The following is a 57671-nucleotide window of genomic DNA, read 5'->3' as shown; positions in this document are numbered from 1 at the left end:
GCGTAATTTGTTTAGTTTTGAATTGTTGGAAAAATGGGGGACTTACAGATAAAGGGACAACAACCAAGAAATTCCTTAAGAAGTAATTTTAAAAAAAATATTCTTTCTATAAAAAAGACTGTCTTCGGGCAGTCTTTTTGTTTTATATGGACACTCGAAGTTGGAGAGGCAGTTGAAGAATAAATTTCATTAAACAATTTAGAACGACATATTTTGACCGTATAAATTCTTTACTTTGGCTTCAACTACGAAAATTTAACTTATGAGAACTTTGTCCAAATCTAAATTTATTTCGGGAGTACAATGCCCCAAAAAGTTATGGCTTGAATGGTATCGTCCGGAATTGAAGCCGCCACTTGACGCTGCCACAGAGAAATTATTTGCTACGGGTCATGAAATCGGAAAGCTTGCTTGGTTGAAATTTCCCAATGGAAAAGATGCTACGCCTGCTGATTATAAAAATTTGTCGGTATCCTTGGGGAATACTAAAATTTGGTTGGAGCAAGGAGTTGAGACCATTTATGAAGCGAGTTTTTCAGCAGGAAACGCATTTTGTATGTTGGATATACTTCATCGAAACCAAGGGGAACTTTGGGCCATCGAGGTTAAAAACAGCACATCCGTTAAAGATTATCACCTGATGGATGCTTCTTTGCAATATTGGGTGATGAATGAAGCCGGGTTTGCGCCCGATCGCTTTTTTCTGATGCACATCAATAATCAATACATTCGAAAGGGCGAAATCACTTCGGATTTGTTTACTTTGACTGAGATAACCGATGAAGTGATTGGAAATCAAGATTTTGTCGGTGATAAACTAAAAGAATTAGGGCAATTGAGTTTAATGGAAACCGAACCCGAAGTTTCCATCGGGCTGCATTGTTCCAATCCTTTTGGATGTGATTTTCAGCATTATTGTTGGGCTCATGTTCCGGAAAATTCGGTTTTTGAATTGACCCGAATGGGTGCCAAAGCTTGGGATTTATTTAACCAAGGAATTCAGCGAATGGAAGAGATCCCGGAGGATTATCCTCTGTCGGATTCCCAAGTTCTTCAGTTAAGAGGATTGAAGTTCAATGAAACTTATTGCGATGCTCCGGCTATTCGAAACTTTCTGAACGCATGGGAATGTCCTTTGCATTTCTTTGATTTCGAAACGATTATGCCGGCTATTCCTGTTTTGGACGGTACTCGACCTTATCAGCAAGTTCCCTTTCAATATTCCCTTCATGTTTTGGATGAAAATCAAAATCGAGAACATTTTGAATTTTTGGCTTCGCCCGAAGCATTTTCCGGAGGAAATCCCCGTAAAAACCTAATCGAAGAATTGAAAAAAGATTTCCGAAATGTGGGAAGCATTGTGACTTATAACAAAAGTTTTGAGGTCAGTCGATTGAGGGAATTGGCAGAAGCATTTCCGGAAGATGCTGAATTTTTGCAGGGATTGATTGAAAGGATTGTGGATTTGTATGATGTTTTCCGAAACCGTTGGTTTTATCATCCGGCAATGAAAAATTCGGCTTCCATCAAATCGGTTTTGCCGGCTTTGTTTCCCAACTTTTCTTACGGAGATTTGAACATCAGCGATGGGATGACGGCGAGTGATTCCTATTTGGGCGCTGTTCAAAATTGCGAAGCTTTGGATTTGGAATTGAAAAATAATTTACTGAAATATTGTGAATTGGATACCTATGCCATGGTTTTGATTTATGGTTTTTTGAAGGATTTGGATGGGACAAATGACGAAAGAAAATGAAAAGTTTTTGAATTAATTTTAAAACAATCAACTAAATAATAAAATTATGATCATCGAACATTGCGGCATAGCGGTCGATTTTTCCCGTGTGAAAGCCATTCGCAGAGAGTTTGCCTCGCCGGGCGGCTACTTAGTTTTTGAACTGGACAATCTCATCCATCTTCACCACAACGAAGAAACCGGTAAATTGGAAATCCATTCTTTGCCCAACGAACCCATCAAACATTATTTCGATACATCCGACGGATTGCGTGCTTATTATGACGAATGGGTGGGGATTTGGGAGGAATATTTGGAGGAAGAAAATTAAGGTTTTAGGACAAAAAATTAATATGTTTGACAAACAATTTTTGAATTACAATGGCTATAAAAAAATCCGAATTATACAGCTCGCTTTGGGCTTCATGTGACGAACTACGGGGCGGAATGGACGCCTCTCAATATAAAGATTATGTACTGACGATGCTCTTCGTGAAGTACATTTCCGACAAATACAAAAACGATCCCTTTGGTGCGATTACAGTACCCCAAGGCGCTACCTTTGACGATATGGTGGCATTGATCGGGAATCCGGAGATTGGTGATAAAATCAACAAGGAAATCCTCAATCCGATTAAAGAAGCCAATAAACTCAACGAATTTCCGGACTTTAACGATGAAACCAAATTAGGAAAGGGCAAAGATTTGGTGGATACGGTATCCAACTTGGTACGCATCTTCAACGATGACGCCCTGGATTTCTCGGCTAATTCTGCGGAAGGTGATGATATTCTAGGCGATGCATATGAATATTTGATGCGTCACTTTGCTACCGAATCGGGTAAATCGAAAGGGCAATTCTATACGCCTGCGGAGGTTTCGCGTGTGTTGGCCAAAGTCATTGGCATCAGTCCAAAGAATGCGACCAACCAAACCACGGCTTATGACCCGACCTGTGGCTCGGGATCGCTGTTGCTGAAAGTGGCCAACGAATCAGGCAAAGACATTACCCTCTACGGACAAGAAAAAGAAACGACTACGGCCAACTTGGCGCGGATGAATATGATCTTGCACAATAGTCCGACTGCGGAGATTGTAGCCGATAATACCCTGACGCGTCCTGCCTACAAAGAAGCCGATGGAAGTCTCAAACGCTTCGATTATGTCGTGGCCAATCCGCCGTTTTCCCTGAAAAACTGGAGCAATGGCGTGAATACGGATAACGACGAATTCAACCGTTTTAGTTTGGGCGTTCCGCCAGAGAAAAATGGGGATTATGCCTTTTTACTGCACATCATTGCTTCGCTCAAAACGACTGGTAAAGCCGCCGTGGTATTGCCGCATGGCGTATTGTTCCGTGGGAATGCCGAAGGCGAAATCCGTAAAAACATCTTGAAAAAAGGCTACATCAAAGGCATTATTGGTTTGCCGGCCAACTTGTTTTATGGCACGGGCATTCCGGCTTGTATCATTGTGCTGGATAAGGAATATGCCGAGCACCGCAAAGGCATTTTTATGATCGATGCGAGCAAGGGCTTTGTGAAAGACGGCAACAAAAACCGTTTGCGTGAGCAAGATATCCGCAAAATCACCGATGTGTTTACCGCTGAGTTGGAAATCCCGAAGTACAGCCGTATGGTGTCGATGACCGAAATTGCCGACCCAAAGAATGATTACAACTTAAATATCCCACGCTATATTGATACTCAAGAAGCGGAAGATATTCAGAATATAGAAGCGCATTTGAAAGGAGGCATTCCGAGTGCGGATATTGATGCTTTGGAAAATTACTGGAAAGTGTTCCCCGGTTTAAAAAAGGACTTGTTTCGCAAGGTGCGGGAAGGCTTTTTTGAATTAACCGTACCGACGAACGAACTGAAAACGGCGATTTATTCGCATGCTGAATTTGTGGCGTTTAATGAAAAAGTAAACGGTACTTTTCAGGATTGGCTGAAGCTGGAAATGGAAAAATGGAAGGCCTTGCAGCAAGATGCCGATACGCAAACCGTCATTGCCGAAGCCAGCCAAGGGCTGATGGAAGCATTTAAAAACAATGCGCTGATCGATGCTTATGATCTGTACCAGCACTTGATGACCTATTGGAACGAAACCATGCAGGACGATGTGTACAGCATTCGGCTGGACGGTTGGAAAGCCGGAAACGAATACCAGCGTTTGGTGATCAAAGGCAAGACCGATAAAAATGGGAAAACCAAAGGCGATAAAGAAGTCCCCGGTTTGGCAGGAATTGAAGGGCGAATGATTACGCCTGAGTTGTTGATTGAGGTGTGTTTTCAGGATATGCAGGAAGCAATACGTGCCGAAGAAGCAACGATAGAAACGGCGCAGGCACGCATGGCCGAGATAGAAGAAGAGCAAAGCAACGAAGAAGGTCTGTTTGCGGATTTGGAAAAAGTGAATGCTACGGAAGTGAATAAACTACTAAAGCAATATGACACTTCGAGAACCTCAGTGTCCGGAAGCTCAGAGGCTAAGGTGGCTGAGGCACTCGAAGCCACAAATACTAAAGCCATTCTAAAAGACTATATCGCCCAAGCCGACAGCATCAAGAAAGCCAATGCCGAGATCAAGAAATTAAATGCCGAATTGGAACAAGCTGTATTGGCGAAATACCCAAGTCTCAGCGAAACCGAAATCAAAACCTTGGTTTTAGAACATAAATGGCAAGCTTATTTGCAAAATGCCTTGACCCAAGAGCAAGAACGCATCAGCCAAAACCTGACCCAACGCATCAAAGAATTGGCAGAACGCTATGCGACCACTTTAGCCGCATTGGACGCCGAGGCACTCGAAGCCTCAGAAAAAGTAAAGGCTCACCTTGAAAAAATGGGATGGATATGGTAAAACAAGGCTATAAACAAACCGAAATCGGTGTGATTCCGGAGGATTGGGAGGTTGTAAGAATAGGTGACAGTTTTACTTTTAAAAATGGATTAAATAAAGAAAAGCAATACTTCGGTTATGGTTTTCCGATCGTAAATTATATGGATGTATTTAAAAATACATTTATAAATAGTAAAACAATAAAAGGTAGAGTTTTTGTTAACAAACAAGAATTAAAAAATTTCAACGTAAACAAAGGTGATGTTTTATTTACTAGAACATCTGAAACTCAAGAAGAAATTGGATATTCAGCCGTAATAGTTGATGAATTAATTGATACAGTATTCAGTGGATTTATCCTTAGAGGTAGACCATTCAATGATTTATTTTCAATTCAATATTGTCGTTATGTCTTTTCTAATAAGGTTGTACGTCAGCAAATTATTTCTAATGCCTCATTTACAACAAGAGCATTAACTAATGGCAGAGTTTTGTCAGAAGTTCAAATCCCTCTTCCTCCTCTCCCCGAGCAAGAAGCGATAGCGGAAGCATTGTCGGATGCCGATGCGTGGATCGAAAGTTTAGAACAACTCATCGCCAAAAAACGCCTCATCAAACAAGGCGCAATGCAAGAATTGTTGACGCCGCCTTCGCCAAGCTCAGGCAACGCGGACGGTGAGGCTCTCGAACCGTGGGAAGTGAAGAAGTTGGGGGAGGTTATTGAAAAATGTACTACTGGAAAATTAGATGCAAACGCTATGGTAGAAAACGGTGATTATAGATTTTATACCTGCGCAAGAGAATTCTATTATATAAATGAATACGCATTTGATGATGAAGCACTATTGATTTCTGGTAACGGTGCTAATGTAGGATATATACATTATTATAAAGGAAAATTTAATGCATATCAAAGAACTTATGTATTATTAGGTTTCAAGATAAATGCATTATTTCTGAAAGTTATTTTAGATAAAAATTTGAAAGATAGGATTGCCAAAGAAGTAAGTGCAGGGAATACTCCATATATAAAAATGGATACTATCACTGATATGGTGATTAAATTCCCTAAATCCCTTTCCGAGCAAACCCGCATTGCTGCGATTTTATCGGATATGGATGCGGAGCTGGAGGCTTTAGAACAACAATTGGACAAAGCCCGTCAAATCAAACAAGGGATGATGCAGGAGTTGTTGACGGGGCGGGTGCGACTCTGTGCCCCAATGAATAAACAACCTCAGGATGTTGTGCCATGACCTTATAATTCTTTTCATTAAATACCACTAAAACTTAAAACACAACCATGATGAAAGACCTGAACAAGATTAACGAGGTAATCAAAGAATATTTTGACAAGAATAAATCTGTGAATTCTTTACCCGCAAAGGATTTAATGCCATATTTTATAAAAGCAGGCATCTTTGTTAAAGACGAAAAAAATGGATTGCCCATTCGTAAGGTTTTGCGGGATTTGGATAAGAAGAATCAATTACATCTTATTCCTTTTGTGTATGCCGATCGTAAGAAGATAAATACCAACTGGTATTTTCGGCGGACATCCGGTGTTGAACTGGCGACAAAGCTGGTGAAAGCCGCTTCCCCAAAAAAATACACCACAAAATCCATGGCAAAAACTACGGATCGCGACGAGGCTTATGTATTGGATTTATGTGATGAGGTTTTACAATTAAAAGGACTTCGTCAGCATAAATTTGATTTCCTGACAGGCGATTCGGGCAGGAGACTTCCGGTAGATATTTATTATCCCACATTAAATTTAGTGGTAGAATACCGCGAAACGCAGCATTCAAATGAAGTAAAGTTTTTTGATAAACCAGATAAAATGACGGTTAGTGGAGTTTCAAGAGGCGAGCAGAGAAAAATTTATGATCAGCGTCGGCGTGATGTGCTTCCCCAGAACGGCATTCAGCTTATTGAGATAGATTATACTGACTTTGAGCACGATAAGAAACATCGGATTATCAGAGATAAGGAGAAAGATTTGGAGGTGGTGCAAAATTTTTTAACTAATAAAAAACCATGAAGCAACTTCGTAATGAGAATCCGCTTGTAACTATTAAGGATTTTAAGGGTAAAACCTTTGTAATCAATAAATACCAAAGAGGTTATCGATGGGGAAAAAGAGAAATATATGCTTTACTTAAAGATATTTTAGCTTTTGATATTGCCAGAGACGGATTTTACTGCTTGCAACCTCTTGTGATGCTTAATAAAGGAGAAAATAATTTCGAATTAATTGATGGACAACAAAGGGCAACTACAATATACTTGATTCTAAAATATTTATTGAAGGAGAATTACTATCAAATACATTATGAAACGAGGGGTTCAACAGAAGATGGATCAAATGAATTTTTAACGCGTTTACATACTTTAGATTTTTCAGCAGTATTAAACTGTGAAGGAAAAGATGTTGAAAACCATATTTGGACTATTTGGAAAACATCATTCTGTGAAGAAAATGCCATAGAAGATACGGTTGACCATTTTTATTTCTTTAAAGCCTATTGCTTGGTGCAATTGTGGTTTATTGAATATGGAAATGAAGATGCAATAAAGCATAATTTGTTAGAAAACACCAAGGTAATTTGGTATACAGAAAACGTAGATTCTAAAAATGTTGCTGCCACTTTTATCAATTTTAATAATGGTAAAATACAATTAGATCAAGCAGAATTAGTAAAAGGATTGTTTGTGCTGGATATAAACAAAATCAATGATAGCACACGAAAGTCTTATGAATTAAACCAGTTTGCCGACGAATGGAATGCCATCGAACAACATTTGAATAATCCAGAATTTTGGAATTTTATTCAAAAGAATCGAACGAATAAGGAATTAGCTAACAAAATCACCATTTTATTAGAAATCGAAAAGGGAAAAGGTGACAAGGAAGAAGATTTGTATTACACTTTTCGAGCGTATGAAAAAGCTTTTGCAGGTGATGAAAAACCTGAATGGAGAAGCTTAGCGACATTATATAATTTGTTAGATGAATGGTACCATGATAGAGAAACGTATCATTTAATGGGTGCCGTGGTACATTTAACTTCTAAAACCATACATACAGTATTACAGAACTATAGAACCTCTAGCAAAAAAAATGAACTAAAAGATTATTTAAAGAAAATACTAAGAGAAGAATTTTTTGAAGCTAAAACTCAGAAATTCAAGAACAAGTATGATATCAACGAGGTAAAATATGGTAAGTCTGGAGTTTTTCCCATTTTGTTTTTGTACAATATAGCTGTTGCACAAATCAATGATAAAAAGTATCTGTTTCCATTTGATTTATTCAATTCAACTCGGGCATGGAATATTGAACATATTTATGCTAAAAATTCGTTGGGATTTGAAACAAAGCAGGATTTACAGGAATGGATGAATGAAATTGAAGAATTATTTACAGATAATGCACAATTAACCCATATAGAGGAACTAAAAACCAAGTTCGAACAAATTAAAGTTGAAGATTTAGAAAGTGCGAATGTTAAAGTAAAGGAAATTGAGGCGCTTTTGGGCGATTTAATGGATAAAGATCATTTGTCTAACCTCTGTTTATTGGATGATAAAACCAATATTCAAGTAGGAAAAAAAGTATTTCGAAAAAAGAGAAATATGATTCTAGAATTGGATTCACATTTGGATCCAGCTGCTTATGTTCCAATCGCAACCAAACAAATCTTTCAAAAAGCTTTAACTCCTTCTGATGAGTTAACATTGAATTATTGGAATACACGAGATAGAGATGCGTACATGAGTGATATCTTACATAAAATAACTACTTTTTTAAAATAAGGCCATGATAGTTAAATATACATTTCATCAATTATTAGCCAATCATATTATTGAGATACCTATCATTCAAAGAGATTATGCGCAAGGCCGAGTTTCTGACAGTGTAAATTATATTAGAGAACGATTTGTAAAATCATTAGTGCATCATATTGTTCATAAAGAAGATTTACATCTTGGATTCGTGTATGGAAAGATAGAAGGAAAGGAAAGACAACGTGAGGCTAGACTTCATCAAGATTCTGTTAAAACATTATTACATACTGTTACGCAATATGCTCAACAATTTAATATAGCTATAGATACCAAAATTAATGTTAGTGAAATTGAAAGTAGTAATAGTTTGATTTTTATCCCTTTAGATGGTCAGCAACGCTTAACAACGCTATACTTACTGTATTGGTATATTTCTATGAGAAAAGGTGAAGCTCCAACGGAGTTAGTCAATTTTAAATATAACAATAGAAAATTAGCCTTGGCTTTTTTCGAACAATTGACGCACAAACCGAATATTGATGTTATTCTTAAGGAGCTGGATGGAAATCTTGATAAGCAAATAAAAAAATATACATGGTACTTAGATAAATGGAAATATGATGCTACTGTAAGTGGTGCTTTGGTCATGCTTCAAGCTATTCATCAAGAATTTAGTTCATATACAGAATTTGACTTAAACGCTGTTAATCCTCAAGATTTACCCTTTAAGTTCGATTTTTTAGATTTAGATGATTTAAAACAGTCTGATGAATTGTATATTAAAATGAACGAAAGAGGAAAGCAATTGACAGACTTCGAGCATTTTAAGGCATGGCTTCAAGATTGTATGGAGAAAAAGCAACTTTCTGCTGATGATAATGCTTTTCTAGAAATATTCTGGAATAAAATGGATACAGAATGGTTGAATTTCTTTTGGAATAACATAAACGAAGACTATAGATCTTTAGATGATTTTTATTTTAATTATTTAAAAACATTAGCGATAAATTTTCATTTATCAACTTGTACGAATTCACATTTACCTAATCATTTAAAGGAATTATTACAAAAGATTAGGAATAGCGAAACTTACGACAAACAATCTGTAAAATATATTCCACTAAGTCAATTTATAATAGAATTTGGACAGAAAAATGGTACAAAAGAAACATTTGAGTTGTTTTCGATTGAATGTTTAAAATACATCGACAGTACAATTTCTACTTTAATTGATTTAGATGATGATATTAATAGAAAAATAAACGCTATTGTCAAAGCACCGTTTACTTCCAATGGAGTCAATATTTTATCACTTTATTTAAAAAATAATCTGTTCACTCCTAACTATTGGGATCAAGTATACTATTATTTTATTTTAGAACTTCTAAAATCTAATAAAACAAATCTCAATTTTTGGATACGCAGTATGAGAAATATTATTTACAATACCTACATCCAAAATCCAGATAATGTATTTGATGCTCTGAAAAGTATTCGCAATTTAATGCATTCAGACATTTTGGATTTAGAGAAAGCAATGAAGTCAGAAAATTTTAGTTTATCATTTTTCGATAAAAATCAAGTAGCTGAAGAAAGATATAAATGTAAGTTAGATCCTACGATATGGGATTTTAATGAAATTCATGAGCTTGAAAATCATGAATACTTTATGGGACAAATTCAATTTGTCTTTGAATTAGCAAATGGTGATAAAGATTTATTTTCGAAATATTCAGAATTTCTTTCTAAGTTATTTTCAACAAGGGATAATGAAATTTATCTGCAGCAAGCATTACTAACAAAAGGGGACTATCTTGTTGCAAGAACAAATCATTCATTTTGTCGTATATCTTATGATTCTCTAAGAAGTCGTAATGACAATTGGAGACAGATTTTTGATAATGATACAAGAAGAAATCTTTTAAAGAAATTGTTGGATGATTTAATAAATCAACCTGAGCATACACTTTTAGAAAAATTGAAATCAATTATAAAAAAACATAAATTTACTGTTGAGGATTGGGAATATTATTTTGTAGCAAACGGTAGGGCTATAGAAGAATGTAAATACAACGAAATTAGATGGTTTTCAGAAAATGATGTACGACTATTACAATCATCTACTATTACAGGATATCATTTAGAATTGAGAACGATGTGGCTATATCAAGAATTGATAAATTCAAATTTTGACATTAACCCCTTTGAAAAGCAAGAGTATTTATGGGATAAAAATACTGGGGGCTGTCCTGGAATTAAATTATCGTCCTTCAGTTTTCAGAATAAGAAATATGATTTAGATATAAGATTTGCTAAAGATGGATGGGGGTATGAATTATGTTTCTATCATAAAGCAAGTTCAATTAGTGATCGTTTAGCAGATGTAGAAGTAGTGAAATTGCTTAGTGATTTTGTCTATGATAACAATTACAGGCATTATTATCATAAGGTAAAGAAGGAGTCTATTCTTGATTATTTAAACCATATAAAAACAGTATTGTTTACACTGAAATTTAATGAATAATAACATTATGATATTTTAATCAAATGTCCAAATTCAATAATAAATATCGCATTGAATCTGCCCGAGCCCCATGGTGGGATTATGGTCGATCGGGTGCGTATTTTATTACGATTTGCACAAAAAACAGGGAGCATTATTTCGGTGAAATCAATGAAGGTAAAATGGTTTTGTCACCCACAGGCGTGATTGCCGATTTGTTGTGGCATGAAATACCTTACCATTCCCAAAACGTGGAATTGGATGAATTTGTGGTCATGCCCAATCATATACACGGGATATTGATATTGAATGGGAATGATTTGGAAAATAATAATAACGTAGAGACAGGGCATGCCCTGTCTCTACGTGGTGAAACCGACCGTGATTTAATCAATAACCCAAATTATCACCCCCGTTTTCGAAATCCAGGTAAAAACACCGTTTCATCCATCATTGGGGGATACAAATCTGCGGTAACCAAACACGCAAATCGATTGGGATTTCCTAATGGATGGCAATCCCGATTTCATGATCATATCATTCGTGATGATGCCGAATATCAACAAATAAAAAATTATATTAGCAACAACGTTTCCAAATGGAAAAACGATAAATTTTACTAACACCATGATTAACCCAATCGAACGCATTACCCAAAACCGCATCATTAAATTGTTCCAAGAGCAATTAGGATATATTTATTATGGCAATTGGGAAAAACGAGAACATAACAGCAACGTAGAACAAGAGCTTTTGAAAAAGAATCTCTTGCAGCGTGGCTATTCCGAAACCTTGGCAGATAAAGCGGTAAAAGAAGTGTACGATTTGGCGAACACCAATGCAGGAAATTTGTACGATCGCAACAAGGCGATGTATTCTTTGCTGCGTTATGGTGTGAAAGCACGTCCCGAATTGGGCGAGCATTTTGAAACCATTTTTCCGATTGATTGGCAAAATTGGGATATAAATGAGTTCGGTATTGCCGAGGAAGTTACCTTGGCAAAAGGGCAGCACATTCGTCGTCCGGATATGGTGTTGTATGTCAATGGGATTGCTCTGGCTGTCTTGGAGTTGAAACGGGGTACGGTGGATATTGCCGAAAGTGTGCGCCAGTCTATTTCCAACCAGAAAGCCTTGTTCAATGAATGGTTTTACAGTACAGTTCAGTTTCTAATGGCAGGTAATAATACCCAGGGTTTGAAATATGGAACCATTGAAACGCCCGATAAATATTACCTTTCCTGGAAAGAAGACGAGCAGGATAACGAAGGCTATAAACTCGACAAATACCTCAAAAAACTTTGTCATAAAGAGCGTTTTTTAGATATCATTTACAATGCGGTGGTGTTTGATAGCGGCGTGAAAAAGTTGCCGCGTCCGCACCAATATTTTGCGTTGAAAGCCGCACAGCCGTTCATCCAACGCAGAGAGGGCGGCATCATCTGGCATACCCAAGGTTCGGGGAAATCCTTAATGATGGTGTTGCTCGGCAAATGGATCTTGGAGAATGTGTCCAATTCACGCATTGTGATCTTGACCGATAGAACCGAATTGGACGATCAGATCGAGCGTGTTTTCAATGATGTGGGCGAAACCGATATTGCCAAAACCCGAACAGGTAAAGAATTGATGGATTTTCTGACCGCACCGCGTCCGCGCCTGGTGTGTTCGCTCATTCATAAATTTGGCAATAAAACCGAAACTGATTTCGATACCTTTATCAAAGAATTACAAGAAAATCCCGTCAAAACGCAGGGTGAGATATTTGTGTTTATTGATGAATGCCACCGTACCCAAAGCGGTAAGCTCAATCAAATCATGAAGGCCGTATTGCAAAATGCGGTGTTCATTGGCTTTACCGGTACGCCTTTGCTCAAAGAAGATCGGAAAACCACGATGGACGTTTTTGGCCGCTACATCCATACCTACAAATTCAACGAAGCGGTAGAAGATGGGGTAGTGAAGGATTTGATGTACGAGGGCAGGAGCATAGAGCAAAACTTAACTTCTCAAACCAAAATCGATCAATGGTTTGAGTCTAAGACGGCTGGTTTAAACGATTTCCAGAAAAACGAGCTGAAGAAAAAATGGGGAACCATGCAAAATGTATTGAGTTCTAAAAGCCGAATGGAAAAGATTGTGGCTGATATTATTTTCGATTTTCAGACCAAGCCGCGCTTGCGTTCTCAAATGGGAAATGCCATTTTGGTCGCTTCGAGTATTTACGAAGCTTGTAAATACTATAATCTATTCCTTCAGACCGAATTAAAGAACAAATGTGCGATCATTACCTCGTACAATCCCAATATGCGCGATGTGTCTACTGAAGACACAGGCGCCGATACCGAAACGGATAAAGAATACATTTTCAATACCTATACCGAGCTATTGAAAAATGTACAAGTGTCTGGAAATAAGTCCAAAACAGAAACCTACGAATCCGATAGCAAAGAACGTTTCCGCAAGGAACCGGCTAAAATGAAATTGCTTATTGTCGTTTCTAAATTATTGACCGGATTTGATGCGCCGCCCTGTTCATATATCTACATCGACAAGAAAATGCAGGATCATACGCTTTTTCAGGCGATTTGTCGTGTCAACCGATTGGATACCGACGACAAGGATTACGGCTACATCATAGACTATATGGAACTGTTTGGCAATGTAACCGATGCGATTAATGTCTACACCTCCGAACTCGATAGCGAGGGGTTTTCGAAAGAAGAGGTTGAAATCAATTTGAAAGATCGTCTAAAGATTGCTATAGATCGGTTAATGACGGCTTTGGAAACCGTAGAAGCCATTTGCGAGCCTGTACAAGCGCCGCATACTGATTTGGATTTCATTCATTATTTCTGTGGAAATACCGAAAATCCCGACGAGCTAAAAGCCAACGAATACAAACGCATGGCGTTGTACAAAGCGATTGTGGAATACATCAGAGCTTATGCTAATCTGAAGGCGGATTTTATCAATACTTCCTTTACAGAAGCCGAAGTACAGCGTTTTCATAAGAAATTAGATGATTATCTCAACCTTCGGGAAATTATTCGTAAAGCTTCCGGTGAAACGATTGATTTAAAATCTTACGAAGCCGATATGCGCTTCCTCATTGATACTTATATCCAGGCCGAAGAAGCCGAGAAAGTGTCACCCTTCGACGATATCTCCCTGTTGGATCTGATGGAAACCGATATGGACAAAGCCATTGACAGTTTGCCTAATGGAATAAAGGGCAATAAAGAAGCAGTGGCTGAAACCATTGAAAACAACGTCAGAAGCAAGATTGTAGAGGAACATCTTTTGGATCCTAAATATTTCGACGAAATGTCTGTTCTCTTGCAAGAATTGATCGAACGCAGGAAACAGGAAACGATTTCGTATCAAAACTATTTGAAAGAAATGGCTCAACTGATCAAACAGGTCAATCGTGGAAAAAAAGACGATGTGCCATCCTCGCTCGATACGAAAGGAAAAGTGGCCATTTACCATTACGTGCAAGATGAAAAAATGGCTTTGGCCTGTGAAGATGCTGTACAGTATGCCAAAAAAGAAGGTTTTAGAGAAAATAAAGCCAAACAAAACGAGATAAAAAGCGCACTTTATAAAGTCATAAAAGACACAGATAAAGTGGAGGAAGTTTATAAAATTATAGACGCACATAAGGACGAATACTAATGACGGAACGAATTAAGATAGGGGAAGTGGAGATTGATGTGACGTTCAAGGACATTAAGAATTTGCATTTGAGTGTGCATCCTCCCATTGGAAGGGTAACGATTTCGTCACCAGAAATGTACAGTCTGGAAAAGGTGAAAATCTATGCGGCCACTAAATTGGGCTGGATCAAAAAAGAGCAACGCAAATTTCAAGCGCAAAACCGTGAGCGGCAAAGACTTTATAAAAATCAGGAGAGCCATTATTTTTTTGGAGATCGATATTTGTTGAAACTGCAACAAAGTAGCCGCAACAAGGTGGAGCTGAACGGTAAAAAACTCATTATCCATAGCAGGGAGCCTGCAGATATTGCTTTATCACAAAAGACCTTGTATGCATTCTATCGCAAAGAGCTGCGAAAATATCTGGACAAGCGTATTCAAAAGTATGCTGCTGAAATGCATCTCCAAATACCTTCCTTCAAAATCCGCACGATGAAAACCAAATGGGGCAGCTGCACCACCGATGCCGATCGGCTTTGGTTTAATATCGAGTTGGCTAAGAAACCGCTGGATTGTATCGATTATGTTGTGGTCCATGAGATGGTTCACCTCCTAGAGCGCCACCACAACAAGCGTTTTGTCTTGTTGATGGATCAATACTACCCATCTTGGCGTACGCAAAAGAAAATCTTGAATGAACTTCCATTGTAAATCGATAGGATTATATATTTCATGCTAATTTACTTTGTTAGCTCTCCGAACATTGGACAGTATATTAAGATATAAATTAATTAAATTTACTCTGTAGTATGTGTAGAATAGAAGTCGCAATTTTCTTAAAATAAGGGAATAATATATAACGACAAATAAAAGATACTAAGTCGGAGGCTCAGGGAAAATGATGAGCATTAACTAAAGTAATTGGTAAATAAATGCCAAATTTAAACCACAACTTTAAAATTGTCCGAAAATCAACCTTGACAAGGTTTTTCGCTTTCTCCAGTCAACAATATTTTCTAAAACTGCTTTCCTCAATTAACAAAAACGCAAATTCAGTTTTGAACTCCCTAAAAATTCTCCCTTCCAAATCCTGAGTTCTCCTTTTGAAATCTCTATCTTTGTGTCCCAAGAATCGATACAATTTACTTTCTACAATTATACATTTTACAACAAAAGAAATGAGAATAGCCGTTTTCGTTTCCGGTTCGGGAACTAATTTACAAAACATCATAGACGCCGTTGAGGACGGCCGACTTCAAAACCTCGAAATCGCAATGGTCATGGCCGACCGCGATTGTTATGCCGTGGAGCGTTCGCTGGATTATGACCTCCCGACTTATCTGCTCGAAGACCGGAAAACTTTTTCGGAAGATGCCGATCATAACTTAGAAGGAGAAAACATCGACCTGATTGTTTTAGCGGGATTTCTTTCGATTTTGTCCAAAGAATTCGTTGAGAAATGGCAGGGCAAAATCATCAATATTCATCCGGCACTTTTGCCCAAATACGGCGGAAAGGGAATGTACGGGAAATACGTTCATCAGGCAGTTTTGGAAGCAGGTGATGAGGTTTCGGGCGCAACGGTGCATTTCGTTACTGCTGGAGTGGACGAAGGCGAAATCATCTTGCAGAAAGAATTTAAAATTGAAAAAGGCGATACGGTGGAAGACCTACAACGGAAAGTAGCCGAAGTGGAAAAGATGATAATGGTTGAGGCGATTAGGAAGTTAGAGGTTAGAAGTTAGAGGTTAGAAGTCAGAGGTTAGAAGTTGAAGTTTAATTTTTTAAATAATAAGTCATGAATGAAGATTTAAAAGTCAGAACGAAAAGATTTTCAATTCGTATTATTAATTTAATTGAAAGTATGCCTCTTTCTGTAGCCCGAAAAGTTACGGCCTATCAATTGGTTAAGAGTGGTACTTCGGTGGGAGCTAATTTTCGCGCTTCTCGTCGTGCCAGAAGTGATAAAGAGTTTGTAGCTAAACTTCAAATTGTTTTAGAGGAAGTTGATGAATGTTGCTATTGGCTGGAAATAATTCAGGAATTAAAATGGGCAGATGTTGATGATTTATTAAAAGAAGCTAATGAATTAACGGCCATTATAGTAAGTATCCTAAAAAAGATGAATGATAAACTGAAGAATAAGAAATGATGTTTTCAATTTTTAATAGAAAACACAAATTATATATTAACAACAAGTTAGGGTTTTAATTTTCTAAATTCTAACTCCTAACTTCTAACTTTAGCATGCAAAAACAAGCGAATTTCGAACTTCGATTTTCGCCAAACATAACTTTAAAAACAAACAAAATGCAAAAACAAGCACTCATCAGTGTTTCGGACAAATCCAACTTAATTGAATTCGCGAATTTTCTCGCCGGAAAAGGATACAAAATCCTTTCGACAGGTGGAACTTTCAAACACCTTCAGGACAATGGAATCCAAGTGACCGAAGTCAAAGAGGTTACCGGTTTTCCTGAAATCCTGGACGGACGAGTGAAATCGCTTCATCCTGCTATTCACGGTGGAATCATGGCGCGACGATCCGATGAAAATCACATGAAAACTTTGGAGGAACACAACATCAACCCGATTGACATTGTCATCGTGAATTTGTATCCGTTCTTTGCCAAAATGAACACGGGACTTTCCGAAGCCGAAATGATTGAATTCATCGACATCGGCGGACCTTCCATGTTGCGTTCGTCGGCCAAAAACTTTTACGATGTAACCGTCGTAACCGATGCCAATGATTATGAATTAATTCAAAAAGAAATCGAAGAAAATGGTTCCACGAAACTGGAAACCCGCCGACTCCTTGCCGGAAAGGTTTTCAACTTGACTGCAGCTTATGATGCCGCGATTTCGTCTTATATTCTGAACGATGAATTTCCGCATTTCTTAGAGTCTTCTTATGAGAAAGTGATGGATCTTCGTTATGGCGAAAATCCGCATCAGAAAGCGGCTTATTATGTCGATAAAACCCGAAACGGCGCAATGAAAGATTTCGAATATCTGCAAGGAAAAGAATTGTCTTTCAACAACATTCGCGATATGGATTTGGCGTACAAAGTGGTTTCGGAATTTGAGGAAATTACTTGTTGTGCGGTGAAACATTCCACGCCTTGCGGAGTTGCGATTGGAAAATCGGTGGACGAGGCTTATCAGAAAGCTTATGAATGTGACCCGGTGTCAATTTTTGGCGGAATCATCGCTTTTAATGCGGAAGTGAACGAATCTACGGCCGAAGAATTAAACAAAATATTTCTGGAAATAGTCATTGCACCTGCCTTCACAGAAGGGGCTTTGGAAGTTTTCAAATCCAAGAAGAATTTAAGAATTATCAAAGTAAACAATCCGGTTTCAGACCGAGTGAGTTATGCCAAAGTGGACGGTGGACTTTTGGTTCAAAGTCTTGACAATCAATTTTCAACCGATTTGAAAGTGGTAACGGACAAACAACCGACCGAAAAACAAATGACCGATTTGGTATTTGCACAAAAGATTGTGAAATGGGTAAAATCCAATGCGATTGTAGTGGCCACCAACGGACAAGCATTCGGAATCGGAGGTGGACAAACCAATCGGATTTGGGCAGCGCAACAAGCCATCGAGCGTGCAAAACGAGTTCAAACCGAAGAATTGGTATTGGGTTCAGATGCTTTCTTTCCGTTCCGTGATACGGTTGATTTCGCTGCCGAAAATGGAATTACAGCGATTATTCAGCCGGGCGGTTCGATGAAAGATCAGGAAAGTATTGAGGCTTGTAACGAACACGGAATTCCAATGGTCTTTACCGGAATGCGTCATTTTTTACATTGATTAAAAAATGAAGTTTTAAAGTTGAATTTGTATAAATATCAAACCTCCAAGGTTTCAAAAACCTTGGAGGTTTTTTTTAGAATTTATTCATTAATTTGCCTCTATGACTTTTAACTTAAACTTTATTTATTTTCAAATCAATCCTTTTCTTCCGATTGTATTCTGTTGGATCGGGATTTTTTTATTTTTCGGCGGAATTTCCTTTTGGCTTTTTAAAAAAGGAAATCGGATCAAGCGAAATCTGAAAACCGATCCTGAAATGAAATTCTTTCAAAATGTAGAAATTCACGTCGTGAGCAAAAGCAAACTCTCGTATAATTTTTCCATTCCCTGCAAAGTTGATTTAGCAATCGGGCGCGATGAAATTCATTTCCTGCCGGGGAAATTTAATGTGTTCATTCTGACGAATCTGATTCCGTCCTCTGTAAATTTAAAAACACACGAAATTGAAATCCATCCTGAATTTTCCAAATCACTAAAATTGAAATTCAACTCCGATGCTTTACAGGCATTTTTCAAAAAGTTTTATTTTCTTCGAATTGATTTTGAATGTTCGCTAACCTGTGAAAGTGAGCAGAAAAGGGAAGATTTACTTCAAGTAATTAAAATGTACAATAAGTGAAAGAGTAAATTAAATCTTCTCTAACCACAAGGAATAACTTTGTAGAGTTTGATGTTTTTTTAAATCTTAATACTTTTCTCATTAAGTTTATTAAAATCGAAGTTCGCAAAAAAAAACATACATTATACATATTCTACAATATACATTATACCTCAAAACTCCCGCTGATGGCGCAGATGGACGCAGATTGTTTTTGCGTAAAATATTTGTTTTATATTTCCCGAATAAAACAATGCTTAGCAACTTGACTTTATGATTAATAAATTAGATAATAGATTTTTGCTCATAGGAATAGGGGTGTTTTTTTATTTATTTATCACTACCTATGCTTTTCTTTTTCAAGATTGGACAAGATTATTAGCAATCAATTTCACAGAAATACCACCCGTTGCTTTATTCTTTTTCATTCAAATAGTTTACCTATCAACAATTATTTTATTTAGTTTTTTGTTTCAATCAAAACTAAAAAATGAAAAGACTAATTCTAAAAAATTATTCATCCAACTTGCTATTTGGATGGTTGTTGGACAATGTCTTCAATTTGTCACTTATTTTATTTTTGATTTAATTGAAACTTCTCAATATTTAGATAGACTTGTAGCATATTCGGAAGCCATTAGAAATGAGTATGCATTGGGGTGGGTGAGTCCAGGGTTATCTTTAATTGTAGATTTTTTCTTAATTTATTTCTTCTATAAAAATCGAAACTCCATATTGAACTTAGATGCCAAAACAGATGACTTTGAAAAAATTGGAACATAAAAAAGGGAGCTAAATTGACTCCCTTTCTTTTAACTTTACCTCATTAGTCCTTGCTGAGCACCAAAGTAATTTTATTGAAATCGGCTGCGGCATTGATGACTTCTCGGTATTTTTCAAATACTTCGAGCGGATATTCCAGAATATTGTAAAATTCTTCATTGGTTACAATCAGTTCGTTTCCTTTTTGAACATAGGAACTGATAAATGCAGCTTCGGTTTTTCCGTTCAGCACAAGTTTTTTATCGAAATTGAAACTTTCCGGATTTTTGATGCTATATCCGTCGGGAATTTTGATGGTCAGAGTTCGGGTATATTTGCGTGGATAATAGACTTCAACCGGTAAAAGTCGCTGATGATCCTGGTACAATTCCATTTGTTTTCCAATGGTTTCTCCGGCTTTGAAAAGAATGTTATTTCCTGCTTTCTGAATGGTTCCGTCAAATTTCGCATCGAGTACAAAAGGTTTGAACCCGACATTTTCCAAACCATCGTTTTCGGTTTTCAGGGATTTATAATCGGTTTCAAGTGTATAATTCTGAGCGAAATCCTTCAAAATCATATCGTATTGATTCTGAGGGACAAAATCCTTTAGCGGCTGAAAGTTCAAGGCAGAATATCCGTTGAAGGTATAAGTAGCATGAATTTCGGGTTTTTCGATGTTTTTAGTAAAATCAATCAAAATATTTTGAATGTCATGATTGGATTCAGCACTTGGAATTTCAATTAGTTTTACAGTTCCTAAGCCAATTTTGGCGCCGCCCAGTTCTTTGCCTTTGACAAATAAACCGTAATTGCCGGTATAATTGAAATTCACCATCGGTAAACGATATTCCAAAGAAAGGAAATCCATGTATTCATTCACATTAGGGAAATAAAATATCACATCGACCAGTTGTTCCATGGTTTCAAAATCCTTATCAAAAAAGACAGAATATCTTTTGGAAGTAAAAACCATTTCGCTTTCAATTCCTAACTGATTAAAGATAGCGGTGTAAAACCGAAGCAGAAACAAACCATTGGCCTGTTTGTTACGGATGACGTCGGAAAGGGAATTGTTTCCGTTGAAATAACGGTTGAAACTGATGGAGTTTTTTACTTTGTTTTCGATGAATTTCAGCTGTTCGAACTGGTTTTTACTTTTGGGAATGTCTTTCACAAATGCATCGATGGCTTTTTGGTCTTTTTTATCGAGTTCAATGTGGACATTGTCATAAACATTTTTGGCAAAATCCAGATAATTGTAAAGATTGGATTTTCCAGAGGCCTGATTTTGGTCCAGTTTGTATTTGAATTTCATGATGTGACGATCCCAGTTTGAATAGGTTTCATCGTCCAGAATTCCTTCGATGTTTTTCTGAGAAATCAATAAAGAAGAAGAATTGTCGTTTTCTTCTGAATTCTCAATTGCTTCGGCAAGACCATTGTAAGATTTATGTCGGAAAACCAGATATTTGGGATAAATAAGTTCAAATGTTGCATTTAGAATAGGCTGTTCTTCCTGGATTTTAATGATTTTTCCTTCCAGATCGGGTGATTCCTTAATCAGAAATATTTTCTCAATGATGGCGCCTTTGGTCAATCCGTTTACTGCATAATAATTATATTTCATATCGGTCTCCTCATCGGTTTCTTCCATGATGTCTTTTGGGTTGAGTTCGGTAATTTTTCCATTTTCACTGATTACGCGGACTTTGTTCAGCAAGAGCGTTTCATCGCTTTTAAAGGGAATGTAAACCCGGTTATTTCGCTCGACTCCTTCGTCTGAATTGATCCATTTTTTCTCGTGGATTAAAAAATATTGTTCGGCTGAACGTTCATTTGCCAGAATTTCTGTTTTCAGATTTTTCAGAAGTATAACTTCATTCTGATTTTTGAACTGTTCGGGGATTTCAATTTTTTCATCGGAAAAACCAAAGTTCAAAAGAGAGGAAGTTTGGGCAGAAATCAATGAGGAGATGAATAAAGCGAGGACGGCTGGAAGCAACCGGAAATAAGGTTTCATAAATTAAATTTTAGTGATAATAATGGTTTCGTTGTAATGGGATTTCAATTCGTTCAGAGTTTGATTCCATAAATCAAAATCTGATTTTTTCAGTAGTAATTTTTTGGTTTCAATTCTAAAATCGAGTAGTATTTCATCTTCTTCTACCGTGTATCGAATTTCATAATCCAGTAAATCGTTGGAAGCTGAAAAGTCTTTCGGATAATAGGAGATCTTCACTCCTTCCGGAATTTTAAATCGAACGGAATATTGGTTTTTAATCAGATAATCAAAATCATAATCAGACTGCCGGTCATTTGCAATATTTACATTCTGAAAAGGTTTTTCCAGAAATAAATTCAGATAGGTTTCATTTCCGGCCTGAATGGCGTAATTATCGAGTTCGAAGTTAAAATCCACCTGGTAGGGCAGGTCTTTTTCTGTGATATGGGTTTCGGTAAAATTCTTCAGGCGGAATTTATTATTTCCAAGTTCCAGAAGGGTTTTCAAAAGATCTTGTCTTGTTTTGTTCTGTGCGTCGCCCAGTTCTGACAGGAATTGGGTTTTGGCCAGACCGTGTATTTGGGCTTTTGATTTTCCTTTCAGTAAATTCCCGTCCAGACTGATTTCTGTTTCATGTTGACTGAGGTTTTCAGCGGCTTTGACCACCGGAACTTTTACCAGTTTGTAGGTATTTCCGTTTTGGATCATGGCTTCTTTTCCCTGAATAAAATAACTGGGCAATCCGAATTTTGTAAAAGAATCGGTGGCATCCAGAAAATAAATACTTCCGTCCGGTTTTTCGTAAGTAGCAATCATGTGATCGTCCACCGCAGGTGTGGGAACTTCATGATAAGTGTAGGGGATATTCCGGCTTCCGATCCAGGTGAGGTTCACATTTGGAATTTCTGCATATTTGGCCATTTCGGTGATGATGCTGGACATATCTTTACAGTCCCCGAATTTCCTTTCATAGACCAGTTTGGCCTCACGCGGAATGAAACCTTGGTAAGCTTCCTCAAAAGCCACGTATTTGATGTTGTTTTGAACCCAATAATAAATGGCTTTGATTTTTTCATCGTTTGAATTTAATCCTTCAATGATGCCGAGCGTGGTTCTTTTGAGGTTTTCGTCTTCGGTCTTGTTCAGGTTTTCGGTGAAATTTTTATAATATTCATAAAGTAAATCAACGGTGCCGAGTACGGGAACTTTTTCATTGTTTAGGGTATAGTTTTCAATGAAAAAAATGATGTGGGGAACCGAATAAAGATATCCGGGATTGAAGTCTTCATAGCGGAATGGCGCTGTCTGACTGAGCGTCCAGGTATATATCCATTTTCCTTTGCGTTCGGTTTTGGAAAAACTAATTGAATTATTGGGATCGTTGAAAATCCGGTATCCGATGTCGATGTTTTTGTCGGACTGAATTTCCAGTTTGTATTCTTTGGCCGGATAATAATTATTGAAAATAAATCGGTGTAATAAATAGGGATCGACAAATTCGTTCTGATATTTGTAAACCTTGCGTGCACCTACGTGAAGTCCTGCAAATGTGAGTTTCTTTTCCTTTACATCACTATGGAAAATATTCCGCTGATCCACTGCTGCATCTACTGCACGGCTGATGGGAACTTTTCTCTCTTTTCCGTTGTTGGTGATAACCGAATAGGCTTCAAAAGATTTCACAGGAATCAGCTGTGAATAAACAAATGATTCCTGGTTGTTGTGAATTCCCAGATCCGATAAAATAACTGATTCGTAATAATTATCAGAAGTTACATGAAGTTTGTCTTTTACCACCGAAATGGAATAGGACTGTGATTCTTCCAGAATGTATTCGTTGTATCCGGGATGTTTCTGCCGAAGCTCCTGCCAGGTTTGGGCAGTGGCGATGACGGCTGTAAAAGTTAAAAGAAAAAGAGAATTATAATACTTCCACCAGTTCATTTGTGTCAAATCTTTTGGTTTGTTCCAGGTTTCCGTTTTTATAAACTTTTACTTCTCCATGGAGTTCATCATAGAAAAATTCAGCTGAAAATTCAGGTTTTCCGTCTTTGTCAAAAATTTCCATAAGTCCGTTGTGGTCACCGTTTACAAAATTCTCTTTTCTGTAAACTTTACCGGTTTCGTGATAAGAAATACGGCTTCCGTGCAACTTATCATTTTTATAATTAGAATGATAGGCGGGTGCGCCGCTTTCTTCAAATATTTCCAGGCTTCCGTCTTTTAACCAGTTGTTTAGCTGAAGTTTAAAGGCTATGCGGTTATTCGGATATTTTGATTCAATGGTTGTGCTACCCGGCTTTATGGACTGAGGTTCTCCTAATTCGCCACTGGCACTCAGAACTCTGTAGGAAACGGGTTTATCGAGTTCGTAGTTGATGGAAGCGATTAGTTTTCCTGCCAAATTATAATACTTTGCTTCCCCGTTTTTCATGTCAGAAAGGGTTCCATAGGTAAGGAAAATTTTACCGTTTGGATAATACTGATCCGAAGTTCCATATTCCTTGTCAAATACATAATTAGTTATGATTCGCAGGTTTCCTGCCTGGTCATAGTAGGTAAATTTCCCATGTGCTTGATTTGCGTAATAATTTCCTTCCATTGAAACTTTTCCGTTAGGGAAGAATCTTTTGTAAGGACCGTGGAGTTTTTCATTCAGGAAATTAAGTTCCATCGCCGGGGTTCCGTCTTTCAGCCTTTCCACATATAATCCGTTCCGAGCTCCGTTTTTCAGCTCCATTTTTTTCAGAACTTTGTTATCCGGACTTTTTATTTCAAAGTTTCCACTTTTTCCTACATAACTGAATTCGTATACGAGATTTCCTTTGTTGTCAAATCTTTTTTCTTCAATCAGCTGATCATCTACGTATTTGTATTCGAATTTCTGATTTCCGTTCAAATAATAATCGTAGTGGAAATAATTCTTCTCATCATCCACAAAGAATCCTTCATATTCCATTTTTTGGCCGGGGAAGAAATATTGATAAGGACCTGATTTAACGTTGTTTTCATTCCATATTTTTATATAAACTTCATCATGTTTATATCCTTCATACAACCCCTGTTCAGTGCCGCTTTCAAAATACTGAACAAAATTCAAAACGCCTCCCAGGTTGTAATCATGGTACAATCCGTTCAGGTCGCCATTTGAAAAAATCTTTTTGCTGCTGATGTTTCCGTTTCCGTAATAGTATTTCCATTCGCCGATCATTTTGTAATCTTTGTAGGTTCCTTCGACAATGGTGATTCCTTCTTCATTTTTAATTTGAAGAGCGCCGTTTTTCAAGTCAGTTTCCTCTATTTCATTTGTGCCGGGACGCTTCATAGCGATTTTTGAAATGCTTCCGTTTTTATATTTTTCTGAAAGAATCTGCGTGCCGTTGTTCTCATAATTGTTGTATTCGACTATGACTCCCTTGCTGTCGTACAAACTTTCGGAAATTTTATTGCCCAATAAATTATAAGAAATGTACTTTTCGATTTTACCGTTTTTATAAAAGCTTTCGTTTTTAATTGTATTGTTTTCATAGAATTCCTGAGAATTATTCACAATCTCATCGTTCAGATATTCAGCATTTACTTTGATTTGTTTTCCGTCGAAATAGCTGATGTCTTTTCCTTCAAAAACTCCGTTTTTCAGGTTAAACTCCCGGATTTTATCACCTGCCGCATTGAAAATCCTTACATCACCATCTGCTTTGCCGTTTACAAAATTCTGTTCGTTCATCTTGGTGCCGTTTGGCCAGTAGCAGTTGTTTTTCCCGTTCTGAATACCGTTTACATAATTAAATTCGCAGTAAACACCGCCGTTCGGATAGTAACTTTTGAAGGCTCCGTTGTACTGATCGTTCAGATAGCCGCCTTCAAGTCGCAGACTTCCGTTCCAATAATAAGTTTTGAAAGGGCCTGATTTTTTATCTTTTACATAGGTGTATTCTTCACTTTTTTTGCCGTTCGGATAATAATAAACCTGAGGTCCTTCCTGCATATCGTTCAGGAAATTAACTTCTGCCGTTTTATTTCCGTCTTCATCCATATAAAGATACATTCCTTCTGATTTTCCGTTGACAACTTTTCCCTGAGAGAAGGGAACCCCGTCTTTGAGAAAAATCACCACTTCTTCGTTCTTCCCGAAATGCATCCGGTTTCTCTTGGCATAAATTCCCCAAAAATCCTGCAGAATGAAATTATTGGTAAAATCTTCTACTTTTTTCTTTTGTGAAGTAAGCGGTTTGCCAATGTTATCATTCAGCACGCTGAGGGTGTAATAAGTAAAATGTTCGGTATAATTTCTTTTGGCAATTTCTGTGAGCCATGGTACATAATAGGTGTCAAAAAATCCGCCTTTAGATTTATGAGTGGGCATATATTCCAGAATCGCCTGAAGCTGTCGGGTATAAACATCATCGATGGAAGCTTTCAGTTTGTATTTGCTGCTGAGCGGAAGTTCATTTTTCAGAATCAGTTCCAGTTCAGAGAAATCGTCTCCTTTATCAGAAAATTTCAGTTTATGGTCTGCGAAATATTTGCTTCCCATTTTTTCATTTAAATGCAATACGGCATCACCTGCATTTGCTTCTTCGGGCGACAAAAGAAGATATCCGAGCATTCCCAGTGAACCTTCTACCACACGTCCGTCTTCATATGCAAGCAATCCAAGAAGATAGTGAGCGCCTGCATTGTTTGGGTTTACTTCCAGGAGGCGTTTCAGGGTATCCACTGCCTTTTGTCGTTGTTCACTTCTGATGTACATGATGGCCATATTGTACAAAAGTCCGTTGGAATTGGGAATCAGTTTTTCTGCTTCTTTGTATTTTTTTTCTGAATCCTCAAATCGTTCTTTTATACTTAAATAATTTCCATAAATAATATAGATGGAAGGGAATTCTTTGATTTTTCCGTTTTTTTCCAGTTCATCAAAGAGTGATTGCAGTTCATCATATTTTTCGGAAGCATATAACGTATAAGCTTTTTCGTACACAGCCTGCAGGTAAAATATATCGGACTTTGAAACCTTATTGAATTCCGTGAGTGCGGCTTCGAAGTCACCCTGATCAAAGTGCTGAACACCTTTGCTGATGAATTCAGAGGAATTATATATTTCGGAATAATTCTGCTGGGCACTTAAGCAAAAGGGAGCAAGCAGACTTAATGTCAGAATAAATGGTTTGCAAGAATGCAAACAGCGGATAGAGGGAAATTTCATGATAAATTTAGCTTTATTAAATTGAGAAGTAATTTCTGACTTCCTTAGAGGTTTTTGAGTTGAACTATTTTGTGCTAAGTAGCATAATTATATTCAAAATTGCAAATTGTTTAATAAGTTTTTTCTCTTAAAATTGAGGTTTGTGGAATTTGGGGCGTTGATTTTGTTTTATATCGGACAAATTTCATGTAGTTTAGAATTAATTCAAATTCCATCGGACTGTTTGCCGAATCACAAGAATCCGTAGTTTTAGATTCAAATTCAATACTATGAAAAAACAAATCTATTTTCTATTAGCTATTATGATTTCAACTTCAGTTTTTTACAGTTTTGTGGGAAATACCGAAGACCAAGGTTACGAAGTAAAACCCAATCGCAAATATTCCAACTTGAAAATCCTGCCCAAAGATATTTCAGAAGAGGAATTGATGGGCGTGATGCGGAATTTCAACGCTTCCTTGGGTGTGAAATGCAGTTTCTGTCATGTGCCGGGTGCCGATGGGAAAATGGATTTTTCAAGTGATGAAAACAAACACAAAGACGTTGCCCGTGAAATGATGAAAATGACCAGGGGCATCAACAATAAATATTTTAAAACAAAGAATCCAAAAGAGTTTCAGGTCAATTGCTTTACCTGTCATCAGGGAAATAAACATCCGCAAGCGATACCACCGGTGCCTGAGCAGAAGAGGTGATATTGTTTGAGTTTTGAATTAGAAAAAACTTAAGTTTGTAATACTTGCAATACTTTGTCAAAGTTTTATTCAGAGAGAAAGTACTTTGACAAAGTTAAATTATTGATGTTCCTATTTATATTTCAGTTCGCTCTAGAACTATGTGGTTAGAAAAAATCAACGGTTTTTTTTAATGAAATTGAATTTGAATTTTCAATCTTTGTATTTTATAAGATAATTTTCAAAAATGGACAACTCGAAACCCATAACTCAAAACTCTCAACTCACAACCCATAACTCCCAACCCCCAACCCGAATTCTTGTCATCGGCTCCGGAGGTCGCGAACACGCTATCGGATGGAAATTTGCCGAAGATTTTAAAAAGAAAAACCAAGAACTCGAACTTTTTTTCATTCCCGGAAATGCTGGTACAGCTCAGCTCGGACAAAATATCTCGTTGAAATCATTGGAAGAAATCCGGGATTTTGCCAAAGAAGAAAAAATCGATTTGACTTTTGTGGGACCTGAAGATGAATTGTCACGTGGAATTGTAGATTTGTTTCAGGAAGCCGGATTGGAAATTTTCGGTCCCGACCAGAAATCGGCACACTTGGAAGCAAGCAAAGCTTTCGCCAAAGATTTCATGAATAAATACGGTGTAAAAACAGCAACTTATAAAACCTTTCAGGGACCGATGCTGGCAATCGAATATTTGGAATCACAAGAATTCCCGATTGTCGTAAAAGCAAGTGGACTCGCAGCCGGAAAGGGCGTGATTATCTGTCAGAATTTCGAAGAAGCCAAAAAAGCGGTTTTAGAAATCATGGAAGATAAAGCCTTTGGTGAAGCAGGAAGCGAAGTAGTGATTGAAGAATATCTGGAAGGATTTGAAGCTTCCATTCTTTCCTTTTTTAACGGAAAGGAGATTGTACCTTTTGTCTCGGCCAAAGACCATAAAAAAATAGGGGAAGGTGAAACCGGATTGAACACCGGCGGAATGGGCGTTTTGGCTCCCAATCCTTTGTTTAAAAGAGAGCATTTTGATGCTTTCGAAAGCGGTATTCTCCAACCGACTTTGAAAGGATTATTGGAAGAGAATTTATTGTTTTCAGGCGTAATTTTCTTTGGACTGATGATTACTTCCAAAGGCGTTTATTTGCTCGAATACAATCTGCGAATGGGCGATCCGGAAACCCAAGCGACTTTGCCTTTGTTGGAAAATGATTTGTATGAAATCGTCAGAAAATCCAATCGAGGCGAAGATTTTAAACTCGAATTCTCCAATCAGCAGGCTTGTTGTGTGGTAATGGTTTCAGGCGGATATCCGCTGAATTATGAAAAAGGTTTTGAAATCCGCGGACTGGAAAATGTGCAATCTCCTTATTTCATTGCCGGTGCTCAATTATCGGACGGCAAATTTTTGACTTCCGGCGGAAGAGTAGTAAACGTAGTCGGAATCGGTGAAACCATGGAGGAAGCCAGAACAATCGCTTATGAAAATGTAAAAAGAATCCATTTCGATTATGAATATTATCGGAATGACATTGGATTGGATTGAAGCTAATTCCTGAATTGGATGTTTATTTTTTGTAAATTTGATAGAAAGATCAGAAGATGAGCACAATTGAATTAAAAAAGAATATAATTTCCAAAATTACAGAAACGGAAGACTTAAATCTTTTAGAAGATGTGGTTAAGATGCTTGGAATGCAGACTGAATCGCAGGTTTTTAAATCAAATGAAAAACAAAAAGCAGCCATAGAAGCGGGGCGGCAAGACATTAAAAACGGAAAATTTTTAACAAATAAGGAAGTTGAAAAAGATCTGGATCAATGGTTAGAGAAATAATTTGGTCTGAAAAAGCTGCATTTGAAAGAAAGGAAATCCTGAATTATTGGATTGCCCAAAACAAATCCAATTCCTACAGTAAAAAAACTCAATAATTTATTTCAGAATAACATCCGCCTCATAGCGGAATTTCCCGACTTGGGGACGGAAACAGATGTTCCCAGTGTCAGGGTTAGGGTGGTCAATGTTATCTGATTTTTTATGAAGTAGTAGAGGATGAAATCTGGATTTTAAGTATTTGGGACGGAAGAAGAAATCCAGAAAATTTAAAAATTAAATGAATTGAAACGGCTCTGGAAACTCATCAAGCGAACTTTTCTCATCCTCTTCATCGGACATTTGGTTTACATCATTGCCCTGAAATGGATCAATCCGCCGATTACGGTAACACAAATCAATAGTTTGATAGAAGGCCATGGTTTACACCGCGATTATATTTCCTGGGATGAAATGCCTAAGTCTGCAAAATTGGCGGCGATTGCTTCGGAAGACCAATTGTTTGCTTCGCATAATGGATTTGATAAAAAACAAATCGAAAAAGCGCTGGATTTCAACGATAAAAATGAAGGCAGAAAATTGCGCGGCGCCAGTACGATTTCCCAACAAGTCGCCAAAAATGTATTTCTCTGGCAGAAAAGGAGCTGGTTCCGAAAAGGTTTGGAGGCCTATTTTACCTTTATGATCGAATTGGTTTGGGGAAAAGAACGAATTCTGGAAATGTATCTGAATGTGTCAGAAACAGGAATCGGAACTTTTGGGATTGAAGCTGCCTCCCAACGCTATTTTAACAAACCCGCTTCCAAATTAACCCAAAATGAAGCAGCCAGAATCGTTGTGAATTTACCCAATCCGAAAAAATATCGTGTCAATCCACCTAGTGCTTATGTAAGCAAAAGAGCCGGGTGGGTCGAACGGCAAATGCGGAATTTACAAAGCAATCCGGAAATTAAGAAGTTGTTGGAATAAGTAATCTAGCCCTGACAGGGTTTCAAACGCTGTCAGGGCTTTGTCCTGTGAACTTTGACAAAGTTCTTATCGTACTGCATAAAGCTTTGTCAAAGTTAAAATCCGGTTCCATTAACTTAAATTTCAACGGGAATTCTACTCAGAAAACCTTACTTTTGCGCAAACTTCGCACAATGACAAACGGAATCATCATTCTGGACTTCGGTTCGCAGTACAATCAGTTAATAGCCAGGAGAATACGTGAATTTGGCGTCTATGCCGAAATCCTTCCTTTCAATGCTTCTTTGGATGAAATCCTAAGTAAAAGCCCAAAAGGAATTATTTTATCGGGCGGACCTTCTTCGGTTTCGGCCGAGAACGCCGCTTTGGTCGATAAAGCTTTGTACGAACAAAATATTCCGGTTTTGGGAATTTGCTACGGAATGCAGCTTACAGCTCATCTTTTGGGCGGAAAAGTGAAAAAAGGAGAGAAGGGCGAATATGGAAAATCGGAATTCAGCATCATCGAACCGAGTGAATTATTCCAAAATGTACCCCAAACTTCCACAGTTTGGATGAGTCATTTTGATGAGGTTTCGGAAATTCCGCAAGGATTTAAAATCGCCGGGAAATCCAATGTGGACATTGCTTCGATTGTAAACGAAGAAAAGAAAATTTATGCCGTTCAGTTCCATCCGGAAGTTTCCCATACCGAATTCGGAAGTAAAATGATTGAGAATTTTGTGTTTACTATTTGTCAGTGCGAGAAAAACTGGCAGCTCACCGATTTTATTTCAAATGAAATTCAAAGAATCAAAGAAGTTGTGGGTGATAAAAAAGTAATTCTTGGACTATCGGGCGGTGTGGATTCCTCTGTGGCAGCGGTTCTGATCCATAAGGCAATCGGCGATCAACTGAATTGTATCTTTGTCGATACCGGACTTTTGCGAAAAGACGAAGGCAAAAAAGTGATGGAAAATTACGGAAAGCATTTCCATATGAATATCAAAATGATCGATGCAAGAGAGCAGTTTATGTCGAAACTCAAAGGAATTTCCGATCCGGAAGAGAAACGAAAAACGATCGGACGTGAATTCATTGAAGTTTTTGATGCGGAATCCCATAAATTTGAAGATGCCGAATTCCTGGCACAAGGAACAATTTATCCCGATGTCATCGAGTCCCAATCGGTCAAAGGACCTTCGGCAACCATTAAATCGCACCACAATGTGGGCGGATTACCGGAAAAAATGAAATTGAAACTTTTGGAGCCGCTTCGCGAATTGTTCAAAGATGAAGTTCGGAAAGTAGGCGTGGAGCTGGGAATCCCGAGAGAACTGGTGTATCGCCATCCGTTTCCTGGGCCTGGTTTAGGTATCCGGATTCTGGGAGAAGTCGATGCGGAGAAAGTGCGGATTTTGCAGGAAGCCGATGATATTTTTATTCAGGAATTGTACAAACATAATTTATACGACGAGGTAAGTCAGGCTTTCGTCGTGCTTTTACCGGTGAAATCGGTGGGTGTGATGGGCGATGAGAGAACTTACGAATATACCGCAGTGGTACGTTCGGCCAATACGATTGATTTTATGACGGCGACCTGGTCAAAATTGCCTTACGAATTTCTGGAAATTGTTTCCAATCGTATCATCAACGAAGTCAGAGGGATAAACCGTGTGGCCTATGATATTTCTTCGAAACCGCCTGCCACAATTGAATGGGAATAAGAAAAAATTGAAATTCTTTTTTGGAAGAATAAATATTTCAACTATATTTGCACTCGCAATTTAAGGCAGACCCATGGTGTAACGGTAGCACACCGGTTTTTGGTACCGTTTGTCGGGGTTCGAATCCCTGTGGGTCTACCAAGTTTTCAAAAGCAATTCAGAAATGAATTGCTTTTTTTATTTTTACCCAATGAAAAAAATAGCAAACGAAGCTTTGATCATCATCGCTTTTCCGTTTATTATCCTCTACGAACTCTATTGTATGCTGGTGAAATACCGTAAATAATCAGGGATTGAGGTAGTTTAAAAACTCCTCTGCAGGAATTTCCCTTGCGCCGAGACTTGCCAGATGAGCCGTGTAAACCTGACAATCGATGAGTTGATATTGCTCCGAATACTTTTGAACGAAATAAATAAATCCCGCTTTTGAAGCATTGGAAACTTTGGCAAACATACTTTCGCCACAAAAAACATCGCCCTGATCCATCCCATAAAATCCGCCAACCAATTCCTTATTTTGCCAGACTTCTACACTTTTGGCCAGACCGGCGCGATGAAGCCCAATGTAAGCTTGCATCATTTCATCGGTAATCCAGCTTCCTTCTTGCCCGGGCCGATGAATGCTGCGACAATTTTCAATGATTTGTTCGAACGCCTGATTTTCTGTAAATTGAAAATGCTTCTCTCGCAAAACTTTTTGCATGGATTTAGAAATCTTCAATTCGTTTGGGAATAAAACAAAACGCGGATCGGGAAACCACCATAAAATCGGTTCGTTTTCATTGAACCAAGGGAAAATTCCTTTCTGATACGCCAGTTTCAGTCGCTCCTGACTCAAATCACCGCCATAAGCAATGATACCAAACCGATCGGTTTCAGCATAATCCGGAAAGGCAATTCGTTCGTCAAGTCGTTTCATGAATGGATTTTGCACAAAATTAAAGAATTCAGAATTCAAGGCACAAAAAATTCCCTTTCCAAAACTGAAAAGGGAATCTGAACATGATAAATCAGAAGAGAATTAGATTTCCCAATCATTGATTTCCTGTTCGATTTGCTCACGAGTCCGTCCGGTTTTTTCCTGAACTTTCCCGATTACTTCGTCAAGTTTACCGTCCGCAAAAGCTTCATCGTCGTTAAACCATTCTCCATATTTCTGCTTGAAGGCGCCCTTCACTTGGTTCCATTTTCCTTCTAATTCTAATCTGTTCATAATTTTAATTTTTTGATTTGATTAATTATTTACAAGCATCAAACCATTAAATGTTAATCAATTATAATTTCATGTTAAAAGTTTTTGGGGGCATGCCGTTGCGATTTCTCTATTGAGATTTCATTGCTATTTATCGCGCAACGGCACCGGGCTATCCATTGCAATCTTTTTTGAATGGGTGACTGAGGTTCTCGAAGGCAAGAATTCAAAAAAGGATTTCCATTACTATCCCTTGCCCGATTCAAAACCGCATCCATTTCAAAGCATATTCTTATCTTTGGAATTCAAAAAATTAAACATGATCAAAACCATCGACACTTCGCAGGTTACACCGGCGGAGTCCATTCAATATTTGCAAAATGCCGTTGCGCCACGACCGATTGCGCTTGTGAGTACCGTTGATAGCCAAGGAAATGTGAATTTGAGTCCTTTTAGTTTTTACAATGTTTTCAGTTCCAATCCTCCTATCTTGGTTTTTTCGCCTTCGAGAAGGGTTCGGAATACTACTACCAAACATACACTCGAAAATATAGAGGAAGTTCGCGAATGCGTGATAAATACGGTTTCTTATGACATTGTTCATCAGAGTTCGCTTTCCAGTACGGAATACGAAAAAGGGGTAAACGAATTTCAGAAAGCCGGACTTACGGAAGTTCCTTCTATGAAAGTTAGTCCACCTCGGGTGAAAGAGTCCAAAGCTTCTTTTGAATGCAAAGTGCGGGATTTGATTCATCTTGGCGATGGCGGCGGAGCCGGAACCTTGGTTGTTTGTGAGGTTTTGATGATCCATGTGGATGAGTCAGTACTGAACGAAAGAGGTTTGATTGATACCAGAAAAATTGATTTGGTCGGACGAATGGGCGAGTCCTGGTACACACATTCCAACGGGGATTCCTTGTTTGAAATTCCCAAACCTTTGGCTACGAAAGGAATTGGTGTAGATGCGCTTCCCGATGAAATCCGCTTAAGCAAGGTTTTTACAGGAAATGATTTGGCGATGCTTGGCAATGTAGAAATCCTTTCAGGAGACTTCTTTAAGAATGATGAAAATACACACCGACATGCCAAAGATCTTTTGAGAGACGGTGATGTGGAAGGCGCCTGGAATATTTTGAGGAAATAAATGGATTTTGAATTTTCAACCTTGTCAATTTTTTAGCTCGATTGTTGGCATATGCTTTATCTCTGCTTTTCAAGAAATTTAATTTTTCTATATTCCTTAAAACAATCTAACTTTTCATTTATAATCTCACAAGGAATTTCTGAATAGTTTGAAACATCTCTTATCCAATTCTCAGAGTAATATTCTTTTAAAGGTCTAAGATAAATTGTAGAATCTTTTTTATAATAATTTCCTGTTATTTTAGAATTTCCAAATTCATCAAAAAAGCTATATGAATAGAAATTTTCATAAGTACCATTATCGAATAAAATAATACTATCTTTTTCAATATGATCTGCAATAATTTTAGTACTTAATTTTACATCCTTTTCAAGAAAGGAATTAGAATATATTTCAACTATTTGTTGAGATTTAGCTTTAATTAAGGAAATACTTAAAAATAATATTAGAATAAATCTCATGTCCAAAATTTAAACCTTCGCCAGCAAATATTTCATATTCACCTCTTTGTCGATGATTTCCCCCAGTTTTTCTGCCGGAATTCTTTCCTGTTTCATCGTATCTCTGTAACGAAGCGTCACCGAATTGTCATTCAATGAATCGTGGTCAATCGTGATACAGAAAGGCGTTCCGAGTGCATCCATTCTTCGGTATCTTTTTCCGATGGAATCTTTGTCTTCGTACATCACATTGAAATCCAGACGCAATTCATTGAAGATTTTTTCGGCAAATTCAGGCAGCCCATCTTTTTTGACCAAAGGCAAAATCGCAGCTTTGATCGGTGCCAGAGCAGGAGGTAAGCTCAAAACCGTTCTTTCCGAACCGTCTTCCAATTGTTCGTCTTTCAGGCTGTTGGAGAAAATCGCGAGGAACAAACGATCTAATCCCACCGAAGTTTCCACTACATAAGGGACGTAATGTTTATTCAATTCGTTGTCGAAATATTGTAATTTTTTACCTGAATGTTCTTCGTGGGCTTTTAAATCGAAATCGGTTCTCGAATGAATTCCTTCCAATTCCTTAAATCCAAACGGGAATTTGAATTCAATGTCGGCAGCAGCATTGGCATAATGCGCCAATTTTTCATGGTCGTGGAAACGATAATTTTCATCTCCTAAACCAAGTGACTGATGCCATTTCAAACGGGTTTCTTTCCATTTCTCGTACCAATCTAGTTCAGAACCGGGTTGTACGAAATATTGCATTTCCATTTGTTCGAATTCACGCATTCGGAAGATGAACTGTCGTGCGACGATTTCATTTCGAAAGGCCTTTCCGATTTGCGCAATTCCAAACGGAATTTTCATTCGTCCGGTTTTTTGAACATTTAGAAAGTTAACAAAAATACCTTGTGCGGTTTCAGGTCGCAGGTATAAATCCATCGCCGTGTCGGCTGTTGCGCCCAATTTGGTTCCAAACATCAGGTTAAACTGACGAACTTCTGTCCAGTTTTTGGAACCGGTAACCGGGTCGGCGATTTCCAGCTCTTCGATGAGTGCTTTTACGTCGGCCAGATTTTCCGTTTCGAGCGATTTTGCCATTCGACTCAAAATAGCATCGATTTTTTGCTGATATTCAACCACTCTGGTGTTGGTGGAAACAAATTGTTCTTTGTCAAAAGCATCCCCAAATCGTTTGGCTGCTTTTTCTACTTCTTTATCGATTTTTGCTTCGATTTTTGCGCAATAATCTTCGATCAAAACATCTGCCCGATAGCGTTTTTTGGAATCTTTGTTGTCGATCAAAGGATCGTTGAAAGCATCTACGTGACCGGAAGCTTTCCAGGTTGTGGGATGCATAAAGATTGATGAGTCGATTCCGACGATATTTTCATTGAGCTGAACCATGGCTTTCCACCAATATTGTTTGATGTTGTTTTTGAGTTCGGCGCCGTTTTGTCCGTAATCATAAACAGCTGAAAGTCCGTCGTAAATTTCACTGGATTGGAAAATAAATCCGTACTCTTTGGCGTGCGAAATAATCCGCTTGAAAATATCTTCTGACATAGTTTTGAATTGAATTGCGAAAATAGTGGATTTTACCGATTTGGCGAAATTCGAAGTTCAAAATCCGAGAGATACATAAGCCAGAAATTCAAAATAGTTGAATTAATTTAAAAATTAAATTAATTGTTCCTAAAACAACTAATATCCACCAATATTTTTTAGCTAATGGTTCCGAAGAATATTTAGCCCAAATTCCTGCGCCTATTAAAAGCAAAGGAATGATTAATTTTAGAATTTCTGAACTCATAGTAAAATCAACTTTAAACCTTAAACTTTGAACTTGAAACTTAATTCGAATACCGCATCCACTTCCACATTTCTTTGAAGGAAGGTTTTTTGCCGTACATCAAAATTCCGACCCGATAAATTTTCGAAGCAAAGAAAACCATTAGCAACATGGTTCCGATGAGCAAAACCAGCGAAAGTGCAATTTCCCACCATTCCACCCCAAAAGGCAGTCGGGTAACCATTGAAATCGGGGAAGTAAGCGGGATGATGGACAACCAGAATGCAACCGGACCATCCGGGTTTTCAAGCGTGGTCATACTTCCGTACATCGCAATCATCATGGGGAAAATAGGATAAAAGGTAAATTGTTGGGTGTCCGTATCATTGTCAACCGCCGAACCGATTGCGGCGAAAATCGAACTGTAAAACAGATAGCCCAACAGGAAATATAGCATAAACATCATGAGGATAAACGGATAGTTTAACCCTAACAGTGTATCAAAAATTCCTTGTGCATCAGCCATCCATTCTGGATTTTGTTCCAGCATTGCTTGAGCTTGTTCAGTATTAAGATTGGTGGGCATTTTTGAGGCGAAAAAAGCAGAGCCGCCCAACATGAGGGCAAGTCCCATGAGGATCCAGATAGTGAATTGTGTCAACGCTACCAAGGTTGAACCCAAAATTTTCCCCATCATCAGGTTAAAAGGTTTTACCGATGAAATGATGATTTCCACCACACGGTTGTTTTTTTCTTCCACCACACTGCGCATCACTTTTACACCATAAATCATGATGAACATAAAGATGATATAAGCCAGAAACATCGCCAGACCAAATTTTACATATTCACCTTTTTCTTCCGAACCGCCTTTCAGATCAAATGTTTTGATCCTTACATCAGAACCCATATTTTTCACCGCATCATGTGAAATTCCTGCTTGTTCCATTTTGAGTTCTTCGATGCGTTTACTCAACTTGTCCTCTAATCTTTCTTTGAATCCGACCCCGATGTTACCTCTGGTGCTTAATTCGATTCCTTTTTCAACTTTTGAAAAATCATTTTTATCAATCGCCGGAATCACTAATAATCCGTTCAAGGTTTTACTTTCTGCAAGCGTATCTTTAATACCCTGAATGTCTTCCGGTCCGTAAAAATTATAAATTTCATTGCCGCCTGAAACCAATGAAGTGATAAATTCCTTGCTTTCATCTACTACCGCAATACTTTTCTGATCTGAATTTGCCGAAACCATCCAGGCAATGATCCCGATGATAGCCACCATGATGATGGGTGACAAAATGGTCATGATGATGAAGGTTTTGTTTTTAACCTGTGTCAGAAATTCTCTTTTGGCGACTAATAATATTTGGTTCATTTGAATTTTAAATTTAGAATTTCAATAAGCTTTTACTTAGTTAAATGGCTTCTTTTTGGTCGCTGACCAAATTCGAAGTAACGGCCTGCAAAAATATTTCGTTCATCGAAGGAATGGCTTCTTTGTATTGAATGATGTGTCCCAAATGCGAAATTTCATTTAATAATTGATTGGAACTGATTCCTTCTTTTTTGGATAATTTGAAGGAAGTGGAAAAACTATTTTGTTTGACCATTTCAGGAGAAAATTCCGCGGTAAAACGATTCCAGATTTCCGGGTCGGGATTTTCAATTTCGACAAAATATTTGCCCGATTTGAATTGATGTTTAATCTGATTGATTTCTCCGTCCAAAACTTTATTCGACAAATTAATCAGTGCAATATGATCGCACATTTCTTCTACCGATTCCATTCGGTGAGTAGAAAAAATGATGGTCGTGCCTTTGTCGCGGAGCTCCAGAATTTCGTTGGCGATGATTTGCGCATTTACCGGGTCAAATCCGCTGAAAGGCTCATCAAAAATCAACAATTCCGGTTCGTGTAAAACGGTAATCACAAACTGAACTTTTTGGCCCATTCCTTTGGAGAGTTCTGTGAGTTTTTTGTCCCACCATTCAGAAATTCCCAGTTTCTCAAACCAGTATTTCGTTTTTTTATGTGCTTCGGTGTTGGAAAGTCCTTTGAGTTTGGCGAAATAAAGCGCTTGTTCGCCGATTTTCATATTTTGATACAATCCACGCTCTTCGGGCATATAGCCGACCAGCGGAATGACGGATTTGTCGAGTGGTTTGCCTGCGATGGTCACCGAACCTTTGTCGGGAGCAGTAATCTGATTGATGATACGGAGAAATGTTGTTTTCCCTGCGCCATTCGGGCCCAATAATCCGTAAACAGAACCTTTCGGGATATTGAGATCAAAATCATTGAGCGCTATTTTTTTTCCGTATTGTTTGGTTAATCCTTTTGCAACAAGCAAATCCGACATAAGAATTGTTTTTGAGATTAGTTGAAATTCTTATGCAAATGTTACAATTTTTAAATGAATTATTGTGTTTCTACTATTTTAGAATTAGTTTTGAATACTAACTAACCGAACAATGAAATTTAAAATTCTAATTTTTCTAATTCTTTGCCTGTTTTATAAGATTTATGCTCAGAAAGATTGTGCGTGTAATTATATCACAGATTATTATCCACTTGTTTATAAAGGTCAACTTAATTACCTGAAGGAAAATTATGATTCTGCTTATGTTTATTTGAAAGAAGCCGAAGAAAATTGTCCGCTTTTGGATAATTTACAAACCAATGAAATTTCAATGCTCCTTGAAATCTCTGTTCGTAAAAATCTTTACGAGGATGCTACAGAATATTTAAAAATGAAATTAAACAATGGGTTTGAAATTAAATATTTAGTAGAAGATTCGTTGTATAGTGATTTTATAAAAGCTAAAGAATTCCAGAAAGTTAGTGCAAAGGCAGATGAAATTTATCGAGATTGGCATTCGGGAATTGATTTAGAACTAAGAAATAAGTTAGTATCAATGAACAAAGAAGATCAAAAGGTTCGTAGAGAAAAGCCGATTGATTTTGAAAAAATGAAACAAATTGACAGTATCAATATAAATGCATTGAAGGAAATAATTGCTGAATATGGGTATCCTTCTAAAAATTTAGTAGGGAATTATTCGGTAGATGAGCATCCTAATGTTTATACTTTGATTATGCATATTCAAGGCGAAGAAAATTTGAATTATTTTAAACCTATATTTCTGGAATGGGTTAGATGTGGAAAGACGGATTATACATCTATTTATGCTAATCTTGTAGATAGCAATGATAGAAGTCGAGGTGTTTTTACGTATGGAATTTATTCTAATATAAAGCCAGAACAAATTAAAGATTTTGAAAATTTAGATGAGAGAAGAGTCAGCGTAGGACTCAGGCCATGGGAAATGGAAAAAGAAGTTCAAGAATTGCTAAGATTAAAATACGATCTTCATTAAAGTTTCTTATCCACAAACTCCTGAATTTTTTTCGCAATAATAGGAGCCGCTACCATTACGGCGAGCGAAAGAGCCGCTTTTCCGGCATTGCCCATTTTCAGTCGCTGACTTGCCTGTCCCGAAATAAAACTCAAAGCCGTATTGACACCACCGCCAATGGGAGATGAAATAGAGTTGGAGTTATCCTCCACTTTGCTAACAAAATTATTAATGGTTTTGTAAAGAAAACCTTCTTGCGCCGATTTGTCGGCATTGGCCATTTTCAGTTTGAGTTGCCTTTTGGCTTCTCTCAAGTCGGCAAGTGTATTGATATCTTTAGTTTTCATCTTCTTCGTCGTCATCTGAATTATCGATTGCTTCCATTGCGGCTTCTACCGCCTTATCGGTAATGAGTAACATGATTTTTCGGCGGAAAATAAATAGAATAATAAGGAAAATAACATAAATCCCCATTACCATCAAAAATCCTAAACCTGTATCGTTGAACCAGTTTCCGAATAGATAACCGGCAGAAAGGCTGCCGATGAAGAGTATCATCATCACAAACATACCTACTAAAATGCCGTAAACCCCAGCGCCAATCATATTGCTGACGGAGTCTACGACTTCCAATTTCGCATAAGCAATCCTGTTGTTGATGTATTGTTTTAAATCATCAAACATAAATAAGTTTTAGGTCAAATTTAATAAAAAAATGTTGGGATTAGACCCCAACATTTTCTTCAAATTCATCTTTTGCTTTTTTAGCTTCCGATTTTACATCCTGAGCTGTACTCTGCAATTTAGATTTTACTTCAGCAAGACGGTCTTCTAAGTCTTTTTTAGCTTTTTTAGCTTTGTCGCTGAAATCATTGGAATATTTTTCCAAATCTTTTTTCAATCTATCCGCTTCTTTTTTTAATTGCTTGCGTGTTTCTTCTCCAGATTGAGGAGCCATTAACAATCCTGCTGCGGCACCTGCAGCTGCTCCGATTAATAATCCGGCTAATAATTTAAATGCACCACTTTCTTTTGCCATGGTTTTTAATTTTAAAGGTTAATACTTTTTCTAAATTTACGAATTCTTAAAGTCAAAAACAATACCAAAAATTCTATCTTTACACCGATTTAATGAAAATTTTAACAAATGCTAGAATTATCTGTTAAAGGCGCACAAATGCCTTCATCCCCTATCCGTAAATTAGTTCCTTATGCCGATAAAGCACGTAGCAAAGGAACAAAAGTATATCATCTCAACATCGGACAACCTGACATCGCTTCGCCGGTTTCAGCATTGGAAGCTTATCATCAATTGCCTTTTGATGTAATAGCTTATACGCACTCCGAGGGAACACCCGAATACCGAAAAGCTTTGTCCGACTATTACAAAGGAAGAGGATACGGTGTCGAAACCAATAATATAATCGTAACCAATGGGGGGTCAGAAGCTTTGTTGTTTACCTTTGGCGTGATAGCCAATCCGGGCGATGAAATCATAATTCCCGAACCTTTTTATGCGAACTACAATAGTTTTGCTTGTCAAAGCGATGTGAAAATTGTTCCGATTCAATCCACGATTGAAAATAATTTCGGACTTCCACCGATTGAGTCATTTGAAGAAAAAATTACCGATAAAACAAAAGCCATTCTCATTTGTCATCCCGGCAATCCGACCGGATATCTTTATTCGCAAGCCGAACTTCAAAAACTAAAAGATTTGGTTTTGAAGCATGATTTGTATCTGATTTCGGATGAGGTTTACGCTGAATATGTGTACGGTGGCGAAGAGCACGTCTCGGTTTTGAGTTTTCCAGAATTGAAAGAAAATGTCATTATAATTGATTCTGAGTCCAAACGTTTCAGTATGTGTGGTGCTCGTTTGGGAGCGATGATTTCAAGAAATGAAGAACTGATGAAACGAGCGATGAAATTTGCGCAAGCGCGTTTGAGTCCGGTATTGACCAGTCAATATGCCGCTGCAAAAGCCCACGAAAATGTCGGAACTTATTTTGAAGACAGCCGCGCGGAATACATAAGCCGTCGTGATTTGCTGGTAACGGAATTGAATAAGATTCCCGGCGTGATTTGTCCCAACCCAAAAGGAGCTTTTTATTGTATGGTGGAACTTCCGGTGGACGATGCCGAGAAATTTGCCATTTGGTTGCTAAACGATTTCGAATTGGACGGCGAAACCGTAATGGTTGCACCCGGAAACGGATTTTACAGCCATCCCGATACGGTAAAAAATCAGGTTCGGATTGCTTACGTTTTAAACAAAGAAGATTTGCAACGTTCGGTTGAAATCCTGAGAGTTGCGTTGGATAAATATAATTTTCAAAACTAAATTTGAGATTGGACATTCTGAATAATCATTCTTTAAAACCCTATAACACCTTCGGAATAGATGTTTCCACAAAATATTTTGTGGAAGCGAAATCGGTGGGCGAAATCAAATCTGCATTGGAATTCGCACGCGAAAATACACTTCCTTTGATGCTTTTCAGTGGGGGAAGTAATATGTTGCTCACGCACGATTTCGATGGATTGGTTTTGAAGTTGAACCTGAAAGGAATTGAAGTAGTTTTAGAAGAGGAAGATTTCGTAGAAGTGAAAGTCAAATCCGGCGAGAATTGGCACGAATTTGTGCAATGGACACTACAAAATGATTTCGGCGGATTGGAAAATCTTTCCCTGATCCCCGGAAATGCTGGAACCGCGCCGATTCAAAATATTGGCGCTTACGGTGTGGAAGTGAAAGATTCAATGACTGAACTTTCCGCATTGGAAATTTCAACCGGAAATATTCGGGAATTTACGAATGCCGAATGTAAATTCGGGTACCGGGATTCGGTTTTCAAAAATGAATTCAAAAATCAGTTTATCATTACCGACGTTAGCTTCCAACTGACCAAAAGAAATCATCAGCTTCGCACCGAATACGGAGCCATTCAAGCGGAACTTGATAAATTAAATATTCAAAATCCTACCATTCAGGACATTTCCCGTGCGGTTATAAACATTCGTCAAAGCAAATTGCCCGACCCGAAAGAAATCGGAAACTCAGGAAGTTTCTTTAAAAATCCGGTGATTTCAAAATCGGAATTTGAGGAAATTCAGAAAAAACATCCGGAGATTTCTGCTTATCCGTCAGGAAATGAAGTCAAACTGGCAGCGGGCTGGTTGATCGAAAAAGCGGGCTGGAAAGGAAAACGCTTTGGCGATGCCGGTGTTCATGAAAAACAAGCCTTGGTTTTGGTGAATTATGGAAATGCGACCGGACAGGAAATCTATGATTTGTCCCAAAGGATTGTCGATGATGTTTATGAAAAATTCGGCATAAATCTCGAAAGGGAAGTAAATATTCTTTAATTTTAATTGATTTAAAACGAATTAGTTATCGTTGAAATCATTAAAAAATTCAATAAGTCTATCATTTTAGTAGACTAAAACAATTACTTTTGCCCTCATAGATTTTAAAAATGGACAAGAAATTATTGCGTTCTTATATTTTCAGGCATCTCGACGGAGTAGTGGTTCCGCAGGTCATTCATCAATTATCCCAAAAAGGAATTCTCGAATTTGTTCTTCAAAATGGAAGTTTAGATTTGGAGAAAATTGCAGAGGAATTCAATGCCAACGAAGGTTATCTCAACGTTGCGCTTCGTATTTTGGCTTCGCAGGGATATTTGAATTATGAATTGAATAATTCGGAAAACACCGTAAAGATTTCCACCCATGAAAATTCAGAGAAAGCATTTTCATTTGTAGGAATTTATCAGAATTTAGCGGAATTTCTATCCGATGAGGAATTGATTTCTTCTCAGGCCATTTCCGATGAACTCGGTCGTAAATGGATGAAAATCTATGAGAAATACCGTTCGGATTTATTGGAGAATAGACTCGAAAATTCTTTGGAATATCAAATTCAAAAACACATCGAAGGTGCGCTCATTAGTCCGATAATAGTCAAACTCGGCATGAGCGGAATGTTTCACAAATACTTTATGGAAGCCTCTTTCAGTGCCGATGAATTTCATAAAAATCCAGGTTGTTTTGAACAATTATTAGAAGCTTTGGCTGAATTGGGTTGGTTTAGCCGCAAAGGAAGAAATTTTCAGTTTACCGAAACCGGATTGTTTTTCGCCCGTCGTGCTTCGGCTTATGGCGTGACGGTTTCTTATTTGCCAATGTTCGCCAAAATGGAAAATCTTTTATTTGGCCGTGCCAATGAAATTCGTGAAGTGGAAATGGGTGAGGAGGAAATCCATGTAAACCGCGAAATGAATGTTTGGGGAAGTGGCGGTGCGCATTCTACTTATTTTAAAGTTCTGGATGAATTTATCATCGAAATTTTTAACCGTCCGCTGGACGAGCAACCCAAAGGAATTCTCGATATGGGTTGTGGAAATGGTGCTTTGCTGCAGCATCTTTACGATGTGATTGAAAGCCGTACTTTGCGTGGAAAAAATTTGGACGAACATCCGCTTTTCCTTGTGGGTGCCGATTTCAACAAAGCTGCATTGAAAGTCACGAGAGCCAATTTGGTGAAAAATGACATTTGGGCAAAAGTGATTTGGGGCGACATCGGAGATCCTAAAAGACTGGCCGAAGATTTAAAATCCGATTATGATATTCAACTGGAAGATTTACTCAACATCCGAACTTTTCTAGATCACAACCGGATTTGGGAAGATGTGGAAGCCGGGCAACGTAAGAGTACTTCAACCGGTGCTTTTTCCTTTCGTGGAAAGCGATTGGCGAACAATGAAGTGGAAGAAAATCTTTTGCAACACCTAAAAAAATGGACGCCTTATGTAGAGAAATTCGGTTTGTTAGTAATCGAATTGCATACTTTACCGCCACAACTTACAGCAGATAATTTAGGAAAAACCGCCGCTACGGCTTATGATGCTACGCATGGTTTTTCGGATCAATACATTGTGGAAGTCGATGTTTTTCATCGGATTTGCAAGGAAGCCGGTTTAAATCCCGACGGAAATTTATTCAAAAAATTTCCTGACTCTGAATTGGCAACCGTAAGTATTAATTTGCTGAAGAAATGATTTCGGAAAGTTCTAGATAGGCCATTCCGGTAAGAATTCCGATGCCGAAACTGAGCAAAGTGCCAATCAGAATGTATTCTGTAAGTCGGATGTCTTTATTTTCTTTCAGATCGCCAAAACGGAAAATCGACTTGGCCGCAAGCAAAAACCCGATGCCCTCCCAAAAATTAATAACAATAAAAAGGAAAATGAAAAGGCGCTCCAGAATTCCGATGTATTTCCCTGCATAATTCGTCTTTTTGTTGTTTTTATTCGGATTTAAATTTTTGAGCAATACTTTCAGAAGGACCGAAGTGACGGTCGTAACCATAATCAAAGCCGAGTAAAGCAATAAATTTACCGGACTGAAAAGCACTTCGAAATTAATGCGGAACGGATAATAATAATTCACGACCATCGCAATGGCAAGGAGGTGCAGGAATTGATCTCCAAAGAAATAAAGTTTTGAAAACTTCTTTTTTTCGGTGTAAAGTTTGGCTGTGTCGATGGCGAAATGAGCAAAGCTCAGCACCAGAATTCCGATGAAATATTTCGGATCAAATCCGGTCAGTATCAGCAAAAGCAATAAATGAACAAGCGTGTGGAAATAGAGAAATTTCGATTTGATTTTATATTTTCTTTTGTGCGCAACCCAGGAGTCGGGCTGGAGTAAAAAATCTCCGGCCAAGTGAGCAAGAACGAATTTGAGCGCCAATATCATCATATTCCCTTGATTTCCTGATTATAAAGTTCCACAACTTTTTTGATTTCATCAAATCCTGCTCTTTTCAGTGCCGAACTGATCGTTCCTTGACTTTTCTTTTGAAGAAGTTTGGCCAGTTCCGATTGGTTCAGCTTAGGATATTTCAAAGCAGTAAAAACCACTTCGGCAGTAGTCGGCTGCCAGGAGTCCATGATGAAATCGAGTAGATTTAAAATCACGTTGTAACGCTGATTGAATTTTTCGTTTGGAGTCTGAATGCCCAAAGTTTCTTTTTTAAGACTTTCCAATTTTCTGCCCGAATTCACAAAAGCAGAGCCATTTGACTCGCTGACTTTGGGTGATTTATAATCGATTTCTCCCAGTCCGATGGCCATTCGCACATCCACTCCAATGGATTTCATCGCTGACTTCAGTAGTAAAACCGCTTCCATACTTTCCTTTTTTGAAAGGATTAATTGAAAACTGTCGCCACGGTAAATTTCCCAATCGGTTTTTTCTTTACCAAAATCCGATAAAACTTCTTTCAACCGTTCCAACCAGCTTTCCGGAGTGTTTTTACGTGACTCAATTATGTCGCCTGTTATGACAATCCATTTTTTCATCCACGTAAAGATAAATAAATTATTGAGTATTTCGTCAATATTTTTAATTATTGATGATTTTGTCAATATTTAGGATTATTGAGTATTTCGTCAATATTTGTGATTATTGAGTATTTAATCAATAATTATAACTTAGTTATTTATCCAATTTGCAGCAAAAATCGCATTTAATGCAGCTGTTTCGGTTCTCAGGCGTTGATTTCCAAGCGAAATTCCCGTGAAGCCATTTTGTAGGGCAAGTTCAATTTCTTCTTTTGAAAAATCCCCTTCGGGGCCGATTAAAATCAGATAGTCCTTTTGAGGATGAATGAGTTCCTTGAAATTCACTCGGGTAAAATCTTCATCACAATGCGCTATGAGTTTGTTTTCTGGATGATTTTCTTTGACAAAATCATTGAATTTTACCAAATCGTTCAGTTGGGGAATGTAGGCTTTCAGGGATTGTTTGACGGCGGAAACAAGGATTTTCCGGCAACGGTCGAGGTTGATATTTTTTCTTTCGGAATGGAAAGTTTTCAGAAATGTAATTTCGTCAATGCCGATTTCGGAGGCTTTTTCCATAAAGAATTCCATTCTTTCCATGCTTTTGGTCGGGGCGATGGCGATATGGATTTTATAAGGTCTTTTTTCATGGTTTTCAATGATTTCATTCAAATCAATTTCAACGGATTTGGAGTTGATTTGAGAGACAATTCCTTTCCCCATTTTGCCTTTTCCGTCGGTGATTTGAATTTCTTGTCCGACTTTTCCGCGAAGAACTTTTGTGAAATGATGGCTTTCGTCGCCTATTATTTCAGCATAGTTTCCTTCGATATTTCCAATGAATAAATGCATCAAATGAGGTATTTAGCTACAGATTTTGAAGTGATTTCAGCAAATTCATTTTGTTCGAATTTCAACTGTCCGGCCATAGCAATCATCGCCGCATTGTCGGTTGTGTATTCAAATTTAGGAATGAAAACTTTCCAGTTTTTTTCGGTTTCCATTTGTTTCAAACGGTTTCGGATTTCTGAATTGGCCGAAACGCCACCGGCAATGGCTACTTGAGAAATGGCTGTTTTTTTTACAGCTAAGGTTAATTTCTCCATCAAAATATCGACGATTGTTTTCTGAATCGAAGCACAAAGATCGTTCAGATTTTCCTGTATGAAATTCGGATTTTTTTGGGTTTCTTTTTGGATGAAGTATAAAATCGCTGTTTTCAATCCGCTGAAACTGAAATTGAGTTCATCGACTTTTGGTTTTGAAAATTTGAATTTTTCAGGATTTCCTTCTTTTGCGAGTTTATCGATAATGGGTCCGGCCGGATAATCCAATCCGAGAATTTTTCCTGCTTTGTCAAAAGCTTCTCCTGCAGCATCGTCAATGGTTTCGCCTAGAACTTCCATTTCAAAATAATCTGAAACTTTTACAATCTGTGTGTGTCCGCCGCTTACGGTAAGGCAGAGAAAAGGAAATTCGGGAGAATTTTCGTTGGCATCTTCGATGAAATGCGCCAAAATATGTCCTTGCATATGGTTGATTTCAATGAGCGGAATGTTCAACGCCATACTCAGAGATTTGGCAAAACTGCTTCCCACCAAAAGCGAACCCATCAGCCCGGGGCCACGCGTAAAGGCGATGGCACTTAGTTGGTTGCGGTCAATTCCTGCTTGTTTAAGCGCTTCATTTACCACCGGAACGATGTTTTGCTGATGCGCCCGGGAAGCAAGTTCCGGCACAACACCGCCGTAGCTTTGGTGTATTTTTTGATTGGCTATGACATTGGAAAGAATTTTCCGGTTTTGGATGAGGGCTGCGGCCGTATCGTCACAAGAAGATTCGATTCCTAAAATGATGGGAAATGAACTCATTTTATCGTTCAGAATTAATTATTTAGAGTAATTTTGTTGCAAATATCGGAATTTTACGGTTTGAAAGCATTAAGAAGAATTGGTAGAATCATATTAATCCCCGTAATCGCGGTGCTTAGTCTTTTGCTTTCGGCCATGATTGCGATCCAAATTCCTGCTGTTCAAACCGAAATTGCCACTTATGTCGTCAATGAATTGAATGAAACTTTCCAAACAGAAATCAGTGTGGACAGGGTTCATATTGATTTTTTTGGTGATATCAATCTGAACGGTGTTCGTGCAAAAGATGATCATGGGACGCAGTTTGTGGATATTGAAAGATTACAGGCGAAACTCAGTCTGACCGGATTGATTATGGAGCCGAATCGGATTGCGATTCGGAAATTAAATTTATATAATCCTGAAGTTAAGGTAATTACGTATAAAAATGATTCCGTCAGTAACTTTATCTCATTGATTAATAAATTTTCCAAATCGGAAAAAGAAGAACCTTCTGATTTTAAATTAAGAGGAATTCTTAATGTGGTGGACGGTAAATTATTAATTCGAAATGAAAATCTGGAAGGTTATAAACAAGATTGGGTGGATGCAACTAATCTGAACATTGGGATTGAGAATTTTCGTTTGGAAAACAATGAAATCTGGGCCGATTTGAATTCGATGAATTTCATCGGAAAAAGAAACGGCGAAATTTATAATATCAAAAATTTATCGGGAAAAGTTCATTATTCCGATAAGGAAATCAGGGTGGAAAATATGGATTTGGAAACTTCAGATTCCCACCTGAACGGTCACGTGGTATTATCTTACGATTCAATGGAAGATATGAAAGACTTCCTGAACAAGGTGAATTGGGATATGGAGCTGAAAGATGATTCCAAAGTTAACTTCAAAGACATCCGCTATTTTGTTGAGAATTTCGACAAAAACTCATCGGTGGAAGTAAGAGGTAAAGTTTCGGGAACGCTCAATAATTTGCAGTTAAATGATTTTCAACTGTCGGGAGACGGCGCTTTTATTGCCGCCAATGAATTGCGTTTGCTTGATATGACCGATGGCGCCAACATCATCATCGATACGGAAGCTGTGAAAATAAAAACATCCTATCAGGGATTGCAGGCTTTGTTGCCGACTTTCATCGGAAATACAATTCCCGATTATCTCAACCGTTTCGGGACTATGAATTATTCGGGGAATTTCAATCTGGATCCGGCGCACATCAATTTGGACGGATATGCAATCACGGCTTTGGGTGATGCTGATATGAGAGTTCGGCTCGATGATTACCGTGGAACGCTGAAATACAAAGGAACTTTGATGGCCGATGATATCAACCTGAAACAGATTACAGAAGTTGCGGAACTTGGTTTTGTTTCCGGTCAGATTCAGTTTGACGGCGTTGGAACCGATATTAAAACGCTTCGCATTGATGCCGAAGGAAAGCTGGATTATTTGGATTTGATGGGGAAACGTTATCAGAATGTTGCAGTGGACGGACGTTTGGAAAGACAACAGTTTGCCGGTGTTTTATCGGTAAACGATCCGCAGATGATGGTCGATTACAACGGTATTTTTGATTTCTCCAAAAAGCCATACCGACTCGATTTTACTTCAAAAGTCAAGTATCTGAATCTGGATTATCTGGGCGTTACAAAAGATATGAATGCAAAATTACGTGCAGATATTGTGGGTGACTTTACTTTGACCAATCTCGATGATTTCATTGGAGAAATTCAGTTAAACAATCTTTATTTTACTTCTAAAAATGATACGTTGGAAGTGGCACAGGCGCATATCGCTTCCTCAAGAAACGGAGATGTACAAAATCTCGAAATCGACATTCCCGGTTATTTGCGAGGCGAAATTAACGGTCAATACCGTTTAAGTCAGTTGCCAGATGTGATTATGAATTCCATCGGTTCGACGACTTTGATGACGTATGAGCCGAAAAAAGTAGATCCGAATCAAAGTTTTAATTTCTTTTTTGAAGTCGAACAGGATTTATTTTCTATGTTCGATCAGAGAATTCAGGTTGCGCCAGGAACCATTCTGGACGGACAGGTAGATACAAATGCCAAGACTTTGATTGCTGAATTGTCCTCAACTGAAATCGGATATGATGGTATCAATATTTACAATCCGCTGATCAACATTGACACTTCCAAAGATTTGGAACAAATTTACCTGAGAAGTGATAGTCTGATGGCAAAAGGTGTAATGGTTTATCAGCTGAATGTTCATACAACGCCCATTCAGGATTCGCTTTTGGTCAAAACGGATTTTCACATCGGTAAGGAATTCCCGATGAAATTTGATCTGAATTTATTCCATACGACCGATGAAAATAAAAATCTGGTTTTTGGATTTTCGCCATCAACCATTCAAATTGATGAAAACAATTGGCATCTGAATCCAAATAACGATAAAAATTCCAATCGTGTAATCGTAAATTTCGACAAAAATTATTACGAATTACAGAATTTATTGCTTGAGTCAGAAGACCAGAAATTATTGCTCGATGGTTATTATGCCAGCAATACAGATTACAAATTAAATGCAGATTTGGAAGAACTTGTGTTGTCCAAAATTATTCCGAAAGGTCTATTAGGCAATCTGAAAATCGACGGAATCGCAAATGGAAATATTAATGTAGTTCGGACAAAAGATGAATTCAAACCGCTGATTGAACTGGATGTTTCGCAACTTGCGCTGAATGATTATGGTTTGGGTGATTTGGGTATGAATGCGGTTTACAATGTGAATCAAAACGTGTTTGATATAGAATTGTTTTTGAATCAGGAACAGGTTCAGGTTTTGTATGTAAACGGTTATATTGATAACAAACCCGATATGCCAGAGATCAATCTGGTAGCGAGTTTGGATGATTTGAATTTCAATTTTGTAGAAAGTTTCCTTTCGGCTGCGATGAGCAATTTGCGGGGAATGGTTTCGGGGAATATGCGATTTACCGGACCCATTGATTCTCCTGAATTCGAAGGAATGCTTGATCTGGCTAATCTCGGCTTTACCGTTGATTTCCTCAATGTTGATTATTCATTTGACGGAATCAATACCGTTCCGGTTTACAAAGCCAGTCAGGGACAGGGTTCGATAACACTTGATGAAGTGCGTTTCCGCGATACAAAATACAATACCAAGGGCGAAGTTTCCGGACAATTACTTTTCCGGGATTTTGCGAGCTGGTTCCTCAACTTGTCCTTTAATACCAATAATCTTTTGGTGATGAATACGTCTCCGGCACAGAACGATTTGTTTTATGGACGAGTTTTTGGGCAGGGCGCTTTCTCTTTATTCGGTCCTCCGGAACGGTTAGATATTTCAGCAACAGCGATCATCAATGAAGGTTCTGAATTTACTATTAATACAGGCGCAACCAAAATCGAAACCGGAAGTGATTTGGTTCGTTTCATTCCAGAAGGAGAAAAGGAAATTGATGACGGAACGCCAAAAGGAATGAACATTGACCTGGACATTACGGCTTTCCCGACTACCACGGTCAATCTGATTTTTGACCCTGTTTCGGGTGATATGGTCACGGCAAACGGATTTACAGAAAACCTTCAGTTCAACCTGAGCCGAACCGGAAATATGACGATGAATGGTGTTTATACACTCGATACGGGAATCTATAAACTGCGTCAGGTTTCTTTGCTGAACCGGGATTTTGAGATTCAGCCCGGTAGTTATGTGAGTTGGGATGGTGGAAGCGCATTAAACGCTACGATGAATATTAATGCAACTTATGAACGGACGGTTTCCAATGTTGGGGAATATCTCGGTGCAGGTTACAGCCAGTCTTATGACGTAGTCTTGGGTATTGAGATTTCGGAAACACTTGATGACCCACAGATGGATTTTACGGTCAATATTCCAAAAGCAGGTACAGACGTTCAGTCCATGATTGATTATAAATTTAACCTTGATCCCGATGAGAAAATGATTCAGTTTGGTGCGGTTTTATTGATCGGACAATTCATGACCAATACCGATGCGGTTCTTACAGCCGGAGCTACTTCTACAGGAGCCGGAATTGCCTTGAAACAATTGGGCGGAATCATTGACTCCATCATCGCCGGAAGTGGAGTAGCGGTGGATTTGGATTATGTGACGGGTTCAAATTTGAGTCAGACTTCAGATCGTTTCAAGACCGGTTTGCGTGTGGATTTAAGTCCGCGATGGACCATCAACGGAGCTTTGGGCGTAGCGGTCGGAAATACGACCGGATTTGATGATGCCACGACTGTAGAAACAGAAATCCAATGGGATGTTTCTAGAAATATGGACAAGAGCATGGTGGTGAATTTCTTCACGCGGCCTACCAATTTTGGGGTTCAGAATTTTGGCGGTGCAGGAAATTTCCAGAGTTATGGAGCCGGCGTTATTTATAAAACTTCGTTTGACAGAATTTCTGAAATTTTCAAAAAAGAAAGTAATATACAATCCATGGTTCTTCCTAATGTGAATTTTGATGACGACCCACCTTCATTGTTTGATTTGCCGCCGGCTGAAACCCAGGATTCAATCCGGGAAGAAAAAAAAGATTCGGTTCAGCAAAAAGAAGTTTCGCAGACAACTCCTAAAAAGCGTAAAAGCACAAATTCTCTGATCCGCTTCAAATAAAAAAAGTTTACTGCCGGGAAGCAATAAACTCACGCAAAACAAACAAAGTAATGAATCGAGATAACCCTGAATTCATAACCAAAACCAAATTTAAAATAAAGTCTTAATATTTTAAAATAATTCTCATAATTATTGTTTGTACTTTATAAATTCATTAATATTGTGCCTTTAAAATTATTAATTTAATAAAACTGATGCGGAATTATGAAGCATAATTACGAAATTGATGATATTGACAAAACGATTCTGATGTTTTTGATAGAAAATACCCGCATGCCATTTACTGAAATAGCTAAAAAAATGAATGTTTCGGCGGGAACCATTCATGTGAGAGTGAAAAAATTGGAAGATGCAGGAATTATCAAAGGAACTACACTTATTACAGATTACGATAAAATGGGTTATCAGTTCGTTGCTTATTTGGGATTGTTGCTTACAAAAACCAATAAGATTCAGAGTGTGATAGATGAATTGTATAAAATCCCGAACGTTACAGTAGCACACATAGTGGCGGGTAAATACAATATTTTCTGTAAAATCAGAGCACGCGATACCAATCATGCAAAAGAACTCATTTTTTTGATTGATCAGATAGAAGATGTACTGCGAACTGAATCCATGATTTCTTTGGAAGAAAGTTTTAATGATAAAAACCGCTTAATGCGCGCCATTTTTGAGTAAATTTGTGCTATGAAACGTTCCATTTGGTTTAACGGGCTGATTTGCCTGATGTTGATTTTAATCGGAGGAATTCTCTTCCGTGGTTACAGGATTTGGTCAACCAATGATTATTTGTTCAAAGAACATTTCAATTTAGGCGATGCGGTAATGCCGGAATGGTATCCGGGCGCAACACTTGGGCTTGGTATTCTGAGTTTAATCGGATTGATTTTGGTTTATTTCTACAAAAAAATAGGCGTTTATCTCACCATTTTGGGATTGTTTTTCTCCATCGTTATACAACCAGAATTCATGCCAGACGGAACACTTTATTCAATGTTTACACTTTTTGTGTTTATAGGTTATGGACTCGCGGTAATCATTCCGCACTGGAAAGAATTCAAATAAAACTTACACAAACAAAAAATCCTGAGTGAAAGCTCAGGATTTTTAGATTATAATCTTTTCAAAGTCCGATTAATGAAAGAATTCAGCCACGTATTTTTCAGCATCGAGTGCTGCCATGCAACCCGTTCCGGCTGCGGTAATCGCTTGCCGATACACATTGTCCTGAACATCGCCTGAAGCGAAAACGCCTGGCACATTTGTTTTGGTGGATTTAGCTTCGGTTATTAGATATCCGGTTTCGTCCATATCCAAAACTCCTTGAAATAATTCTGTATTGGGTTTATGTCCGATGGCAATAAAAACGCCGTCTACAGCCAATTCCGAAACTTCATTAGTCTGATTATTGATGATTTTGGCTTTTTCAACTGCTTTATCACCTTCCAGCCCAATCAGTTCGTGGTGAAACATCACGGTGATATTGGGCGTATTGAAAACTCTTTCCTGCATCACTTTGGAAGCACGTAATTCATCTCTACGTACCAAAAGATAGACTTGCGTACATAATTTTGCCAAATAAGTTGCCTCTTCGGCTGCCGTATCACCACCTCCTACAACCGCAACCGGGCGACCTTTGTAGAAAAATCCGTCACAAGTGGCACAAGCAGAAACGCCGCTTCCGGCAAATTTGGTTTCGTCTTCCAATCCCAGATATTTCGCGGTTGCACCGGTAGAAATAATCACAGAACGCGTCTGAATTTCCTGTCCGGAACTGGAAATCACGGTATGCAATTGTCCCGGTTCTTTTGCAAGTTTTACTTCGGTAATGTATTCGTAGTGAATTTGCGTTCCGAATCGTTCGGCTTGCTTTTGCAGGTCGTCCATCATTTCGGGACCTGTAATTCCGGTTGGATAACCCGGGAAATTTTCAACGTCGGTTGTCGTGGTCAATTGTCCGCCGGGTTGCATTCCGGTAAACATCACCGGATTCATATTGGCACGCGCTGCATAAATAGCAGCAGTATAACCCGCAGGACCCGAACCGATGATGACTGTATCTTTGATTGTTTCACTCATGATTTTCTGTGTTTAGGGCACAAATTTAGAATTCTTTTCAGGAATTAATCAGTAATTCTGATTTGATTTATTAATAAAGAAATAAACAAACCGAATTACATATACTGCGTTGCCGGCTTATTTTTAAATCGGATGATGCGCATTTTGTCCATCAGCCAGATGAATGGATACAAGGGGTCAAATTCATACCATTTCACGGCGAAATTAGGTCGTCCACCGAATTTATGGTGATTGTTATGAAGACTTTCGCCCCACATCAGCAGATCCACCGGAAATAAATTATGTGAAGTATCTTTTACATTAAAATTTCTATAGCCGTATTTGTGCGAATACCAATTCACAATCACACCGTGAACAGGTGACATCAACACCATAATAGGAACCAAGAAATACAACCACCAGGGAGCGTCCAATAAAACAAAAATTAGAACATAAATAGCAACCCAAACCAAGCGTGTAATTCTTGATTCGGCAAAACGATCAAATTTTCTCCATTTAGGAACTCCTTTTTTGAATTTCTCGCCTACAACGGCAATTTCTTGGTCAATCTCCATATAAACCCGTCGGGTTCTCCACATCATCGCAAATAAATCTTTGTCAATGACAGGCGAGTGGGGGTCATCTTCCGTATCGGCAAAAGCATGATGAAGACGGTGCATAACACCGTATGCATACGGACTTAGATAGGAAGAGCCCTGGGTAATGAACGAACCAATGTGGAAAGTTTTTTCCCAAAAATTGGACATGGTAAACATGCCATGAGCGGCATAGCGGTGGTGAAACATCGATTGGAAGAAAAGCGATGCATACCAGTGAACAACAAATAAAATCAGAATAATAAGAACCGTTGTTTGCATTAGGATTTTTGAATTTTCACAAATATAAATGATAAATTTCTTTTTAAAACTAATGAAAGTCAGCCAATGGGTTTATATTTGAAGGATTAACAAAAGTTTATGACACGCGAAGTTTTCAATAAAATTCTTTGGTTTAAGCTTCCGATTGCTAAAATCGCCGGCCTTAAATTGCATCATTTCGATGGAAACAAAGCCCAGATTTCGGTTAAATATGGCTGGCTAAACCAAAACCCTTTCAAAAGTATGTTTTGGGCAGTGCAAGGAATGGCTGCCGAATTGTCAACCGGGATTTTATGCATCGATAAAATCCAAAAATCTGGACAGAAAATTTCCATGCTGGTCGTAGGACTGGAAGCTAATTTCACCAAAAAAGCAGTCGGGAAAATTATTTTCACTTGTGATCAAGGCGAAGAATTGGACGCCGTTTTGCAAAAAGCCATCGAAACAGGCGAGGGGCAAACCCTGAAAATGCGAAGCATCGGTTTAGATGAAAAAGGCGACCAAGTGGCTGAATTCTTTTTTACCTGGAGTTTTAAAGCTAAGAATTAAAAAATAAAAGAGGTATTAATTTTCAATACCTCTTTTTCGATTTTACAAAACCCTCGCTCCCTTCACTTTCTGCTTCAGCAAAGCGATTTTTAGTACCTCCATCATGTCGGTTACATAATGGAACTTCAGTCCTTTGATGTATTCCGCTTTGATTTCGGCAATGTCTTTTCGGTTTTCTTCGCTCAGAATGATCTCTTTGATATTGGCGCGTTTGGCCGCCAGAATTTTTTCCTTGATTCCGCCGACACCCAAAACTTTTCCACGCAAGGTAATCTCACCTGTCATGGCTAAATTGGCTCTGACTTTTCTTTGTGTAAACGAAGAAACAATGGAAGTCAGCATGGTGATTCCGGCAGAAGGACCGTCCTTTGGCGTGGCACCTTCCGGAACGTGGATGTGAAGATTGTATTTATCAAAAACTTCTTCCTTCAGATCCAATTCTTTTGCGTGTGCTTTTATAAATTCCAAAGCAATTCGAGCCGATTCCTTCATCACATTTCCAAGGTTTCCGGTGATGGAAAGTGTACCTTTTCCTTTGGATAAAATCGATTCGATGAACAAAATGTCACCACCGACTCTCGTCCAGGCCAATCCCGTTACCACACCCGGAACTTCGTTGTTTTCGTATTTATCGTTAATTCTTCCCGGGCCTAAAACCTCACGAATGGATTCTTGTGTAATTTTGCTTTCGAATTCCTCTTCCATAGCCACTTTTTTGGCAATGCTCCGAACGAGTTTGGCTATTTGTTGTTCCAGATTTCTCACCCCCGATTCGCGGGTATAAGTTTCCACTAAAAACTCCAAATCTTTTTTCGTAATCGAAATATGGTTTTTCTGAAGTCCGTGTTCGGTTAATTGTTTAGGCAATAAGAATTTATGGGCGATTTCAACTTTTTCTTCAATCGTATATCCGGCGATATTGATCATTTCCATCCGGTCGCGAAGCGGTGCCGGAATATCGGAAATATTATTGGCCGTGGCGATGAAAAATACTTTGGATAAATCATAGCCTTGCTCCAGGTAATTATCGTAAAACGAATTATTTTGCTCAGGATCAAGCACTTCTAACATGGCCGAAGATGGATCGCCGTGATTACTTCTTCCCATTTTATCAATTTCATCCAAAATGAAAACCGGATTGGAACTTCCCGCTTTTTTGATGGATTGTAAAATCCTTCCGGGCATTGCACCAATGTAGGTTTTTCTATGTCCACGGATTTCGGATTCATCGTGTAATCCTCCCAAAGACATTCGGATGTATTTTCTTCCC

50 protein-coding genes and 1 tRNA gene (2 of these 51 cut by a window edge) are annotated in these 57671 nt (G+C 38.2%); 31 read left to right on the top strand and 20 right to left on the bottom strand.

The window, feature by feature from the left end; all coding sequences use genetic code 11:
- The 16 genes from WBF63_RS00660 to WBF63_RS00585 all read left to right on the top strand — a co-directional run.
- Positions 1–6 carry the end of a hypothetical protein gene (locus tag WBF63_RS00660; protein ID WP_424367930.1) on the top strand. 78 nt of this gene lie to the left of the window's left edge, so the window shows 6 of its 84 coding nt (coding positions 79–84); its start codon lies beyond the left edge, outside the window; it ends in the stop codon at positions 4–6.
- A 256-nt stretch (positions 7–262) separates the two neighbouring features.
- Positions 263–1756, top strand: coding sequence for a DUF2779 domain-containing protein (locus tag WBF63_RS00655; protein WP_424367755.1), 1494 nt, complete (start codon positions 263–265; stop codon positions 1754–1756).
- Positions 1757–1802: 46 nt separating this feature from the next.
- Positions 1803–2066 (top strand): hypothetical protein, encoded by a 264-nt coding sequence (locus WBF63_RS00650; RefSeq protein WP_424367754.1) that lies wholly within the window; start codon positions 1803–1805, stop codon positions 2064–2066.
- A 50-nt stretch (positions 2067–2116) separates the two neighbouring features.
- Positions 2117–4600, top strand: a complete 2484-nt coding sequence (locus WBF63_RS00645; protein ID WP_424367753.1) for a type I restriction-modification system subunit M — start codon at positions 2117–2119, stop codon at positions 4598–4600.
- The gene (locus tag WBF63_RS00640; RefSeq protein ID WP_424367752.1) at positions 4594–5835 is read left to right on the top strand and encodes a restriction endonuclease subunit S; all 1242 of its coding nucleotides are present in this window, start codon (positions 4594–4596) and stop codon (positions 5833–5835) included. The genes WBF63_RS00645 and WBF63_RS00640 overlap by 7 nt, the downstream gene beginning before the upstream one ends.
- Before the next feature lie 47 nt (positions 5836–5882).
- A complete protein-coding gene (locus WBF63_RS00635; protein WP_424367751.1) occupies positions 5883–6623 on the top strand; it encodes a hypothetical protein in 741 nt (246 codons plus the stop codon).
- On the top strand, positions 6620–8398 hold the full coding sequence (locus WBF63_RS00630) for a GmrSD restriction endonuclease domain-containing protein (RefSeq protein ID WP_424367750.1): 1779 nt from the start codon (positions 6620–6622) through the stop codon (positions 8396–8398). The genes WBF63_RS00635 and WBF63_RS00630 overlap by 4 nt, the downstream gene beginning before the upstream one ends.
- Before the next feature lie 4 nt (positions 8399–8402).
- Entirely contained in the window at positions 8403–10895 is a 2493-nt protein-coding gene (locus tag WBF63_RS00625; RefSeq protein WP_424367749.1) for a GmrSD restriction endonuclease domain-containing protein, read from the top strand.
- Positions 10896–10918: 23 nt separating this feature from the next.
- A complete protein-coding gene (locus WBF63_RS00620) occupies positions 10919–11497 on the top strand; it encodes a transposase (protein ID WP_424367748.1) in 579 nt (192 codons plus the stop codon).
- Positions 11498–11501: 4 nt separating this feature from the next.
- Positions 11502–14552: a type I restriction endonuclease subunit R gene (locus WBF63_RS00615; protein WP_424367747.1), complete on the top strand. Its 3051-nt coding sequence runs from the start codon at positions 11502–11504 to the stop codon at positions 14550–14552.
- Complete coding sequence (locus tag WBF63_RS00610; protein WP_424367746.1) at positions 14552–15244, top strand: M48 family metallopeptidase; 693 nt, start codon at positions 14552–14554, stop codon at positions 15242–15244. Before WBF63_RS00615 ends, WBF63_RS00610 begins: the two co-directional genes overlap by 1 nt.
- 467 nt (positions 15245–15711) lie before the next feature.
- Positions 15712–16278, top strand: a complete 567-nt coding sequence (purN, locus tag WBF63_RS00605) for a phosphoribosylglycinamide formyltransferase (RefSeq protein ID WP_424367745.1) — start codon at positions 15712–15714, stop codon at positions 16276–16278.
- A 53-nt stretch (positions 16279–16331) separates the two neighbouring features.
- A complete protein-coding gene (locus tag WBF63_RS00600) occupies positions 16332–16685 on the top strand; it encodes a four helix bundle protein (RefSeq protein ID WP_424367744.1) in 354 nt (117 codons plus the stop codon).
- Between the two features lie 158 nt (positions 16686–16843).
- Positions 16844–18355, top strand: coding sequence for a bifunctional phosphoribosylaminoimidazolecarboxamide formyltransferase/IMP cyclohydrolase (gene purH / locus WBF63_RS00595; RefSeq protein WP_424367743.1), 1512 nt, complete (start codon positions 16844–16846; stop codon positions 18353–18355).
- A gap of 103 nt (positions 18356–18458) precedes the next feature.
- Positions 18459–18977, top strand: a complete 519-nt coding sequence (locus WBF63_RS00590; protein ID WP_424367742.1) for a hypothetical protein — start codon at positions 18459–18461, stop codon at positions 18975–18977.
- 252 nt (positions 18978–19229) lie between these two features.
- On the top strand, positions 19230–19739 hold the full coding sequence (locus WBF63_RS00585) for a hypothetical protein (protein WP_424367741.1): 510 nt from the start codon (positions 19230–19232) through the stop codon (positions 19737–19739).
- A 43-nt stretch (positions 19740–19782) separates the two neighbouring features.
- On the opposite strand, the gene WBF63_RS00580 is transcribed toward WBF63_RS00585, so the two are convergent.
- The 3 genes from WBF63_RS00580 to WBF63_RS00570 are packed head-to-tail and all read right to left on the bottom strand — an operon-like array spanning position 19783 to position 26929.
- On the bottom strand, positions 19783–21741 hold the full coding sequence (locus WBF63_RS00580; RefSeq protein WP_424367740.1) for a DUF3857 domain-containing protein: 1959 nt from the start codon (positions 21739–21741) through the stop codon (positions 19783–19785).
- Between the two features lie 3 nt (positions 21742–21744).
- Complete coding sequence (locus tag WBF63_RS00575) at positions 21745–23667, bottom strand: DUF3857 domain-containing protein (protein ID WP_424367739.1); 1923 nt, start codon at positions 23665–23667, stop codon at positions 21745–21747.
- Positions 23645–26929: a tetratricopeptide repeat protein gene (locus tag WBF63_RS00570; RefSeq protein ID WP_424367738.1), complete on the bottom strand. Its 3285-nt coding sequence runs from the start codon at positions 26927–26929 to the stop codon at positions 23645–23647. The genes WBF63_RS00575 and WBF63_RS00570 overlap by 23 nt, the downstream gene beginning before the upstream one ends.
- A gap of 269 nt (positions 26930–27198) precedes the next feature.
- On the opposite strand from WBF63_RS00570, the gene WBF63_RS00565 reads away from it, so the two are divergent.
- From WBF63_RS00565 to WBF63_RS00540, 6 genes are all read left to right on the top strand, one after another.
- A complete protein-coding gene (locus WBF63_RS00565) occupies positions 27199–27624 on the top strand; it encodes a c-type cytochrome (protein WP_424367737.1) in 426 nt (141 codons plus the stop codon).
- 226 nt (positions 27625–27850) lie between these two features.
- On the top strand, positions 27851–29161 hold the full coding sequence (purD, locus tag WBF63_RS00560) for a phosphoribosylamine--glycine ligase (protein WP_424367736.1): 1311 nt from the start codon (positions 27851–27853) through the stop codon (positions 29159–29161).
- Between the two features lie 56 nt (positions 29162–29217).
- Positions 29218–29451, top strand: coding sequence for a hypothetical protein (locus WBF63_RS00555; RefSeq protein WP_424367735.1), 234 nt, complete (start codon positions 29218–29220; stop codon positions 29449–29451).
- 282 nt (positions 29452–29733) lie between these two features.
- Complete coding sequence (mtgA, locus tag WBF63_RS00550; protein ID WP_424367734.1) at positions 29734–30417, top strand: monofunctional biosynthetic peptidoglycan transglycosylase; 684 nt, start codon at positions 29734–29736, stop codon at positions 30415–30417.
- A 173-nt stretch (positions 30418–30590) separates the two neighbouring features.
- Positions 30591–32123, top strand: a complete 1533-nt coding sequence (guaA, locus tag WBF63_RS00545; RefSeq protein ID WP_424367733.1) for a glutamine-hydrolyzing GMP synthase — start codon at positions 30591–30593, stop codon at positions 32121–32123.
- Positions 32124–32190: 67 nt separating this feature from the next.
- A tRNA-Gln gene (locus tag WBF63_RS00540) sits at positions 32191–32264 on the top strand.
- A gap of 145 nt (positions 32265–32409) precedes the next feature.
- Here the strand turns inward: WBF63_RS00540 and aat are convergent.
- A complete protein-coding gene (gene aat / locus WBF63_RS00535; protein ID WP_424367732.1) occupies positions 32410–33042 on the bottom strand; it encodes a leucyl/phenylalanyl-tRNA--protein transferase in 633 nt (210 codons plus the stop codon).
- Positions 33043–33144: 102 nt separating this feature from the next.
- A complete protein-coding gene (locus WBF63_RS00530; RefSeq protein ID WP_424367731.1) occupies positions 33145–33336 on the bottom strand; it encodes a CsbD family protein in 192 nt (63 codons plus the stop codon).
- Between the two features lie 301 nt (positions 33337–33637).
- On the opposite strand from WBF63_RS00530, the gene WBF63_RS00525 reads away from it, so the two are divergent.
- Entirely contained in the window at positions 33638–34459 is an 822-nt protein-coding gene (locus tag WBF63_RS00525; protein WP_424367929.1) for a flavin reductase family protein, read from the top strand.
- A gap of 56 nt (positions 34460–34515) precedes the next feature.
- On the opposite strand, the gene WBF63_RS00520 is transcribed toward WBF63_RS00525, so the two are convergent.
- The 5 genes from WBF63_RS00520 to WBF63_RS00500 all read right to left on the bottom strand — a co-directional run bounded on the left by WBF63_RS00520 (position 34516) and on the right by WBF63_RS00500 (position 39054).
- Positions 34516–34920, bottom strand: coding sequence for a hypothetical protein (locus WBF63_RS00520; RefSeq protein ID WP_424367730.1), 405 nt, complete (start codon positions 34918–34920; stop codon positions 34516–34518).
- A gap of 9 nt (positions 34921–34929) precedes the next feature.
- Positions 34930–36465 carry a glycine--tRNA ligase gene (locus tag WBF63_RS00515; protein WP_424367729.1) on the bottom strand — a complete coding sequence of 512 codons (1536 nt, stop codon included), beginning with the start codon at positions 36463–36465 and terminating at the stop codon, positions 34930–34932.
- A gap of 88 nt (positions 36466–36553) precedes the next feature.
- Complete coding sequence (locus tag WBF63_RS00510; RefSeq protein ID WP_424367728.1) at positions 36554–36712, bottom strand: hypothetical protein; 159 nt, start codon at positions 36710–36712, stop codon at positions 36554–36556.
- Positions 36713–36752: 40 nt separating this feature from the next.
- Positions 36753–38069 (bottom strand): ABC transporter permease, encoded by a 1317-nt coding sequence (locus tag WBF63_RS00505; protein WP_424367727.1) that lies wholly within the window; start codon positions 38067–38069, stop codon positions 36753–36755.
- A gap of 40 nt (positions 38070–38109) precedes the next feature.
- Positions 38110–39054, bottom strand: coding sequence for an ABC transporter ATP-binding protein (locus WBF63_RS00500; RefSeq protein ID WP_424367726.1), 945 nt, complete (start codon positions 39052–39054; stop codon positions 38110–38112).
- Between the two features lie 112 nt (positions 39055–39166).
- Here WBF63_RS00500 and WBF63_RS00495 point away from each other — a divergent pair, with 112 nt between their 5' ends.
- Entirely contained in the window at positions 39167–40072 is a 906-nt protein-coding gene (locus WBF63_RS00495) for a hypothetical protein (protein WP_424367725.1), read from the top strand.
- Here WBF63_RS00495 and WBF63_RS00490 read toward each other — a convergent pair.
- Genes WBF63_RS00490 through WBF63_RS00480 form a run of 3 tightly spaced genes read right to left on the bottom strand, consistent with a single transcriptional unit; the run spans position 40069 to position 41090 of the window.
- Entirely contained in the window at positions 40069–40398 is a 330-nt protein-coding gene (locus tag WBF63_RS00490; RefSeq protein ID WP_424367724.1) for a hypothetical protein, read from the bottom strand. The two genes, WBF63_RS00495 and WBF63_RS00490, sit on opposite strands and share 4 nt — an antisense overlap.
- Positions 40388–40735: a phage holin family protein gene (locus WBF63_RS00485; RefSeq protein WP_424367723.1), complete on the bottom strand. Its 348-nt coding sequence runs from the start codon at positions 40733–40735 to the stop codon at positions 40388–40390. The genes WBF63_RS00490 and WBF63_RS00485 overlap by 11 nt, the downstream gene beginning before the upstream one ends.
- A gap of 40 nt (positions 40736–40775) precedes the next feature.
- A complete protein-coding gene (locus tag WBF63_RS00480; protein WP_424367722.1) occupies positions 40776–41090 on the bottom strand; it encodes a YtxH domain-containing protein in 315 nt (104 codons plus the stop codon).
- 108 nt (positions 41091–41198) lie between these two features.
- On the opposite strand from WBF63_RS00480, the gene WBF63_RS00475 reads away from it, so the two are divergent.
- From WBF63_RS00475 to WBF63_RS00465, 3 genes are all read left to right on the top strand, one after another.
- A complete protein-coding gene (locus WBF63_RS00475) occupies positions 41199–42395 on the top strand; it encodes a pyridoxal phosphate-dependent aminotransferase (RefSeq protein WP_424367721.1) in 1197 nt (398 codons plus the stop codon).
- An 8-nt stretch (positions 42396–42403) separates the two neighbouring features.
- Complete coding sequence (gene murB, locus WBF63_RS00470) at positions 42404–43420, top strand: UDP-N-acetylmuramate dehydrogenase (protein WP_424367928.1); 1017 nt, start codon at positions 42404–42406, stop codon at positions 43418–43420.
- A 110-nt stretch (positions 43421–43530) separates the two neighbouring features.
- Positions 43531–45114, top strand: coding sequence for a class I SAM-dependent methyltransferase (locus WBF63_RS00465; RefSeq protein WP_424367720.1), 1584 nt, complete (start codon positions 43531–43533; stop codon positions 45112–45114).
- Here WBF63_RS00465 and WBF63_RS00460 read toward each other — a convergent pair.
- The 4 genes from WBF63_RS00460 to tsaD all read right to left on the bottom strand — a co-directional run bounded on the left by WBF63_RS00460 (position 45095) and on the right by tsaD (position 48272).
- A complete protein-coding gene (locus WBF63_RS00460) occupies positions 45095–45817 on the bottom strand; it encodes a DUF3307 domain-containing protein (RefSeq protein ID WP_424367719.1) in 723 nt (240 codons plus the stop codon). The two genes, WBF63_RS00465 and WBF63_RS00460, sit on opposite strands and share 20 nt — an antisense overlap.
- The gene (locus tag WBF63_RS00455) at positions 45814–46419 is read right to left on the bottom strand and encodes a SatD family protein (protein WP_424367718.1); all 606 of its coding nucleotides are present in this window, start codon (positions 46417–46419) and stop codon (positions 45814–45816) included. The genes WBF63_RS00460 and WBF63_RS00455 overlap by 4 nt, the downstream gene beginning before the upstream one ends.
- Positions 46420–46551: 132 nt before the next feature.
- On the bottom strand, positions 46552–47253 hold the full coding sequence (locus WBF63_RS00450) for a 16S rRNA (uracil(1498)-N(3))-methyltransferase (protein WP_424367717.1): 702 nt from the start codon (positions 47251–47253) through the stop codon (positions 46552–46554).
- The gene (tsaD, locus tag WBF63_RS00445; protein WP_424367716.1) at positions 47253–48272 is read right to left on the bottom strand and encodes a tRNA (adenosine(37)-N6)-threonylcarbamoyltransferase complex transferase subunit TsaD; all 1020 of its coding nucleotides are present in this window, start codon (positions 48270–48272) and stop codon (positions 47253–47255) included. The genes WBF63_RS00450 and tsaD overlap by 1 nt, the downstream gene beginning before the upstream one ends.
- Positions 48273–48332: 60 nt before the next feature.
- On the opposite strand from tsaD, the gene WBF63_RS00440 reads away from it, so the two are divergent.
- From WBF63_RS00440 to WBF63_RS00430, 3 genes are all read left to right on the top strand, one after another.
- Complete coding sequence (locus WBF63_RS00440) at positions 48333–52913, top strand: translocation/assembly module TamB domain-containing protein (protein ID WP_424367715.1); 4581 nt, start codon at positions 48333–48335, stop codon at positions 52911–52913.
- 204 nt (positions 52914–53117) lie between these two features.
- Positions 53118–53594: an Lrp/AsnC family transcriptional regulator gene (locus WBF63_RS00435; protein ID WP_424367714.1), complete on the top strand. Its 477-nt coding sequence runs from the start codon at positions 53118–53120 to the stop codon at positions 53592–53594.
- 9 nt (positions 53595–53603) lie between these two features.
- The gene (locus tag WBF63_RS00430) at positions 53604–53981 is read left to right on the top strand and encodes a hypothetical protein (protein ID WP_424367713.1); all 378 of its coding nucleotides are present in this window, start codon (positions 53604–53606) and stop codon (positions 53979–53981) included.
- A 69-nt stretch (positions 53982–54050) separates the two neighbouring features.
- Here WBF63_RS00430 and trxB read toward each other — a convergent pair whose 3' ends face one another.
- Both trxB and WBF63_RS00420 read right to left on the bottom strand, forming a co-directional pair.
- Positions 54051–54995, bottom strand: coding sequence for a thioredoxin-disulfide reductase (gene trxB, locus WBF63_RS00425; RefSeq protein WP_424367712.1), 945 nt, complete (start codon positions 54993–54995; stop codon positions 54051–54053).
- A 95-nt stretch (positions 54996–55090) separates the two neighbouring features.
- Positions 55091–55852 carry an acyl-CoA desaturase gene (locus WBF63_RS00420; protein WP_424367711.1) on the bottom strand — a complete coding sequence of 254 codons (762 nt, stop codon included), beginning with the start codon at positions 55850–55852 and terminating at the stop codon, positions 55091–55093.
- Positions 55853–55951: 99 nt separating this feature from the next.
- Between WBF63_RS00420 and WBF63_RS00415 the strand changes: the two genes are divergently transcribed.
- A complete protein-coding gene (locus tag WBF63_RS00415) occupies positions 55952–56401 on the top strand; it encodes a DUF4442 domain-containing protein (RefSeq protein ID WP_424367710.1) in 450 nt (149 codons plus the stop codon).
- A 42-nt stretch (positions 56402–56443) separates the two neighbouring features.
- On the opposite strand, the gene lon is transcribed toward WBF63_RS00415, so the two are convergent.
- Positions 56444–57671, bottom strand: partial view of an endopeptidase La gene (lon, locus tag WBF63_RS00410; RefSeq protein WP_424367709.1) — the 3' portion only. 1205 nt of this gene lie beyond the right edge of the window; 1228 of the gene's 2433 nt are visible here — the last part of the coding sequence; the start codon falls outside the window, past its right edge — the gene reads right to left on this strand; it ends in the stop codon at positions 56444–56446.

The sequence above is a fragment of the Moheibacter sp. genome, from assembly GCF_049672845.1.
In the GTDB taxonomy this organism is placed as follows: Bacteria; Bacteroidota; Bacteroidia; order Flavobacteriales; family Weeksellaceae; genus Moheibacter.
This window is presented reverse-complemented; position numbering and strand designations above follow the sequence as displayed.

What these genes read in the sequence shown, in the direction of transcription:
- WBF63_RS00655 (WP_424367755.1), top strand. Translation starts at nt 263, where the DNA reads ATGAGAACTTTGTCCAAATCTAAATTTATTTCGGGAGTACAATGCCCC.
- WBF63_RS00650 (WP_424367754.1), top strand. Translation starts at nt 1,803, where the DNA reads ATGATCATCGAACATTGCGGCATAGCGGTCGATTTTTCCCGTGTGAAA.
- WBF63_RS00645 (WP_424367753.1), top strand. Translation starts at nt 2,117, where the DNA reads ATGGCTATAAAAAAATCCGAATTATACAGCTCGCTTTGGGCTTCATGT.
- WBF63_RS00640 (WP_424367752.1), top strand. Translation starts at nt 4,594, where the DNA reads ATGGTAAAACAAGGCTATAAACAAACCGAAATCGGTGTGATTCCGGAG.
- WBF63_RS00635 (WP_424367751.1), top strand. Translation starts at nt 5,883, where the DNA reads ATGATGAAAGACCTGAACAAGATTAACGAGGTAATCAAAGAATATTTT.
- WBF63_RS00630 (WP_424367750.1), top strand. Translation starts at nt 6,620, where the DNA reads ATGAAGCAACTTCGTAATGAGAATCCGCTTGTAACTATTAAGGATTTT.
- WBF63_RS00625 (WP_424367749.1), top strand. Translation starts at nt 8,403, where the DNA reads ATGATAGTTAAATATACATTTCATCAATTATTAGCCAATCATATTATT.
- WBF63_RS00620 (WP_424367748.1), top strand. Translation starts at nt 10,919, where the DNA reads ATGTCCAAATTCAATAATAAATATCGCATTGAATCTGCCCGAGCCCCA.
- WBF63_RS00615 (WP_424367747.1), top strand. Translation starts at nt 11,502, where the DNA reads ATGATTAACCCAATCGAACGCATTACCCAAAACCGCATCATTAAATTG.
- WBF63_RS00610 (WP_424367746.1), top strand. Translation starts at nt 14,552, where the DNA reads ATGACGGAACGAATTAAGATAGGGGAAGTGGAGATTGATGTGACGTTC.
- purN (WP_424367745.1), top strand. Translation starts at nt 15,712, where the DNA reads ATGAGAATAGCCGTTTTCGTTTCCGGTTCGGGAACTAATTTACAAAAC.
- WBF63_RS00600 (WP_424367744.1), top strand. Translation starts at nt 16,332, where the DNA reads ATGAATGAAGATTTAAAAGTCAGAACGAAAAGATTTTCAATTCGTATT.
- purH (WP_424367743.1), top strand. Translation starts at nt 16,844, where the DNA reads ATGCAAAAACAAGCACTCATCAGTGTTTCGGACAAATCCAACTTAATT.
- WBF63_RS00590 (WP_424367742.1), top strand. Translation starts at nt 18,459, where the DNA reads ATGACTTTTAACTTAAACTTTATTTATTTTCAAATCAATCCTTTTCTT.
- WBF63_RS00585 (WP_424367741.1), top strand. Translation starts at nt 19,230, where the DNA reads ATGATTAATAAATTAGATAATAGATTTTTGCTCATAGGAATAGGGGTG.
- WBF63_RS00580 (WP_424367740.1), bottom strand. Translation starts at nt 21,741, where the DNA reads ATGAAACCTTATTTCCGGTTGCTTCCAGCCGTCCTCGCTTTATTCATC.
- WBF63_RS00575 (WP_424367739.1), bottom strand. Translation starts at nt 23,667, where the DNA reads ATGAACTGGTGGAAGTATTATAATTCTCTTTTTCTTTTAACTTTTACA.
- WBF63_RS00570 (WP_424367738.1), bottom strand. Translation starts at nt 26,929, where the DNA reads ATGAAATTTCCCTCTATCCGCTGTTTGCATTCTTGCAAACCATTTATT.
- WBF63_RS00565 (WP_424367737.1), top strand. Translation starts at nt 27,199, where the DNA reads ATGAAAAAACAAATCTATTTTCTATTAGCTATTATGATTTCAACTTCA.
- purD (WP_424367736.1), top strand. Translation starts at nt 27,851, where the DNA reads ATGGACAACTCGAAACCCATAACTCAAAACTCTCAACTCACAACCCAT.
- WBF63_RS00555 (WP_424367735.1), top strand. Translation starts at nt 29,218, where the DNA reads ATGAGCACAATTGAATTAAAAAAGAATATAATTTCCAAAATTACAGAA.
- guaA (WP_424367733.1), top strand. Translation starts at nt 30,591, where the DNA reads ATGACAAACGGAATCATCATTCTGGACTTCGGTTCGCAGTACAATCAG.
- aat (WP_424367732.1), bottom strand. Translation starts at nt 33,042, where the DNA reads ATGAAACGACTTGACGAACGAATTGCCTTTCCGGATTATGCTGAAACC.
- WBF63_RS00530 (WP_424367731.1), bottom strand. Translation starts at nt 33,336, where the DNA reads ATGAACAGATTAGAATTAGAAGGAAAATGGAACCAAGTGAAGGGCGCC.
- WBF63_RS00520 (WP_424367730.1), bottom strand. Translation starts at nt 34,920, where the DNA reads ATGAGATTTATTCTAATATTATTTTTAAGTATTTCCTTAATTAAAGCT.
- WBF63_RS00515 (WP_424367729.1), bottom strand. Translation starts at nt 36,465, where the DNA reads ATGTCAGAAGATATTTTCAAGCGGATTATTTCGCACGCCAAAGAGTAC.
- WBF63_RS00510 (WP_424367728.1), bottom strand. Translation starts at nt 36,712, where the DNA reads ATGAGTTCAGAAATTCTAAAATTAATCATTCCTTTGCTTTTAATAGGC.
- WBF63_RS00505 (WP_424367727.1), bottom strand. Translation starts at nt 38,069, where the DNA reads ATGAACCAAATATTATTAGTCGCCAAAAGAGAATTTCTGACACAGGTT.
- WBF63_RS00500 (WP_424367726.1), bottom strand. Translation starts at nt 39,054, where the DNA reads ATGTCGGATTTGCTTGTTGCAAAAGGATTAACCAAACAATACGGAAAA.
- WBF63_RS00495 (WP_424367725.1), top strand. Translation starts at nt 39,167, where the DNA reads ATGAAATTTAAAATTCTAATTTTTCTAATTCTTTGCCTGTTTTATAAG.
- WBF63_RS00490 (WP_424367724.1), bottom strand. Translation starts at nt 40,398, where the DNA reads ATGAAAACTAAAGATATCAATACACTTGCCGACTTGAGAGAAGCCAAA.
- WBF63_RS00485 (WP_424367723.1), bottom strand. Translation starts at nt 40,735, where the DNA reads ATGTTTGATGATTTAAAACAATACATCAACAACAGGATTGCTTATGCG.
- WBF63_RS00480 (WP_424367722.1), bottom strand. Translation starts at nt 41,090, where the DNA reads ATGGCAAAAGAAAGTGGTGCATTTAAATTATTAGCCGGATTATTAATC.
- WBF63_RS00475 (WP_424367721.1), top strand. Translation starts at nt 41,199, where the DNA reads ATGCTAGAATTATCTGTTAAAGGCGCACAAATGCCTTCATCCCCTATC.
- WBF63_RS00465 (WP_424367720.1), top strand. Translation starts at nt 43,531, where the DNA reads ATGGACAAGAAATTATTGCGTTCTTATATTTTCAGGCATCTCGACGGA.
- WBF63_RS00460 (WP_424367719.1), bottom strand. Translation starts at nt 45,817, where the DNA reads ATGATGATATTGGCGCTCAAATTCGTTCTTGCTCACTTGGCCGGAGAT.
- WBF63_RS00455 (WP_424367718.1), bottom strand. Translation starts at nt 46,419, where the DNA reads ATGAAAAAATGGATTGTCATAACAGGCGACATAATTGAGTCACGTAAA.
- WBF63_RS00450 (WP_424367717.1), bottom strand. Translation starts at nt 47,253, where the DNA reads ATGCATTTATTCATTGGAAATATCGAAGGAAACTATGCTGAAATAATA.
- tsaD (WP_424367716.1), bottom strand. Translation starts at nt 48,272, where the DNA reads ATGAGTTCATTTCCCATCATTTTAGGAATCGAATCTTCTTGTGACGAT.
- WBF63_RS00435 (WP_424367714.1), top strand. Translation starts at nt 53,118, where the DNA reads ATGAAGCATAATTACGAAATTGATGATATTGACAAAACGATTCTGATG.
- WBF63_RS00430 (WP_424367713.1), top strand. Translation starts at nt 53,604, where the DNA reads ATGAAACGTTCCATTTGGTTTAACGGGCTGATTTGCCTGATGTTGATT.
- trxB (WP_424367712.1), bottom strand. Translation starts at nt 54,995, where the DNA reads ATGAGTGAAACAATCAAAGATACAGTCATCATCGGTTCGGGTCCTGCG.
- WBF63_RS00420 (WP_424367711.1), bottom strand. Translation starts at nt 55,852, where the DNA reads ATGCAAACAACGGTTCTTATTATTCTGATTTTATTTGTTGTTCACTGG.
- WBF63_RS00415 (WP_424367710.1), top strand. Translation starts at nt 55,952, where the DNA reads ATGACACGCGAAGTTTTCAATAAAATTCTTTGGTTTAAGCTTCCGATT.